Source organism: Nocardia miyunensis NBRC 108239, assembly GCF_001613065.1.
In the GTDB taxonomy this organism is placed as follows: domain Bacteria; phylum Actinomycetota; class Actinomycetes; order Mycobacteriales; family Mycobacteriaceae; genus Nocardia; species Nocardia miyunensis.
Genome location: NZ_BDBQ01000037.1, coordinates 57,672 through 115,342 on the forward strand (window position 1 = coordinate 57,672; position 57,671 = coordinate 115,342).

The 57,671-nt window shown below is 67.2% G+C and carries 42 protein-coding genes (2 of these 42 cut by a window edge); 23 read left to right on the plus strand and 19 right to left on the minus strand.

The annotated features are described in order from the left end of the window. The 7 genes from NM2_RS15680 to NM2_RS15710 form a co-directional block, all read left to right on the plus strand. Positions 1-8,283 carry the 3' portion of a WXG100-like domain-containing protein gene (locus NM2_RS15680; protein WP_067669179.1) on the plus strand. Its footprint begins 3,738 nt before the window's first position, so the window shows 8,283 of its 12,021 coding nt (coding positions 3,739-12,021); the start codon falls outside the window, past its left edge; it ends in the stop codon at positions 8,281-8,283. A 359-nt stretch (positions 8,284-8,642) separates the two neighbouring features. Continuing rightward, a complete protein-coding gene (locus NM2_RS15685) occupies positions 8,643-9,578 on the plus strand; it encodes an ABC transporter ATP-binding protein (protein WP_067669181.1) in 936 nt (311 codons plus the stop codon). Then, positions 9,575-10,420 carry an ABC-2 transporter permease family protein gene (locus tag NM2_RS15690; protein WP_067669182.1) on the plus strand — a complete coding sequence of 282 codons (846 nt, stop codon included), beginning with the start codon at positions 9,575-9,577 and terminating at the stop codon, positions 10,418-10,420. Before NM2_RS15685 ends, NM2_RS15690 begins: the two co-directional genes overlap by 4 nt. Positions 10,421-10,502: 82 nt before the next feature. Beyond that, complete coding sequence (locus NM2_RS15695; RefSeq protein WP_067669364.1) at positions 10,503-11,831, plus strand: sensor histidine kinase; 1,329 nt, start codon at positions 10,503-10,505, stop codon at positions 11,829-11,831. Further along, a complete protein-coding gene (locus NM2_RS15700) occupies positions 11,828-12,505 on the plus strand; it encodes a response regulator (protein WP_067669183.1) in 678 nt (225 codons plus the stop codon). The genes NM2_RS15695 and NM2_RS15700 overlap by 4 nt, the downstream gene beginning before the upstream one ends. A 333-nt stretch (positions 12,506-12,838) precedes the next feature. Continuing rightward, positions 12,839-14,554 carry a hypothetical protein gene (locus NM2_RS15705; protein ID WP_245718048.1) on the plus strand — a complete coding sequence of 572 codons (1,716 nt, stop codon included), beginning with the start codon at positions 12,839-12,841 and terminating at the stop codon, positions 14,552-14,554. Positions 14,555-14,773: 219 nt separating this feature from the next. Further along, positions 14,774-15,430: a PaaI family thioesterase gene (locus NM2_RS15710; protein ID WP_067669186.1), complete on the plus strand. Its 657-nt coding sequence runs from the start codon at positions 14,774-14,776 to the stop codon at positions 15,428-15,430. Positions 15,431-15,643: 213 nt separating this feature from the next. Here NM2_RS15710 and NM2_RS15715 read toward each other — a convergent pair whose 3' ends face one another. Beyond that, complete coding sequence (locus tag NM2_RS15715) at positions 15,644-17,092, minus strand: aldehyde dehydrogenase family protein (protein WP_067669188.1); 1,449 nt, start codon at positions 17,090-17,092, stop codon at positions 15,644-15,646. Positions 17,093-17,372: 280 nt separating this feature from the next. On the opposite strand from NM2_RS15715, the gene NM2_RS15720 reads away from it, so the two are divergent. Then, entirely contained in the window at positions 17,373-18,413 is a 1,041-nt protein-coding gene (locus NM2_RS15720) for a (4Fe-4S)-binding protein (protein WP_245718049.1), read from the plus strand. Positions 18,414-18,483: 70 nt separating this feature from the next. Here the strand turns inward: NM2_RS15720 and dhaL are convergent, their stop codons facing one another. The 5 genes from dhaL to NM2_RS15740 all read right to left on the minus strand — a co-directional run bounded on the left by dhaL (position 18,484) and on the right by NM2_RS15740 (position 23,348). Further along, on the minus strand, positions 18,484-19,095 hold the full coding sequence (dhaL, locus tag NM2_RS51615; RefSeq protein WP_067669191.1) for a dihydroxyacetone kinase subunit DhaL: 612 nt from the start codon (positions 19,093-19,095) through the stop codon (positions 18,484-18,486). Then, on the minus strand, positions 19,092-20,114 hold the full coding sequence (locus tag NM2_RS51620; RefSeq protein WP_067669193.1) for a dihydroxyacetone kinase subunit DhaK: 1,023 nt from the start codon (positions 20,112-20,114) through the stop codon (positions 19,092-19,094). Before NM2_RS51620 ends, dhaL begins: the two co-directional genes overlap by 4 nt. A gap of 40 nt (positions 20,115-20,154) precedes the next feature. Beyond that, positions 20,155-20,949 (minus strand): MMPL family transporter, encoded by a 795-nt coding sequence (locus tag NM2_RS51625; protein ID WP_245718050.1) that lies wholly within the window; start codon positions 20,947-20,949, stop codon positions 20,155-20,157. Next, complete coding sequence (locus tag NM2_RS15735) at positions 20,904-22,364, minus strand: MMPL family transporter (protein WP_245718051.1); 1,461 nt, start codon at positions 22,362-22,364, stop codon at positions 20,904-20,906. The genes NM2_RS51625 and NM2_RS15735 overlap by 46 nt, the downstream gene beginning before the upstream one ends. A 327-nt stretch (positions 22,365-22,691) precedes the next feature. Continuing rightward, positions 22,692-23,348 carry a TetR/AcrR family transcriptional regulator gene (locus NM2_RS15740; protein ID WP_067669195.1) on the minus strand — a complete coding sequence of 219 codons (657 nt, stop codon included), beginning with the start codon at positions 23,346-23,348 and terminating at the stop codon, positions 22,692-22,694. Between the two features lie 222 nt (positions 23,349-23,570). Between NM2_RS15740 and NM2_RS15745 the strand changes: the two genes are divergently transcribed. The 4 genes from NM2_RS15745 (at position 23,571) to NM2_RS15760 (ending at position 27,707) form a co-directional block, all read left to right on the plus strand. Next, positions 23,571-24,374 (plus strand): SDR family NAD(P)-dependent oxidoreductase, encoded by an 804-nt coding sequence (locus NM2_RS15745; RefSeq protein ID WP_067669197.1) that lies wholly within the window; start codon positions 23,571-23,573, stop codon positions 24,372-24,374. A 62-nt stretch (positions 24,375-24,436) separates the two neighbouring features. Further along, a complete protein-coding gene (locus NM2_RS15750) occupies positions 24,437-25,564 on the plus strand; it encodes a DUF5938 domain-containing protein (RefSeq protein WP_067669199.1) in 1,128 nt (375 codons plus the stop codon). A gap of 8 nt (positions 25,565-25,572) precedes the next feature. After that, positions 25,573-27,117 carry an acyl-CoA synthetase gene (locus NM2_RS15755; protein ID WP_067669201.1) on the plus strand — a complete coding sequence of 515 codons (1,545 nt, stop codon included), beginning with the start codon at positions 25,573-25,575 and terminating at the stop codon, positions 27,115-27,117. Between the two features lie 236 nt (positions 27,118-27,353). Beyond that, positions 27,354-27,707 (plus strand): hypothetical protein, encoded by a 354-nt coding sequence (locus tag NM2_RS15760; RefSeq protein WP_157121115.1) that lies wholly within the window; start codon positions 27,354-27,356, stop codon positions 27,705-27,707. A 155-nt stretch (positions 27,708-27,862) separates the two neighbouring features. Here the strand turns inward: NM2_RS15760 and NM2_RS15765 are convergent, their stop codons facing one another. After that, positions 27,863-28,507: a TetR/AcrR family transcriptional regulator gene (locus NM2_RS15765; protein ID WP_174575639.1), complete on the minus strand. Its 645-nt coding sequence runs from the start codon at positions 28,505-28,507 to the stop codon at positions 27,863-27,865. An 83-nt stretch (positions 28,508-28,590) separates the two neighbouring features. Here NM2_RS15765 and NM2_RS15770 point away from each other — a divergent pair, with 83 nt between their 5' ends. Together NM2_RS15770 and NM2_RS15775 are read left to right on the plus strand one after the other, a co-directional pair. Then, positions 28,591-29,559 (plus strand): zinc-dependent alcohol dehydrogenase family protein, encoded by a 969-nt coding sequence (locus tag NM2_RS15770; protein ID WP_067669208.1) that lies wholly within the window; start codon positions 28,591-28,593, stop codon positions 29,557-29,559. Between the two features lie 170 nt (positions 29,560-29,729). Then, positions 29,730-30,647, plus strand: coding sequence for a universal stress protein (locus NM2_RS15775; protein ID WP_067669210.1), 918 nt, complete (start codon positions 29,730-29,732; stop codon positions 30,645-30,647). 38 nt (positions 30,648-30,685) lie between these two features. On the opposite strand, the gene NM2_RS15780 is transcribed toward NM2_RS15775, so the two are convergent. Continuing rightward, positions 30,686-31,921: an acyl-CoA dehydrogenase family protein gene (locus NM2_RS15780; RefSeq protein WP_067669212.1), complete on the minus strand. Its 1,236-nt coding sequence runs from the start codon at positions 31,919-31,921 to the stop codon at positions 30,686-30,688. Positions 31,922-32,090: 169 nt separating this feature from the next. Here NM2_RS15780 and fadD5 point away from each other — a divergent pair, with 169 nt between their 5' ends. The 3 genes from fadD5 to NM2_RS51635 all read left to right on the plus strand — a co-directional run bounded on the left by fadD5 (position 32,091) and on the right by NM2_RS51635 (position 35,528). Then, on the plus strand, positions 32,091-33,698 hold the full coding sequence (gene fadD5, locus NM2_RS15785) for a fatty-acid--CoA ligase FadD5 (RefSeq protein WP_067669214.1): 1,608 nt from the start codon (positions 32,091-32,093) through the stop codon (positions 33,696-33,698). 229 nt (positions 33,699-33,927) lie between these two features. Next, positions 33,928-34,866 (plus strand): rhodanese-like domain-containing protein, encoded by a 939-nt coding sequence (locus tag NM2_RS51630; RefSeq protein WP_245718053.1) that lies wholly within the window; start codon positions 33,928-33,930, stop codon positions 34,864-34,866. Beyond that, positions 34,836-35,528 carry a rhodanese-like domain-containing protein gene (locus NM2_RS51635; RefSeq protein ID WP_245718054.1) on the plus strand — a complete coding sequence of 231 codons (693 nt, stop codon included), beginning with the start codon at positions 34,836-34,838 and terminating at the stop codon, positions 35,526-35,528. Before NM2_RS51630 ends, NM2_RS51635 begins: the two co-directional genes overlap by 31 nt. 187 nt (positions 35,529-35,715) lie before the next feature. On the opposite strand, the gene NM2_RS15795 is transcribed toward NM2_RS51635, so the two are convergent. Continuing rightward, positions 35,716-36,819, minus strand: a complete 1,104-nt coding sequence (locus NM2_RS15795; RefSeq protein ID WP_169816177.1) for an acyltransferase family protein — start codon at positions 36,817-36,819, stop codon at positions 35,716-35,718. Between the two features lie 300 nt (positions 36,820-37,119). Beyond that, a complete protein-coding gene (locus tag NM2_RS15800) occupies positions 37,120-38,031 on the minus strand; it encodes a cutinase family protein (RefSeq protein WP_067669218.1) in 912 nt (303 codons plus the stop codon). Positions 38,032-38,213: 182 nt separating this feature from the next. On the opposite strand from NM2_RS15800, the gene NM2_RS51640 reads away from it, so the two are divergent. Beyond that, complete coding sequence (locus NM2_RS51640) at positions 38,214-39,164, plus strand: endonuclease/exonuclease/phosphatase family protein (RefSeq protein ID WP_245718055.1); 951 nt, start codon at positions 38,214-38,216, stop codon at positions 39,162-39,164. 385 nt (positions 39,165-39,549) lie between these two features. Here the strand turns inward: NM2_RS51640 and NM2_RS15815 are convergent, their stop codons facing one another. After that, positions 39,550-39,855 carry a putative quinol monooxygenase gene (locus tag NM2_RS15815; RefSeq protein ID WP_067669224.1) on the minus strand — a complete coding sequence of 102 codons (306 nt, stop codon included), beginning with the start codon at positions 39,853-39,855 and terminating at the stop codon, positions 39,550-39,552. A gap of 74 nt (positions 39,856-39,929) precedes the next feature. Next, a complete protein-coding gene (locus NM2_RS15820; RefSeq protein WP_067669225.1) occupies positions 39,930-40,178 on the minus strand; it encodes a hypothetical protein in 249 nt (82 codons plus the stop codon). Positions 40,179-40,813: 635 nt separating this feature from the next. Here NM2_RS15820 and NM2_RS15825 point away from each other — a divergent pair. After that, positions 40,814-44,776, plus strand: coding sequence for a midas domain-containing protein (locus tag NM2_RS15825; protein ID WP_157121116.1), 3,963 nt, complete (start codon positions 40,814-40,816; stop codon positions 44,774-44,776). A gap of 44 nt (positions 44,777-44,820) precedes the next feature. Here the strand turns inward: NM2_RS15825 and NM2_RS15830 are convergent, their stop codons facing one another. From NM2_RS15830 to NM2_RS15845, 4 genes are all read right to left on the minus strand, one after another. Further along, positions 44,821-46,422 (minus strand): MDR family MFS transporter, encoded by a 1,602-nt coding sequence (locus tag NM2_RS15830; protein ID WP_067669229.1) that lies wholly within the window; start codon positions 46,420-46,422, stop codon positions 44,821-44,823. Continuing rightward, entirely contained in the window at positions 46,419-47,075 is a 657-nt protein-coding gene (locus NM2_RS15835) for a TetR/AcrR family transcriptional regulator (protein ID WP_067669232.1), read from the minus strand. The genes NM2_RS15830 and NM2_RS15835 overlap by 4 nt, the downstream gene beginning before the upstream one ends. Before the next feature lie 166 nt (positions 47,076-47,241). Continuing rightward, positions 47,242-49,299: an MDR family MFS transporter gene (locus tag NM2_RS15840; protein ID WP_084531044.1), complete on the minus strand. Its 2,058-nt coding sequence runs from the start codon at positions 49,297-49,299 to the stop codon at positions 47,242-47,244. A 764-nt stretch (positions 49,300-50,063) separates the two neighbouring features. Continuing rightward, the gene (locus NM2_RS15845) at positions 50,064-50,651 is read right to left on the minus strand and encodes a TetR/AcrR family transcriptional regulator (protein ID WP_067669371.1); all 588 of its coding nucleotides are present in this window, start codon (positions 50,649-50,651) and stop codon (positions 50,064-50,066) included. A gap of 39 nt (positions 50,652-50,690) precedes the next feature. Between NM2_RS15845 and NM2_RS15850 the strand changes: the two genes are divergently transcribed. The 3 genes from NM2_RS15850 to NM2_RS15860 all read left to right on the plus strand — a co-directional run bounded on the left by NM2_RS15850 (position 50,691) and on the right by NM2_RS15860 (position 53,224). Beyond that, complete coding sequence (locus tag NM2_RS15850; protein WP_067669234.1) at positions 50,691-51,935, plus strand: KasA/KasB family beta-ketoacyl-ACP synthase; 1,245 nt, start codon at positions 50,691-50,693, stop codon at positions 51,933-51,935. A 61-nt stretch (positions 51,936-51,996) separates the two neighbouring features. Continuing rightward, complete coding sequence (locus NM2_RS15855; protein WP_067669236.1) at positions 51,997-52,437, plus strand: SRPBCC domain-containing protein; 441 nt, start codon at positions 51,997-51,999, stop codon at positions 52,435-52,437. Between the two features lie 220 nt (positions 52,438-52,657). After that, a complete protein-coding gene (locus NM2_RS15860; protein ID WP_067669238.1) occupies positions 52,658-53,224 on the plus strand; it encodes an LppP/LprE family lipoprotein in 567 nt (188 codons plus the stop codon). Here NM2_RS15860 and NM2_RS15865 read toward each other — a convergent pair. The 3 genes from NM2_RS15865 to NM2_RS15875 form a co-directional block, all read right to left on the minus strand. Next, positions 53,199-53,666 (minus strand): DoxX family protein, encoded by a 468-nt coding sequence (locus NM2_RS15865; RefSeq protein WP_067669373.1) that lies wholly within the window; start codon positions 53,664-53,666, stop codon positions 53,199-53,201. The genes NM2_RS15860 and NM2_RS15865 overlap by 26 nt on opposite strands. A gap of 244 nt (positions 53,667-53,910) precedes the next feature. Further along, positions 53,911-55,032 (minus strand): NAD(P)H-dependent flavin oxidoreductase, encoded by a 1,122-nt coding sequence (locus NM2_RS15870; RefSeq protein WP_067669240.1) that lies wholly within the window; start codon positions 55,030-55,032, stop codon positions 53,911-53,913. A 243-nt stretch (positions 55,033-55,275) separates the two neighbouring features. Further along, complete coding sequence (locus NM2_RS15875; RefSeq protein WP_067669375.1) at positions 55,276-55,695, minus strand: NUDIX hydrolase; 420 nt, start codon at positions 55,693-55,695, stop codon at positions 55,276-55,278. A 546-nt stretch (positions 55,696-56,241) separates the two neighbouring features. Here NM2_RS15875 and mtnA point away from each other — a divergent pair. Next, positions 56,242-57,671, plus strand: partial view of an S-methyl-5-thioribose-1-phosphate isomerase gene (gene mtnA, locus NM2_RS47495; protein ID WP_084531046.1) — the 5' portion only. Its footprint extends 481 nt past the window's final position; only the first 1,430 of its 1,911 coding nucleotides appear in the window; the start codon lies at positions 56,242-56,244; its stop codon lies off the right edge, out of view.

Below are 57,671 nucleotides of genomic sequence, written 5' to 3' on the forward strand. Positions count from 1 at the left end.
GGTGGGGAATTGGACCTCGTCAACAATCAGGTGTCCACGTCCATGACCGTGACCTCGACCGTGCAGCCGATGGTCATCATTCGGAGCAAGGGGCGTTCCTGGCCGTTCGATTTCGCGATGACCTGGGAGTTGAGTCACGGCGACAGCCTGGGCGATGCGATATCGCCGACTCCGTCGGACCGAGTGTGGTATCCCACGGTGAGCGATCCGGCGAAGGGACTGGCCGCCGATCCGCCCAGCAATATGCTGGTCTGGTTCCCGAATTACCTGAAGGTCGGCGCGATTCCGGCCATCAACCACAAGATCCCCAGCACCGTTCCCGCGCCGATGAGCCGTGCCGTGGGGGAGTTCCACCTCTACGGTCCGGTCACCATTCCGAACCACGCTCAGATCATGGCCGATGTCATGTCGTCGTTCCGTGCGGATTTGAGCAATATGTCGGACAACTCCATGGCGCAATTCCGAGAGTTCTTCGGCGAGGGAAATTTTCGGAGCCTGATCACGGCCGCCGCACGCACGCCCGATGATCTGCCGTCGGCCGACGACGCGGAGACGACGGGCGAGGAAGTGGGGCGGACGGGCGACGAGAAGGAGAAAGACGAGAGCACTGTTATTTCGCCGACCTTCTACACGTCCTCGGGCAAGACGATCGGCGCGCTACAGGTCAGCGTCGTATTGCACGGTGGGGAAGAAATAACCGGACCGACCACGGAGAAATCCGTGCTCGAATCCTTCGTGCTGCGATCGCTGGGCGTGCAGGGCAGTTCCGTAACCGCCAACTCGCTCGGTTTCAATCCGTCGCTCGGATTCGGTTTCGGCGGTAAAGAAACGGATCCCGACACCGGAATTCAGTCGCTCGGTGGGCAGATCACCATCAAGGGCGGCGCATCTCAGAAGTTCAGCCATACGCTCAACTACGGCGGCAGTGCGCGTATCGCGCATTCGCTGCGCACGGGCGAGCCGCTCCTGCACGTCACGCCCCGGATGACCGTGCACGTCACGCTGATTCGTCCCAACAGTCACGCCGTGGATCCGGCTCCGGGCACACCGCTGGCAGGCGGGCACGACTATCCGGTGAACATCCTGGTGCCCTCGCTGGAGACGCTCGGGCACGCGCCCACCGTGCAGCTGTACCTACCGTCCGAGATCCTCCACCTGCGCCAGCTCGGTGTGTCCACGACCCCGCTGGCCGTCCACGGGACCAAACCCCTGTTCGCGGAGGTCAAGAAATGGATGTCCGGCCTCGGCTTCTTTCCGCCCGATCGCGACGCACCGAGCTGGCGGCAGGACACCCTGGGCTGGCTGTCGGAGAAGACCACGCTGGAATCCACGCATACCGAACGCCTGAACAACGTTCGTAAATTCGAGGAGATGAGCAATCAGCTCGGGCTGCGCGGCGGGCTGGACCAGGCGATCGAGGGCGACGAACGGATCGGCAAGGACGGCGAGCCCACCTGGGAGGGTGGCGCGCCCACCTGGTTCGAACTGCCCACCTCGACCGGCACCAGGCGAGTGTCGGTCTTCCTGATCACCGAACGGCGTTATCTCTCGGACGACCCCCATGACGGTGTGACACACGAATGGACGCTTCCCAAGGTCCAGACATTGAATTACAGCGGTTCCACGATTCCCGGGGACGAGCAGTTCTCCAAGACGCCGGTCGCGTGGAATATCGGCGGCAACGCCTCGATCACCAGTCCCTTCGACGAAAAGTCCAGACTGTGGTTCCAGGGTTTCACGCCCGATTACACTTTTTCGGGCGGGAAATCCGAGATCCGGGATTCGAATTCCGGAACAGGTCACGAGTACTACACGCTCAGCCCCACCGAGAACGGCACCCAGATCTTCGGCGTACCGGTCCGGCACCGGATCGTGATGACCTACAGCCACGGTTCAGCACCGGACGACCTCAGCGGTGACGGCGGTGTTCGCCTGGCCGTCCCCACGTATCGCACGCACGCCGACAAATTCGACGACGGCCCTGCCACCCCCACCTTCCGTGACCTCGATGACGACGATGCCCGGCGGCTCGCGCTGCCGTCCGCGGGACGCAGCCTCGAGGACAACGTTTTTCGCCCCCCGGACACCACTATTTTCGATCGGGTGGGCGGCAGCAGGGAAGTCCGCAGGGCCGCATTCGATCTCATCGATGACATCGCATTGGAAGTCGCCGAGGAAGACGCCTCCCACGAGCACAGAGAACTCTCCGTGGAGACGTCTCCAGAGCCGGAATCGGAGACGTCTCCGGTGCATCGATCGTTCGAGGATACTGATACCGCTCCGCGGATCATCGGTGCCTTTCCCGAAGAGATCGAACTGCCGACCTGGAACACGACCGCGCGGAACGCCTTCACTGCATACGATTTCGAGGACGACGCCCATGTGCCGCCTCCGGGCCTCGACGGGAGCTTCGTCGGTTCTCGTGAGGTTCCGCGGATCGTCGTCACCCCACCCGAGTCGAGGGACGGACACGACTCGCCGCAAGAGCATCCGTACGACGACTCGCGGGAACAGGAGACCGTCGAAACCGATTCCCGCCGAGACGATCTGGACGACCTGCCGATTCCCGGCGGCTTCCCGCGTGCGGACAACACGGCGAACGAGGCATCGGAACCGACGCTCACCTGGCCTCAGGTGCGCGATTTCCTGCAGAATTCGACCCACTGGGCGGTGGGGCAGGCAGGCGATATGGGATACCGGGTGGGGCGGTGGCTCTGGCGCAACGCGGTCGGTGAACCCGCCACGAACCCGGCGTCGATGGCTCACGAAGCCATCCACACGAGTCTGTCGCCGTATCACATGACTGCCGACGCGCCGCGGATCTTTCGTGACTCCTACGTCGCCGTCGAGGGCGCCTCGACGCCCGGCACGCTGGCCGGCACCGATATCACCGTGAAGACCACCGGTTACCTGACCAACGTCAGGGTGCGGCCCCGACCGCCGAAGATGGATGCCGAGCGTTGGTTGCAGTCCGTCAACGGCGCCGGGCACACCGACAGTGACCAGCGCGGTCACCAGTGGGGCGCGTCTGTGACCGAATCGGTCGGCAAGGTCGATCAGAACATCATTCCCGGTGCCGCCTACCACTACAGCACCAGCAACTCGCACAGCGACACCGTCAACGACAACTCCGCCGTGTTCCGTGTCACCACCGAGGACACCACCCCGGTCCACTGGTTCATCGCGGACGCGCACTACCTCGTCAATGTCCGTGTCGGTGTTCGCAACCTCGCCCGCGGGCTCATCGCGGGCGGGCCCCGGATAGATCGCACCCGCGTGGTGGATCTGCCCGACGCGGTGGAGTTCCTGCTCGTCGACAATGATCTGCAGAACAATCCCGACCTGCTCGCCCTGGTCGACGACGCCAACCTCGAAGCCGGGTTCGGGCAGGAGTACGGAGATATCGCCGAGGCGAATCCACCCGATCGCGGACTTCCGATCGCGTATGTGAAGGGAAAGCGGATCGGGTACGGGGCCGTGACGAATGTCGAGGTCGAAGGCGGCCGCGAGGCATACCAGAACCTCGCGCTCGAGCTCGTGGAGAAGTACGCGCCGGGGATAACCCAGCCCGGCTCGGCCAACTACCTGGCCGGTGTCGAGACCCGAATCAACGAGCACACCACCACATTGGCGCTACGCACGCTGCCCAACGCCGGGCCCGACGGAATCACCGCCTTCCATCTGATCGACCGCACTCGACCGTTCGATCCGCACCTGGTGGAGGTGACGTTCTCGGCTCGTCCCGACCCGTCCGTGGATCTGACCACCATTCGCGGCAAACGGGTCACCAGCACGTCCGGCGTGGACAATATCTTCGGCCACTCCAATGGTGACGGCGCCGCCCTCGAGGTCCCGGGCGCCACCCGCATGTCGGACTCCCGCAAGCGCGGGCACCAGATCGACTTCACCCTCAGCGGCCAGCACGGCGGCCACCGGCCCAAACTCGATCTCGGCATTCAACGCCAGAGCAATGTGACCGAAATCCAGACCTCCGCTCGCGAGCGGCGCGCGTGGCAACGCAGTTTCGGCAACACCAGTGAATTCCCTGTTCCCCACGAGTACGTGGTGGAGGTCCGCAAGCGTCCCTTGGACGAGGCGCGATTGGCATTGCTGGTGCGGCGCGGCATCAGCGGTTTCGCCATGGCGGGAGGTGGCATCGGACTTCTTCCGCCACTGCGACTTTCGGACCTGGCCAGGCTCGCCGCGCCGACGACGGAATCCCGGAACAGCGTCAAAGCGGGCACCCTCATCCGCTTCAACACCTCCGAGACGCCGGATGCCGACACCCCCGCCGAACTTCCAGAACCCGGTATCTACCGATCCGATCCTTCGGTACGTCCCCCGGCCCCGGCCGAGGGTGACGCCGTGATCGAGATGGAGGTGTCACCCGCCGTGCAGCGACTGCTGAACGGGCCGACCTGGGTGCCCACGCGGGGCATCGAGATCTACGAATTCGAGGGTGTGCCGGAGCTGGCACAGGCTTTGCGCCAGGTCGATCCCTCGCTCGACATCGAGGACCGGATGCTCTCGAACCGTTCCTCGGAGGGCATGTTCATCCGCTTGACCACTCTGGTCGAGAGCAACCGCGTGACTCTGCTCGGCCCCGCCGCCACCGCGCCCTTCCTCAACACCCGGTCGCTGCGGGAACCGCTCGTGTCCGGCCCACCCGCACGGGACGACGATCACGTCGGCCCCACCTCCGTCAAGATCACGCTCTACTCGCCCCAGATCGAGAAGACCGGCAAGGACATCGCGATCGATGACATCTGGTGGTCGGGCGACGGGTTCGAGACCGAGGCGGACAACTCCATCAACACCACCGCCAACTTCGGCCTCAGCAGTCCTTACACCGGGGAGGCCAACGACCGCGGCGCGTTCACGATTCCGCTCACCGGTGAGCACGCCGGTGCCGGGCAGTTCAGCGTCGTCACGTCGAACCGCCGCGAACTCCTGCGTTTCGGCACTCCCATGGAGGGGCCCGCTCCCGAGGGAGGCGGCGAAACCGTCGGTACGGTCGGCCATCGCCTGCGCGCCCTGGCCAAGATCGAGGTGCGAGGACCCGAGGGCACCCTCTGGGTCTCCGGTGACGCTCTGATCCGCACCACCGAAACACCTCCGGGGCTGGAGGTTCCGCGCTCGGCGGCGCTCGTGGAAGACCGGCCGACCGAAGAGGGCGTGCAGACCCACGAGGTGCAGCAGAGGACCGATACAACTCTCAGCGGAGTGCGGCGTCCAGGTCTGCGGTCGGGCACGGTGGGCAGGATCCCCGCGCCGGCGGGACATGTGTGGGAGTCGATGCCGCCGGATGGCGATTGCTTCTTCTATGCCCTCGAACGCGTTGTCCACCACGACGACCCGCCCGCGTCGGCGGCCGAACTCGACCGGCGGATCCGAGGCCTGCGCGCGGAAGTCGCCCATGAACTGCGCGCCGATCCCGATACCTACTTCAGGGCCTTCCACACCATCCTGTCCGCCGCGGAGGTACCCGGCGCCAGGGATCTCGAACGCCCCGAACTTCGGGATCTGCTCCGGGCCAGGAACACGGTCCGGCTCCGGGATCGCTTCTACGAGCAGATTCAGGCGATAACGAATCGGAGGGTGTGGCGCAATGCGGTGAGTCACCTCGTCCCGCAGGCGGCCACGGCTGTGCTGGCGCGCCGCGGGCTGACTCTGCGAGTGCAGAACGAGGAACTGCGGGCGGTGGGCGGATGGACCCTCGGCGAGGACACGACCGCCGCACCGGACGCGACGACCCTGGTGCACGGCAGCCATTACTACCTCGCAGTGCCCACCGCAGATTATGTTCCCGGCTCCGCTCCGCGCGAATCAGGAGCTACCCGGCAACCAACAGCCAGGAACTGGGACGAACTCACCGATCTGCTCGGCCCTGCCGTACAGCGGCACACGCCGCACTCCTACCTCGAGTCCGCGCCGCACACCCCTGGGATCGTGGTCCTGGGTGACGAGTCCGGCGCACGCTACATCTGGCTGCCGCCCACCGATGCGTGGCCCGGCGAGATGCACGATGCCGCGGACCAACCGGTATCGGTCACGCTGGAACAGGCCCTCGCCGATCCCAGTGTCACTGTCGTCCGCAACTCCGGCCCGACCGGGGACACATCGATAACCCACGATCCGGGCCTACCGCAGCCCGGCCACACATCGGCTACCGACAGCGGTGAGTCGCACTCCTCGCCGGCTGTGCCGGAAGGTAAGCCGTTCGGGGACAAGGCGTCTCGTGGCATCCTGCCGCCTCCCTCGCCCACGGGGACCGTTGTGTTCGCACCTGTCACGAAGGATGCTTCCCCTTCCGACGACGGGTCCGTGTACAGCACCGAGGATCGGCACGCGCAGCTGTCCGCGCCGGGCGGCCCGCAGCATTCGACGGAGTCGGGAGTCGGTATCGAACGGCTCGGCGGGGACGACCACGATTTCGACATACCGTTCCGGCTCGGGGGCGGGCCGCGCAGCACACCGGAGCAGCCGGCCATTGTCAGCGAACCTCCGCTGCATCTGCAGCGCGACGACGAAACCCGAACCGGCATCACCCATTTCGGCACGCGGCAGGAGCGGCCCGACTCCGAGGTCGCGCCGGAGGTGCAGGAGGAGTTGGCCCCCGAGGTAGAGCCGGAGGTGCGGGACCGGTTCGATTCCGAGGCCAGGCTGGTGCGGCAGGAAGGGGTGGCCTCTGAGGTCGAGCCGGTGCGGCAGGAGTCGTCCGACTCCGACGTCGAGCCGGAGGTGCTGGAGCGGTTGGCTTCCGAGGTGAAGTCGGTGCGGCAGGAGCAGTTCGACTCCCGGGTCGAGCTGAAGCAGCTGGGCGACGACGCATCGCAGGTGACCGATGTCGTGGATCGGCCCTTCTCGCTGGGACGCAGCGAAGCCGACGAGCCGGACGTCAGCGAGTCCGCTGCGCTGTCCGGCACGGAATCGCCGGTATCCGCCCAACCGCTGAGTCTGGCCGCCATTCGATCCGCGCTTCGCTCCGACAGTGACGACGAGGGATCGATTCGCATGACCGACTCCGAGGCACTGTCCCAGCGGCTTATCTCCCCACACCCGCCGATCGAGCCGATCACGGCCACCGATTCGCAGATGCCCCCGTTGCCCGGTGACCGAGACGGCAGCCAGGATCGGCGGGAGTCGCCTGGGAAGTCCTCGCCGATATCCGACGGGCGACTCATCCACCGGGCACCGCCGCTGCGGCGTCGCCGGGCTGCGCGAGGATGGAATGAGTTGTCCCCGGGCATGATCGGGCGACAGCGCTCGTTCCCGCTACTTCCCGCCGAGACATCCGCGAGCCCGGACCCGCGGTTATCGCACTTGCCCGATGTCACCGTGGTGCCGGAACCAGAAAGCCGAAGCGCCGCAGGTCTGACGATCTCCGCATCCGAGACGATCCCCGTGTCCGTTGGAGGCGCCGAAGTCCGCACAGATGACACACCACCCATCAGAGACCAACCGCGCCGCGCCGACGGCAAACCGCCGCGCGGCGATGGCAGACCCCTGCGCACCGGTGGCTCACCCGAGCCCGCCTCGGCTCCGCGCACACCACTGCAACGCCTGCGTCGCCTCGTCTCCCGGCTGCATGGACGCGACACATCCGGCAATACGACCGCCGAGGTGGAGCCTCGCTCGGTCGACCGCGCACGACACCGCCACTTGCGGGACATTTTCCGCCGTCCGCTGAACCGGTTCCACAGCCGCACAACGACTTCCATCACCGGAACCACTCACCGCGACGGTACGACCGCGCACACGGCGATAACGAACTCCGTGCAGCCGACCACCCGGCACCCCCGGACGCCCTCGGACAGTGTCGCCGACGCGCTCACCGGTATTCAGCGCGACACCGGAAGCACCGCGATCCGCCCACCCGGTCATTCCTCGCCGCTGCCGGGCCGTTCGAGACGGGACCTCGAGCGAGCCGCGGGCGGCAGACTCCGCGGATACCCCGACGACCACCGAATCTCCCGCCAACTCCAGCTTCTGGGGCCCGGAGCCCAGGCTCTCGTCGTCGCCGTGCACCCCACCGCCGATTCCAACGGTGTCGGCGCGTACGCATACCGCATGTTCGACGACAACGGCACGATCTTCGTCCACGACACCACGGACCGCACCCATACGCTTCCCGGCCAGCGCACTCCCGCCAGCGTCCATGCAATCCTCTACACATCCGAGGGCGTAATCAGAAGCCCCCTGCGTCTGCGCGACGAAACCATCCCCGAATTCCCGAGAAACGCCCGCATCGGCGTACGACTCGACACCGGTAGTCACGACTGACCGCGTTCCTGACGGCTGGCCGATCCAGGTCGTGCCGCACGGCTCAACAGCCGGCCAGCGGGGCTGTCATCGCGGTAACCGGCCGCGCGCGGGATCGAGTCTCCGCCGCAGTATGCGCAACGCGCCGATCCGGAATGTGGCTGTCGCTCAACCGATTCTGTTGTCGCGGCGTGCCGGTACCGCCGTGCCCCGCCACCGGCGATTTCGCTCTCGCCCTCCGATATGACGTGTCGTACCGCGGTACCATGCCCCGCCCGAAGTTCCTGCCGCGGTACCACCGATCGCGGCCGCGGCGCTTCTAACTTCGAGGTATGGAGGCGAGCCGGACCGGCCGGACCGCGTGAACACAGGGGCGAGTGATGATCGAGGCGCAGCGACTCACCAAGAGGTACGGCGAGAAGACGGCGGTGGACGGTTTGGACTTCACCGTCCGGCCCGGGGTGGTGACCGGATTCCTGGGGCCGAACGGCGCTGGGAAATCCACTACCATGCGGATGATCGTCGGACTCGACGCGCCGAGTGAGGGGACGGTCACGGTGAACGGCCGCCGCTACGCGGAACATCCCGCGCCACTGCAGGAGGTCGGCGCGCTCCTGGAGGCCCGGTCCATACATCCGGGCCGGTCGGCGTTCAATCATCTACTGGCACAGGCGCAGACGCACGGCATACCCCGTCGGCGCGTGGCCGAGGTGATCCAGCTGACCGGGCTGGATGCGGTCGCCGGGAAACGCGCGGGCGGCTTCTCGCTCGGGATGGGGCAGCGCCTGGGCATCGCCGCGGCGCTGCTGGGCGATCCGGAGACCGTCATGCTCGACGAGCCGGTCAACGGCCTGGATCCCGAGGGCGTGCTGTGGATCCGCAACCTGCTCACCACACTCGCCGGCGAGGGCCGCACGGTGTTCGTCTCCTCGCATCTGATGAGCGAAATGGCCTTGGTCGCAGAGCATCTCATCATCGTCGGCCGCGGCAGGCTGCTCGCCGACACCACCGTGGCCGATCTGGTCCGCGAAGCCGGTGGCGACACGGTCACCGTCGCGAGTTCGGATCCGGTGCGGCTGCGAGAGGTGCTGGCCGGGCCTCGGGTGCAGATCACCGGACGAACCGGCTCGGAGACCTTGCAGGTGACCGGATTGTCCACGCGCGCAATCGGATCCAAGGCCGCAGAACACGGCATCGCCCTGTACGAACTCACCGCGCGGACCGTCTCGCTGGAGCAGGCGTTCATGGACCTGACCAGAGATTCCGTCGAATACCACGGCAACACCGCTATCGAGACCCTCGGGAGGGCAGCATGACCACGACCGTCGCACAAGCTCCGGTGCCCACGTCGGAACAGTCCGCCCGGCCCGTCTACCGGGTGACCACAGCGCGGGTGATGCGTTCGGAGTGGACGAAACTGTGGTCGCTGCGCTCCACCTGGATCACGCTGGGACTGGCGCTGCTGTTCCTGGTGGGGTTCGGCGTGATCGCCGCGGTTCAGTACAAGTCCAAATTGAACAACGGGCAGATGCTCGACACGCAGTGGGCGGGCTACACCACGCTGAGCCTGTCGCTGTACGGCATCAACTTCGCGGAGCTGGCGCTGGGTGTGCTGGGCGTGCTCGTCGTCGCGGGCGAATATTCGACCGGCATGATCCGCTCCACGCTGACCGCGGTCCCGCGCCGATTGACCGTGCTGTGGTCCAAGGTGGCCGTCTACGGCGTGGTCGCGCTGGTCGTCGGCACGGCCGGGGCCTTCCTCACGTACCTGATCGACCACTACATCCTCGCCGGAACCCCGGCGGCGCAGTCGATCACGGACGCGGGCGTGCTGCGCAGTCTGTTCGGCGCGGGGCTGTATCTGGCCCTCGTCGGCATCATCGGAGCTGCCCTGGGTGTCCTGATGCGGTCGGTGGCGGGGAGTGTCGCGGTGCTGATCGGTGTGCTGCTGCTGATTCCGAGCCTGGTCTCGCTGCTGCCGCACAGCTGGCAGGACCACGTCAGCCCGTACCTGCCCAGCAACGCCGGGCAGGCGATGTTCGCCCTGCACCACGACACGAGCACGTTGTCGCCGACGGCGGGACTGCTGGTCTTCCTCGGCTGGACGGTCCTCGTACTCGCCGCTGCCGCATACCGTCTGGCGCGCAGCGACGCGTGAGGGAATGCCGGCGAATCGCGGCATCGGGCGAGGTCCCGGTGCCGCGTTCGCGGTCGTCGGACACGATGGACGGGTGACAGCGATGCGTACCGACACCACAGCGGGGATCGCGGCCTGGCCGCTCCCGGGATTCGCCGCGCCGATGATCGAGCGGCTCGCGCGATTCCGTCGGCGTCTGCTGCGGGTGGATCGGGCGCATCCGTGGATCCTCGACGCGGTCGTGACGGCACTGGTTTTTCTGGCCTTCGGCGGACCGGATCTGTTGCAGCCCGCGCATTCCGGCGGCCCGCGCGACCCGCAGGTCGTGCTCACCCAACTGCCCGCACCGGTCAGCCTCCTGTTTCAGGCGGGGCTGATACTGCCGCTGCTGTGGCGAAGGCGTGCGCCGACGGTCGCGTTCGGCGTGATCGCCGCGGTATTCGTGGTGCAGTGGCTACTGGGCGCGGGCCTGCGCGCCGACGCCGCGCTGCTGATCGCGCTGTACAGCGTCGCCCTGCGGGGCCGCCCGGACCGGCTGCTGTGGGCGTGTGTGGCCGCCGCCGCGGTCATGGTGCCGGTCGCGTTCCGCGTCGCCGGCGGAGCGTTGCGGTGGGAGGTGTTGTTCTTCCTGCTCTGTGCCGTGACCGCGGCCGTCGCGCTGGGACTGGTGGTGCGTGCGCGCCGGGCCCAGCTCGCCGCCCTGCGCGAGCGCGCCGCCCAATTGGAAATCGAGCGCGACCAGCGCAGCAGACTCGCCGCCGCGACCGAACGCACCCGGGTGGCACGGGAGATGCACGACATCATCGGCCACAACCTGTCGGTGATCATCACCGTGGCCGACGGTGGGGCCTATGCCGCCGAAACGGATCCGGCGCGCGGCAGGGAGGCGTTACTGCTCATCGGCGACGCCGGACGTCAGGCGCTGGGCGAACTGCGGCGCATGCTCGGCGTGCTGCGTGAACGCGGTACCGAACACACCGAGGCCCCCGAACTCGAACCGCAACCGGGCATCGCCGATCTCGAGGCGCTGTTCGACCGGGTACGGGCGGCCGGAACCGAGGTCGTCTATCACAGCGGCGGTGCGTTGGACGGCCTCGATCGCGGTGTGCAGCTGATGGCGTACCGCATCGTGCAGGAGGCGCTGACCAACACGCTCAAGCACGTCGGCCCCGGTAGCCAGGTCGATGTCACGGTCAGCGCGGACGAGGCGCGGCTGCGGATCCGCGTGCGCGACACCGGACGACGCGACGGCACGGTCGGTTCCGGATCTCCCGGCGAGGGGCACGGGCTGGCCGGGATGCGGGAACGCGCCGCGCTGTACGGCGGGACCGTCACCGCGGGCCCCACCTCCGGTGGCGGCTGGCTCGTGGAGGCTATTCTCGACCTCACCGACCACAGCTCGCTCCCGAATTCCGCAGGCGGACAACCGTGACCACCGTCTTGATCGTCGACGACCAGCCGCTACAGCGGTACGGCCTGCGCATGCTGCTGGACGCCGCGCCCGAGACCGAGGTGGTGGGCGAGGCCGCACACGGGGCCGAGGCCGTCCGCTCCGCGGCGGAACTCCGCCCCGACGTGGTGCTCATGGACATCCGGATGCCCGGCATGGACGGCATCGAGGCGACTCGCCGCATCGTGGCCGCCGGAGGACGTTCGCGGATCCTCGTGATGACCACTTTCGACCTCGACGAATACGCCTACGCCGCACTGCGTGCCGGGGCGAGCGGATTCCTGCTCAAAGATGCCCACCCCGAGGAACTCCTGGCCGGAATCCGCGCGGTGGCCGGGGGTGACGCGGTCATCGCCCCCACTCTCACCCGACGTCTCCTGGACACCTACGCCCAGCACCTGCCCGCTGGCCCGGCGGGCCCGCCCGGCGGCAACGACCCCCGCTGGCTGTCCCTGACCGATCGGGAGCGCGAAATCCTCGTCGCCATCGGCCGCGGCTGGACCAACGGCGAAATCGCCGAACGCCTCGTACTCTCCGAATCCACCGTCAAAACCCACGTGGGCCGAGTCCTGTCCAAACTCGGCGCCCGCGACCGGATCCAAGCCGTCATCATCGCCTACGACCTCGGGCTGACCCAGCCCAACTCGCCGCCCTGAACACCCCCGCCGTGTCTTCCGGAAAAGGCTTGGCGCGCTGTGGGAGTCGTCGACGAGCCGCGCGTGCGAGCGGCTGTGGCGACGCCGGGCAGCATTCCCGGGGATTTCCCGATCACTCGGTGCGGGAAGGCATTTCAGGAGAACATCGGTGGTTCTGCAATTCCGTACCGACTGTGGTGGATCACAGTGCCGAGGCGCTCATATCCGGAAACCGGACAGGCCGATTCGGCACCGGCGACACCCTGCCGACCATACGCTACCTGCGGGTAGGGGCGATGCCCTGACAATCTCGATTAGGAGAGTGGTCCGATGCGACGTGGCATCACCGGGCCTGTGTCCAGACTTCTGGTCGTGGCGGGAACCGTGGTCGCGGCCGCGTTGCCGGTTGCTCCCGGTGCGGCGAATCCGGTGGGTTCGGATCGCGTCGAGACGGCGGTGCGTATCGAATCCCCGGTCGCCTCGGTGCACGAATCGGTTGTGCGCGTGCGTATTCCGTTGCCCGAGTCGATCGGCCCGCATCCCGCGGCGTGTGACTGGTTGTCGTATCTGCGATATCGCGATGCGAAGGGGCCGTCCTCGTCCGCCGACGCGGATCGTGTTCTCATCGCCCAGCCCGGAATTCTGGAGGGAGCCGGGGCATTCGACAGCGTCGCCCGCAATACCGTTGCCGTGGCGGCCCGCAGCGGTCGGCACATCGAGTTCTGGGCGTTGGATCGGCGGTCCAACTGTCTCGACGATCACACCGGCGTACGCGCGGGACTGGCCGCGCGCAGTTACGACGTCGCGGTCGACTACTACTATCACCGTCGCCCCGTGGACGGGCACACCTTCGCGGGCTTCCTGGGTAACGACCGGGTGGGGTGGCTGGCGAATGTCGGTATCGCGCAGACGATCACCGACGAGTACGACCTGCTGGTCCACGAACTGCCCGATCCCGCACTGCGCCAGCGAAAAGTGTTGTGTGGCGGCCATTCCCTCGGCGGGGTGGTGACGGCGTTCTTCGCCGACGCGGACTTCGGCGGTAATCCCGGCTACCGGCAGTGCGCGGGTTACTTCGCCCTGGACACCACGATCTCCCCGTCGCTGTCGGCGCTGTCCGGGATGCCGTCGCTGTCGGCGATCCTGCCCAGCGGCGGGCTCGACTACGAGGCGACCCAGGCCGCGCTGCGCTCGGGCGTTGCGCCGCGCACGCTCAACCTGCCGGTGCTCATCGGACCCGAAACCATGACTCTGCTGGGCATCGTCGGCCTGGCCGCCGATGTGGATCCGGGCGGGCTGAGCCATCTGGCCGCGGCACTTCCGCTCACTCCGAATTTGGACACCACGCTGCGATTCCTGTTCTCCCGGGACGCGGCCGCATTCGCCACGGGATCACCCTCGGTCCGGCAGTTCCGGCTCACGAACGCCGCGGTGCTGGGCGCGCTCATGGGCAATGCCTCCCAGCCGCTGGCGTTCCTGCAGACCAGTCCCGGATTCTTCGACGGAGGACCGGTGCGCGACAAGGACTTTCCGCTGCCGCAGGACCTCGCGCACAATCCGGTGCCGGCCCCGCTCACCGGCGCGGCTCTCGGCCCGGACACCCTGGGGATCCCGGATCAACCGGACGGGCCGCTGTACACCTGGCGCAACTATGATCGGATCGGCGCGCCCGGTGCGACGATCTACCGGGATCGAGCCGGAAAGCCTTACGCCACACCGGCAACCGAGGTGACCGATATCGGCGAGCTGGCGCGCAGCCTGGCCGAGCAGCCGTTGCCGTTCACCGAGGACTATTTCCCGACGAAGCTGGCGACCGATCTGTTCCAGGCCGACGACCCGCAGATTTCCCGTCTGCTGGCACACCCCGACGGAATCACGGCGCATCCGACGATCAACCTCCTCGGCGGATCGGGTCTGGTGGTCCCCAACGGCGTGCCACGTTGGGGCCGGGTGGTCATCGCGCCGGGCTATCACCATCTGGATGTTCTCACCGCCGCCGCCGATCAGAACAACCACCAGCCCGAACCCATCTCCACCGCCCTCGCCGACTTCGCCACCGAGTTGCGGTAGGGCCGGCGGTCCGAGCCTGCCGAGCGGGAGGGCTTGCGGTGCACGGATATCCGTCGACCGGTGTTCCGTGCGCCCCATGCTCGACCCGGCCGGTTATGCCGACGGCCGCTGGGCGCAAGCGCGACGCCCGCTGGGTGGGACTCCGGGACGCCCGCGACCGGTATGCACCGCTACTCTCCAGATCACGTCGCGACAGCCGGGAACGGCGCAGGAGATTCGATGACCCACGATCCGAAAGTCCGTCCCATGGTGTCCGATTCGCCGGACGGCACCGTACTGACCTCGATGCCCGGGCACACGCCGGTCGACCGCGCGACCGCGGCGGCGCGGCGGGTGGTCGACGCACTACTGCGCACCGACCGCGCGAACGCGAATCTCGATCGGGTCGCGGAGGAGCTCGACAACATCGCGGACCATCTCGAACAGCACGCCCCGGCGGTTGCCGAACGCCTGGTCGACATGTGGCACGGCGAGGGCGTCACGCGTCACGACCCCGTCACCGGTCCGGAGAACGCCCTGGCCCCACCGCTCGTTCTCTCCGGACGCGCGGACGGATCGGTCGAAGGCGTTGTCTCCCTGACGATCCCGTATCAGGGACCGCCCGGCCACGTGCACGGGGGAGTGTCCGCTCAGTTGCTCGATCACACGCTCGGCGTCGCCAACGCGTGGTCCGGACGCACGGGCGCGACAGCGCAGCTGAATGTCCGATATCACCGTCCCACACCGTTGTTCGTGCCGCTCATCGTGAGCGGCCGGATGGTTTCGCAGGACGGCCGCAAGGTCTGCTCCGCCGGTGAAATCCGCACGGCCGAGGGCGACCTGTGCGTGTCCGTAGATGCGTTGTTCATCGATAAGCCAGCCCTGAGACGGCGCTGAAGTCGCGGGGCGGCAGGCAATTTCGAGATCGAACACGAAGGTCGTTCGATAGCCGGGCCGGACGGCCGCACGGCAATCGTCCCCGGACCGGGATCGGATGCGAAATCAGGTGTGCGGCATCGGCGCGATCCTGCTGCGGCGCAACGGGGTCGGTGACTGAGGGCCGGTGAATCCGGTGCGGACATCTCCACCGGATTCACCCTCGATACGCGATCAGTGCCCGATGTAGACGGACTTGAGGTTGAAATAGGCCTCGATGCCCTTGCGGCCGCGCTCGCCGCCCCAGCCCGACTGCTTGTGCCCGGAGATCGGCATCGACGGGTCGGAGGCGAGGGCGGAGTTCACCCAGATCTGGCCTGCGCGAAGCTCGTTCACCACGCGGTGGGCGCGGCCGAGGTTCTCGGTCCAGATGGATCCCGCCAGCCCGTAGTGCGTATCGTTGGCGGCGGCGATCACCTCGTCCTCGTCGTCGAAGGGGATGACCGAACCGACCGGCCCGAAGATCTCCTCCTGAATCAGGCGCATATCGGGCGTGGTGCCGGTGATGATCGTCGCCTCGTAGAAGTAGCCGCGGCGATCCAGCACCTTGCCGCCGGTGACCACCTCCGCGCCTCCCGCGACTCCGTCGCTCACGATGCCGGACACGCGTTGGCGCTGCTTCTCGCTGATCAGCGGTCCCAGAACGGAATTGGGGTCGTCGCTGCCGCCCATCGGCAGCATCTTGGCGAACGCGGCCAAACCCTCCACGACCCGGTCGTAGATGCCGCGCTGGACGTAGATGCGCGAGGTGCACGAGCAGTTCTGCCCCGAACCGGCCAGCAGGCCCATGCCCGCACCCATGATCGCCTTGTCCAGATTGGCGTCGTCGAACATGATCAGCGGTGACTTGCCGCCGAGTTCGAGCGTGAGGCGCTTGAGGTTTCCGGCGGCCGCGTGCACGATCAGCCGCCCGACCTCGGTCGATCCGGTGAACGAGATCTTGTCGACGTCCGGATGCGCGGTGAGCGCCGCACCCGTGGTCTCCCCGTAGCCGGTCACGACGTTCAGCACCCCGTCGGGCAGACCCGCCTCGCGGAAGATCTCCTCCAGTTTCAGCGCGGTCAGCGGCGTCTCCTCGGCGGGCTTGAGGACGGCGCTGCATCCGGCCGCGAGGGCGGGGGCGACCTTGAGCATCGCGACGAAGAACGGCCCGTTCCAGGGGATGATGAGGCCGACGACGCCGACCGGCTCGTACTGGGTGAAGGTGTGGTAGGTCTCGTATTCGCCGAGCAGACCGTCGGACACGAGATTGGCCGACTCGCCGTGGATCTTGCCGACCCACCCGGCGTAGTACACCAGCATCTCGAGCGACACCTTGATGATGTGGCTCGCGGCCGTGGCGTTCATGCCGTTGTCGCGGGCCTCGAGCGCGGCGAGTTCGTCGATGCGGTCCCGGATGATGTTCGCCGCGCGGAACAGCACGTTCGCGCGGTGCGCGGCGGGCAGTTTGCGCCACACGCCCGATTCGAACGTCTCGCGTGCCCGAGCCACCGCCTCATCGACGGCCTTCTGGTCGGAATCGGGGACCTCCGCGATCAACTCCTCGGTGGACGGGTCGTAGACCGGAATGATTCCCGAGCTCGGGCTTTCGACCGCAGGTTCGACATCGATGGCGTTACTCACTGTCCCTTGTCCTTTCGCCGAGCCGCTCCGACATGTGCAAGCGCCTCTCCGTGTATGCGAATGCGACGAGAATATCACTCTCGTCAACGGATAATCACAATTACGTCAGGCAAGAGCGATGATCTACCCCGGCTTGGGGCGATGAGTTTTCCCGCGCTGCGGTGTCTACCTCCTCGAGGCCGTGACGGTCTCGAGGAGACAGGCGAGGAGAGCCCCGATGGTGATGGATTCCGAACCCACGAGACCGCGGCGATTGGCAGAGCATCCGACCGTCAGGCGGATGGCAGAACGGGACAGAACGAGGCCCGATCCCGTGCTGGCCGCCTCGCGGCTGCGCGAGATCTGCCTCGAGGCGGGCGCGGACGATGTGGGCTTCGTCCCGGTGGACGATCCGCGAGTGGCCGCCGAATTGCCGCATGCGCGCGGAATTCTTCCCGCTGCAAGGACTTTCGTCTCGTTCTGCGTGCGGATGAACCGTGACAATCTGCGCAGTCCGATGCGCAGCCTGGCCAACACCGAGTTCAATCACGCCGACGACGAGACCAACGAGGTGTCCCGCCGGATCACCCGGGCGCTACAGGATGCCGGGTACCGCGCAGTGTATCCCGCGCCGGGGTACCCGATGGAGGTCGATCAGTTCCCGGGACGCATCTGGGTCATCGCGCACAAGGTGGTGGCCGAGGCCGCCGGGCTGGGCGTCATGGGTATACACCGCAACGTGATTCACCCGAGGTTCGGCAACTTCATCCTGCTCGGCACCGTGGTCACCGATGCGGTGGTCGACGAGCGGAGCGCCGCGCTGGAATTCAATCCCTGCCTCGAGTGCAAGCTGTGCGTGTCCGCGTGTCCGGTCGGCGCGATCGCCGAGGACGGCGGCTTCGATTTCCAGGCGTGCTACACCCATAATTATCGCGAGTTCATGGGCGGCTTCACCGATTGGGCGGAGACCATCGCGGACAGTGCGGACCGCGAGGAGTACCGCGAGCGGGTGGCCACGGGCGAATCGTTCTCGATGTGGCAGAGCCTGTCGTTCAAACCCAATTACAAGGCCGGTTACTGCATGGCGGTGTGCCCCGCGGGAGAGGACGTCATCGGAGCCTTCCTGGAAAATCGGCGAGAACATCTCGACGAGGTCGTGCGCCCGTTGCAGAACAAGGCCGAACCGGTCTACGTGCTGTCCGGGTCGGCCGCCGAAGAGCATGTCACGCGCCGGTTTCCGCACAAGGTCGCGAAGCCGGTCACCAACGGCTTCCCGGACGAGGTCAACGTCCTGCTCGATCAGATCGGCCCCCGTCCGCGCCCGCGCGACCCGTCGGCGTGATCGCTCCGCATCAGCGGGCGCATCGAGTCCCGCGCCACCACAGCCGAACTGGCGCGGGAGCGCGGCGAGCTCAGTCCAGCTCGGATGCGCCGAAGAGCAGTCCGATGGTGACCGCGCCCGGGTCCGGGACGCCGATCGCGTGGTCGCCGACATAGCTGGCCCGGCCTCGGCGGGCGCGGATGTCCCTGGTGCCGCGGGCACCGTCGACGGCGGCGGTCGCGGCGGCCTGGAATGCCTCGTCCACTCCGGTGTCGGAGGGGAGAGATCGGAGTGCGTCGACGGCGGGGGAGAGGGCATCGACAAGGGTCTTGTCGCCGACCTGGGCCTCGCCGACCCGCTGGATGGCGGCCAGACCTTCGGCCGCGCCCTCGGCCAGGGCGGCGGGGGTCAGAGTGTCGCCCACGGCCCTGCTCAGAGCCTGGAACAGCAGGCCGAACAGCGGGCCGCTGGTACCACCCACCCGGTCAAGGAATACGGTCGCGGTCGTGGCCAGAACCTCACTCGCGGAGGCGGTTTCGGGCAGGACGGCGAGTTCGGTGCGGACCAGCGCGACCGCGCCGGCGATGTTGTCGCCGAAATCGCCGTCGCCCGCGGCCCGGTCGTAGGCGGTCAGCTGGGGTTCGGCGGCGGTGACCCGGTCGGCGAAGCCGAGGATCCAGTGGCGGGCGGTGGTTTCGGTCATCGTGCGTCCTCGCCGGTTCGGTCGGTGGCGGTCCAGGCGGCGGTGTGGGCCGGTGCGTCCCACAGCCGGGTCAGTTCGTCGTCGGTGCGGGTCAGCGACAAGGAGAAGCCGCGCATATCCAGTGCGGTCACCAGGGAACCGATCAGCTGACGCTCCAGCACGATGCCGTGTTGGTCGAGAATCGTTGCGAGACGGGCGAATACGCCGTACAGCTCCAGTGAGGTCGTCGCGCCGAGGCCGTTCACCAGTGCGATGACGCGAGAGCCCGAGGCCAGTCCCAGCGCCGAGACCACCGCGTCGGCCATATCGGTGACCAGTTCGTCGATCTCGGCGTCCGTGCGCACCCGTCCGGAACGTTCGCCGTGAATGCCGACGCCGTATTCGACTGCGTCGCTGGGCAGTTCGAATGCCGCACGGCCGGTGCCGGGCACGGTCTGCGCGGCGGAAGCCACCGCGATGCTGCGACTCGCGTCGACGACCCGCTTGCCCAGCCCGGCCAGATCGCTCAGGGAGCGCCCCTCGTCGGCGGCAGCGCCGAGCAGCTTCTCCACGATCACCGTCGCGCCGGTGCCGCGACGGCCCACGGCGATTTCCTCCGAGTCGGTCGCCACGTCATCGTCCACGAGGACGCGTTCGCAGGCGATGCCGTCGTGCTGGAGGCGCTCGGCGGCGATGCCGAAGTTGATCCGGTCCCCGGTGTAGTTCTTCACGATGTGCAGCACGCCATCGGATTTCGCGACCGCGCGCGATGCCTCGTAGACCTGCCGATTGTGCGGTGAGGCGAAAATCCTTCCGGGACAGGCGGCATCGAGCATGCCTCGGCCGACGAACCCGGCGTGCATCGGCTCGTGTCCCGATCCGCCGCCGGAGACCAGCCCGACCACGCGGCCGGGCGCGGGGTCCACGGCGCTCAGATAGCCCGGATCCGCGGTGTACGAGACCGATCCGGCGTGCGCGCGGGCGAACCCGGCGAGCGCACGGTCGACCAGATCGTCTGGAGAATGGGCGAAGTAGCTCATCGAGCGGCTCCTGCGGGAGGGGAAGGGTTCATCGACGAGGCTACGGTGCGACCGTGTCCGGTTCCTCGGAGCGTTCGGCCGCCGCGGCCAGCCGTTGCTCGAGGCGCTCGCCCTCGATATCCGGGTTCGGGACGTACTTGGCGAACCACTGTGGGTGATACCAGAATTGGCGGTGCGCGATGGCCATGACCGCGGGGACGAGCGTCAGCCGCACGACGAAGGCGTCCAGCAGCACACCCACCGCGAAACCGAATCCGATCGCCTTGATCGTCGGATCCTTGTTGATCATGAAGGCGACGAAGATCGAGAACATGATCAGCGCGGCGGCGGTCACCACGCGCGCGGAGTAGCCCGTGCCACGCTCGACGGCAAGGCGCGCGTCGCCGTTCTTGGTGAAGTCCTCCTTGATCCGGGAGACGACGAAAACCTCGTAGTCACTGGACAATCCGAAGATGATGCCGAGCATGATGATCGGCAGGAAGCTGACGATCTCGCTCGGCGCGATACCGAAAATGTGCTGCCCCCAACCCCATTGGAACAGCGCCACCTCCGCGCCGAACGCCGCGCCCACCGAGAGCAGGAAGCCGATGATCGACTTGATCGGCACCCAGATGGTGCGGAAGGCGAAGGTCAGCAGGATGAATGCCAGGCCGACCACCACGGCCAGGAAGACCGGCAGTGCCGCGGACAATTTCGCCGAGACGTCGATATTGGACGCGGTCGTCCCGCCCACCAGAATCCGGGTGCCGGTGGAACCCTCGATCGTGCTGCGCTGGTCGCGAATCGAGTTCACCAGATCGGCCGTCTTCGGATCGTTCGGGCCGGATTTCGGCACGACCTGGATCGTGTCCAGAGCGCCGTTACTGGCTGCGGGAATGACGGTCTCGACATCGGCAGCTTGCTCAGGGCCTGCATGATCGGTGTGACCTGGGCGGGATCGGTGACGTTGTCGACGACGACCAGCAGCGGCCCGTTGTACCCGGGCCCGAAATTCTCGGCGACGATGTCGTAGGCCCGCCGCTGGGTGTCCGAGGTCGGTTTGGACGAGCCACTGGGCAGGCCGAGATTCATCTGCGTCGCCGGTGCCGCGATCAGCGCGAGCAGGGCGATGCCGAGAATGAGAACCGGAATCCGCCACCGCACGACGAATCGCGCCCAGACCGCGCCCGCGGTGCGCTCGGGCCGCTCGACGGCCTGCCGGGCGATCGCCTCGGGACGTCCCGGACGCAGCGGGGATTGCAGGAATTTCGCCACCGTCCATCCCGCGAAACCCAGCAGCGCGGGCAGCAGCGTGAGCGAGACGAGCAGGGCGACCAGAACCGCGGCCGCCGCCGCCAGACCCATCACCGTGAGGAACGGAATGCCCGCGACGGCCAGCCCGCACAGCGCGACGATGACCGTGATCCCGGCGAACACCACCGAGCTGCCCGCGGTGCCGACCGCCAGCGGCACCGAATCCTCGACGCTCATATCCGTCATGAGGTTGTTGCGGTGGCGGGACAGGATGAACAGCGCGTAGTCGATGCCGCACGACAGGCCGAGCATGATGGCCACGGTGGTCGACGCCGAGGCGATGGTGACCACCGAGGCCAGCGCGGTGACTCCCATCAGCGTGACCACGATCCCGACGATCGCGTTGAGGATCGGCAGGCCCGCGGCCACGAAGGCGCCGAAGGTGACCAGCAGGATCACGAACGCGATGATCATGCCGACGATCTCGGGCACTTCGGACACCGAGATGAGCCATCCGGGGTAGGCGCTGCCGGAATACTCCACCTGCACACCGGAGTTCTGTGCCGGTTCGACCGCGCTGCGCACCGCGTCGAAGGTCGAGTCAGGCACGTCCGCCGGGGCCTGCGAGTACTGCACGGTCGCGATGGCCGCCTGCCCGCTCGGCGAGATCGTCTTGGTCTGGAAGGGGTCACCGACCGCGACGACGCCCGGAATCGCCCGCAGTTTCGTGATCATCTCACCGATCGAGGCCATGTTCCCGGCGTCGGTGATCTTCGCGTTGCCGTGCGTGGCCAGCACGATCTGTGTCTGCCCACCGGCGGCCGCGGGCATCTGCCGGGTCAGCAGCGTTGCCACATCATCGGATTCGGTGCCCGGAATGGTGAAGTTGTCGTTGGTCTTCCCGCCGCTCATCGTGCCGAGCACGATCATGGCCACCGCGAGCAGCAACCATAGGGCAAGCACCAGCCTGCGGTGGCTGAGGGACCATTTCGCCAAGCGATACAAATAGGTGGACATCCAGCGGCCTTTCCCGTGGCAACGATCAGTCGAACCGGTGGCCTACTTCGCTCTTGCGTGGGTGCCGCGCCGGAATCGCTCGCCGTGCCAGCACAGCCCGCAATCTCGCAGCATACCGGCGGATGACGTCACTTCGGTGCACCTGCGGCGACGTTGCCTGGTCGCGAAATCGGGTGCATCCGCGGTCAGGTGCTTCCTGGCGGCGGATTCGATCGTCGCGGCGGCCTTCGTGCTGATCCGGATGTCGGGCTCGCGAGCGGGCGCCGGATCCCGGGTGTGCGAAGGGGTTACCGCCCGCCGCGGCGAGTTGCCTTCGGCGGCAACCGATCAGGAAATGGCTCGGGGCGAAGCGTCGACCGAGGCGGTCAGCAGGGCGAACACCGCGTCGAGTTGATCGCGTGCCTGGTCGATCTCGGCCGCCCGGCCCGCGATGTGGTGCAGCAGGGCGCGCTGGAAGATTCCGTCGATGGCGACATAGACGGTGCCGGACGCCAGGGGTGATTCGGTGCCGGAGAGTTCGCAGTAGCGCGAGACCACCCGCCAGATCATCTCCTCGCGGCGGGCTTCGATATCGAGGACGTCGTCGCGGAAGGAGTCGTCGAACAGGCTCTGGTTGCGCAGGTCGTACCACAGCCGATGGACCGCGGCGTCGGCCGCCAGCGTGCCGAAGAAGGTCGCGGCGAACTCGGTGCGCAGGCCCTGGGCGGTCTCGGCCGAGGCGACGACCTCGTCGTATCGGGTGACGCAGACCGCCTCGTACTGGCGTACGGCGTGCGCGATCAGGTCGAGCTTGTCGGTGAAGTAGTAGTGCAGCACGCCGTGTGAGTACTCGGAGTTCTGCGCGATCTCGCGCAGGCTGGTTCGCGCGTAGCCGAGTTCGGCCAGCGTGTGCAGGGTCGCCCTGGCCAGTTCGGTACGCCGCGCCTGGAACTTGTCGCGGGCGCGTTCTGCCACACGGGCTTTGGGGTCGGCGACCTGCGTCACGTCGAGTCCTGTCGGGTTCACGTCATGTCTGTGCTCCGAGTGTAGCGGTACGGGCAGGGCTGGCCTTTGACGAGCGTCCAAAGAACTCTTGACGAGTGTCAAAGAAAGTCTTGACGATTGTCAAGATTTCCACCTACTGTGGCCTGCGACACACCACGGCTGTGTCTCACATCGCACTCGCAAGTTCTCCACGCTTGCGAATCTCAACGAAGAGGTATCGATATGACGAGCTACAACCTGGCCGGACGTTGCGCACTGGTGACCGGCGGGGCGCAGGGCCTGGGCGCGGGGATGGCGCAGGCGCTGGCGGCGGCGGGCGCCTCGGTGGCGATCGGCGATGTCAACGTCGAGGGCGGTCAGCAGGCCGTCGAGGAACTGCGCGAGACCGGCGCGAAGGCCGAATTCGTGGGTTTCGATGTCACCGACGACGCCGGATGGGAGTCGGCGGTCACCACGACGGTGCAGGCCCTGGGCGGACTGGACATCGTCGTCAACAACGCGGGGATCGAGGTCACGAATCTGCTGGTCGATCTCGACCCCGTCGCGACGTCGAAGATGCTGCAGGTCAATCTGCTCGGTACAGCCCTGGGTATCAAGCACGCCTTCCGTGCCATGCGTCCCGGCGGCGCGGCCGGGAGCGGCGGAGCCGTGGTCAACATCGCATCGGTCGCCGCGACGATCGCGTTCCCGGGCATCGGCATGTACTCGGCGACCAAGTCCGGCATCGACCGCCTGACCAGGGTTGCCGCGGCCGAATCCGGCAAACTCGGGTACGGGGTGCGGGTCAACTGCATCTATCCGGCGCTGACCCCGACCGCCATGGGCAACAAGCTCGCCGTCGACTGCGCCGAACTCGGTCTGTTCCCCTCCCCGGAGGCCGCGGCGCTGGCGGTCGCCGAGCTGACCCCGCTCGGCCGCCTCGGCCAGATCGACGACATGGCCGACGCCGTGGTCTTCCTCGCCTCGGACGCGGCGAAATTCATCACCGGCGCGGGCCTGCCCGTCGACGGCGGCATGGGCATGTAGCCCGGTAATTCCCTTTCATCGCAACAACTTTCACCGACAGCCGATTTTCGAGGAGTTCAGCCATGCCCACCGACAAGCGCGTCGTCGTCTACGGAGCCTCCGGCTACACCGGTCGTCTCATCTGTGAGTACCTGCGCGAGTACAACATTCCGTTCCTGGCCGCCGGGCGCGACCACGGGCGCGTCAAGGCCGCGGTCGACGCCGTGCCCGGTATCGACACCGTCGAGCACGAGATCGTCGAGGTCGAGCACACCACCGCGGCGCTGACCGAGGCGTTCCGGGGTGCGGGCGTCGTGCTCAACACCGTCGGGCCCTTCGCCCGCTACGGTCACGAGGTCGTGCAGGCCTGCCTGGAGATCGGGGCCCACTACACCGACACCAACGGCGAGCAGAACTGGATGATCGACGTCGAGGCCCGGTACGGCGCCGACTTCGCTTCGCGCGGACTGCTTCTCACGCCCGGCCTGGCGCAGATGTACTCGATCGGCGAGATCGCCGCGAACATCTGCCTGGAGAACCCGGGCCTGGACACCCTCGACATCCAGGTGTTCTGGAAGGGTCATCCCACCGTCGCCTCGACCAACACCATCCTCACCAACGCGGCCTTCGCCAAGGCGTACTACCTCGAGCAGAACGAGTACGTCGAATGGCCGCCCGAGGAGGGGCTCTACACGGTCAGCGTGCCCGGACAGCACGAACTCGGCCTGGCGCTGCCCTGGGGCGGCACCTCGCATCCGGTGTGGTTCAAGAACGATCCGCGCGTCGCCAACGCCCGCGCGCTGGGCGGGGTGTTCAATCGTCCACTGATGCAGGGTGTTCCGGTGCTGGTGGCCGCGGCGTTGCAGCAGATGGAAGGCAAGTCCGAAGAGGAGAAGTACCGCATCATCGACGAGCAGTCGGCCGCGATCCGCAGCGAGATGCCCCCGCGGGAGAACCCCCGGATCAACACCTCACTGGACTCGGTGTACGCCTCGGGTCCACTCGGGCGCGCGCACTGCGTGATTCACGGCAACTGCAACTACAAGCAGACCGCTTTGCTCAACGCGCACGCCGCGGCCGCACTGGTGCAGGGCCCGCCGCGTCGCGTCGGATTCGCTTCCAGCTGCCAGGCTTTCGGGCACCGCGAACTGCTCGGCACGCTGCGCGCGTTCGGCCTCGTGCTGGATCCCATTGTCACCGTTCACCATTGAGGTCGACGATGCGTCTCGCGGATTATCTCGACAAAGGCGCGTCGCTCGGTCGCGAGGCGCCCTGCCTCACGACCGGCGGCGTGAGCGCCACCTACGGCGAGGTCCAGGATCGATCCGCTCGCATCGCCGGTGCGCTCCAGCGCACCGGCATCGCGGCGGGCGATCGGGTGGCGGTGCTGGCGGCCAACGACCCCCTCGCACTCACCTGCGTATTCGGCATATCGCGGGCGGGTGCGGTGTGGTGCCCGGTCAATCCTCGCAACGAGGCCGAGGAGAACCGGCAGTTGTTCGACCTGTTCGGGTGTCGGCTGCTGTTCTTCCAGGAGAAGTTCGCCGGGCTCGTCGACCGGATCCGCGGTGATCTGCCACGCCTGGAATGGCTCGTCTGCCTCGACGGTGACGTCGAGTGGGCGACGCCCTTCGAGGACTGGCTGGCCGAGCATCCCGGAGAGCCGGACGAGTCGCGCCGCCCCGAGGGCGGCCTGTGCATGCTGGCCGGCACCGGCGGCACCACCGGGCGGCCGAAGGGCGTGCGGCTCACCGAGATCAACATGATGACCTCGACCGCGCTCGCGCTGATGAGCTATCCGTTCGGCGATCGGCCCAGGTATCTCGCGCTCGCGCCGCTGACCCATTCGGCGGGCGTGCTGAGCTTCCCGATCCTGAGCCTCGGCGGTGAGGTGGTGATCATGCCCGCGCCCGACATCGGGGAATTCCTGGCGTTGGTCGAGCGGCATCGCATCACGCACGCCTTCCTGCCGCCGACGGTCATCTACGGCGTGCTGGACCATCCGGATCTCGACCACCGCGACCTGAGTTCGCTGCGATGTCTCTGGTACGGGGCGGCACCGATGTCGCCGACCCGATTGCGGGAGGCGCTACAGCGGATCGGACCCGTCCTGGGCCAGCTGTTCGGACAGACCGAGGCGCCGAATATGATCGCCACGCTGGCGCCGGCCGATCACTTCCGCCCGGACGGGTCTGTGGCGGTCGAGCGGCTCGGCTCGGCCGGTCGGCCGACGCCGCTGACCACGGTCGCCATCATGGACCAGCGGGGCGCACTGCTCGCCCGGGGTGAGCGCGGCGAGATCGTCGTGCGCGGACCGCTGGTGATGGACGGCTATCACGAAAATCCTGATGCGACAGCCGAAGTCAGCGCCTTCGGGTGGCATCACACGGGTGATATCGGCTATCTGGACGAGGAGGGTCTGCTGTTCGTCGTCGATCGTGCCAAGGACATGATCATCACCGGCGGGTTCAATGTCTACTCCGCGGAGGTGGAACAAGCCCTGCTCGCGCATCCCGCGGTGAAGGATTCGGCGGTCGTCGGGCTCCCCGATCCCAAGTGGGGTGAGCGGGTCACCGCAGCGGTCGAACTGCGGGTCGGCCAGCAGGTCGAGAGTGCGGAGATCATCGCGTTCGTCAAGGAACGAATCGGAAGTGTGAAGGCGCCCAAGGATATCGAGATCTGGACCGAGCTGCCCCGCAGCAAGGTCGGCAAGATTCTCAAGGGTGAGGTCCGGGCGACGATGCGGGACAAGTACGCGATCTGAGCCCGCCCCAGGTCGGAGTCCATCGATTACGGTGCGGGCAAGATTACGCTGCCCGCACCGTAATCGCTTCTACGCCAACATGTTATGTCGAGATGGACTGTGATCCGTTGTGCCGCCGTATCGTTTGAGATGCGCCTCGCCGGCGGCGCGAATCCTGGTACATCTCGGCCACCGTGGGTGCGGCCGTACCGTTTGCCGTGCCCCGCGTTGCGCCGATGGGTGGAAAGGCGGGGAAGATGCTCCGAAACACCCTGTTCACAGTGCGGCGTGCGGTGGCTGTCGTCGCCCTCCCGGTGGCCGCGACCGCCGTGTTCGCCGGGATCGCCTCGGCCGACACCGGGCCGGTGGCCGCGCCGGTCGCGGGTATTCCGCTCCAGAGCGAGGACACCGCGACGAATCCGAATGCCGCGATCCCCGACCCGGTCCTGAACGGCGCGTCCCTGGGCGGCTCGGTCGGTTCCGCGATCGGGTCGGCCGTCGGCCTGGCGACGGGCTCGGTGACCGGCTCGGCCGGATCCGCCCTGGGCACCGTGATCGGCGCTCTGGTCGGCGCGACGAACCCGGGGATAGTTCCGCAGGTCCTGCCTTGAGGTAGTTGCTGGTGGCAGCCGAAAACCGTTGATCAATACAGTGTTTCGCCGACATGCTCGCGTCGAGGGTGATGCTGGAGCCGGTGCCGGTGTCAGCGGCCCGGCGCCGTGATCGGCGATCCACGCGGTCCGAAACTGTTGTCCATCAGTGCATTTCACTGGTGTGCGGGGCCGCGCAGCGCCACCGCAGGCACCAATCGGGGTACCGGTGGCAGCGGTGCGGATTCGGCGGACGCGCGGAACGCCTCGATCATGTGGGCGGCGAAACGGCGGGAGGCCGCGAGGCGCGCGGCGGGCGTAGTCGCGTGAATTCCGTTGTTGGCCATGATCATCAGGATCAGGTCGTCCAGCACGACGTCGGGCCGCAGTCGGCCGCTGTCCCTGGCGCGGCCGAGCAACTCGGCCGCGCCGGTCAGCGAGGCCGTGCGGATGGCGGCGAAGTCCATCGCATGCGGAAATGTGGACATGAAGGCCGCGGTGAAGCCGTGATCGCGGGCCTGTAGTTCGCAGAGTTTCTCGATCGCGCCGCACAAGCCGAGCCATGGATCGGGGTCGGCGAGTCCTTCGTCGACGATGGACCGGCAGGCGAGCATCTGATCGGTGAACGCCTCGGCGATCAGCATCTCCTTGGTCGGGAAATGGCGGTAGACCGTGGCGGGGCCGACGTCGGCGCGGCGGGCGATCTCCCGGATCGGCACGTCCAGGCCGTCGGTGACGAATATCGAGCGGGCCGCGTCGAGGATGCGTTCGCGGTTGTCCCGGGCGTCCGATCGCAGGTTGTGAGGCAAATGGGCGGTCACCGCTCTCACTTTAGCTAAACGGACGGGGGCGTCCGTTACGGTCCCACTGGTCGGTTCCGGTCGAGGAGAATACGGAGAAATCAGTGCTCGCTGTGGTGGTCGAAGAGTTCGGAAGTCCCGATGGTCTGGCGGTGGTCGACCTGCCCGACCCGAGTCCGGGCGGCGGGCAGGTGTCGATCGCGACCGAGGCGATCGGTGTCGGCGGTGTCGACGCGCTGATCCGCAGCGGTGCGTTGGGCGACTACGGATTCGCCTCCGGTCACATCCTCGGCAGCGAGGTCGCGGGTACCGTGACCGCCGTCGGCGAGGGCGTCGACACCGCCTGGGTGGGGCGGCGGGTGTGGGCGTTCACCGGCACGGGCGGCGGGTACGCCGAACAAGCCCTCAGCTCTGCCGCGACCCTCATCCCGCTGCCGGACGCCTTGTCGGCCGCCGACGCGGTGACGCTCGGCACTTCGGGAATTGTGGCCCATTTCGCTTTGCGCCATGCGCATTTCGCGCGCGGCGAGTCGGTATTGGTGCGCGGTGCGGCCGGAGGTATCGGCGTCATGGCGGTCCAGTTCGCGGCCCGGGCCGGTGCGCGTGCGGTGGCGGTCACGACCTCCTCGGCCGAGCGCGGCGATCGTCTGCGCGCACTCGGCGCGACGCATGTGCTGGACCGAAGCGGCCGGGGCCCGGCCGACGCTCCGGCGGGATACGACGTCATCATCGACATCGTCGCCGGACCCGATCTGCCCGCGTTCTTCAGCAGACTCGAGCCGAACGGCCGCATGGTCGCCGTCGGCGCGATGGGCGGCTGGCCACCGGCGGACTTCGGCAAGGAGATGGTCGCGGCCTTCCAGAAGTCGATGTCCTTCGCCACCTTCAGCGCCGACACCGTCCCCATGCCCGAGCGGCAGGCCGTCACCGCCGAGATCTTCGCCGACGCCGCTCGGGGAGAGTTGAAATCGATTGTGCACGAGATACTTTCGCTCGACCAGGCGGCACAGGCCCATCAGCGGATGGACGACGGAGAGGTCTTCGGCCGGATAGTGCTCACCCCGACGCGGTGAGGGGCGATCCACCCGGGCGCGCGGCCGCGCGGGATGTGGCGTTACCGTGAGACACGACGCTCGTTTCCACCAGTGTGCGGTGTGGCGTCCGAGGCCGGAGGGGGCCCGGACACCGGACGTGGTTCTTGCAGCCTGGACATCAGCCGATCGGGTGAAAAGGGGAGCAGCTCATGACCGAGGAAGTCCGCGGAGCCGAGATCGGTGCTCCGATCGTCACGGCCGCCGATGGGTCCGTCGTGTCGTACGAGGCGGTGGCGTGGGCGGCCGCCGACGCGGCGCTGCACGGATGCCCGCTGGATGTGCTGACCTCGGTGGGATTCGAGGTGGCGTACGGGCCCGGGGCATTCGTGACCGCGGAGGTGGTCGAGCAGATGCGCGGCGGCGGTGAGCAGATCGTGGCCGAGGCGGCGCGGATCGCGGCGGAGGTGACCGCCGCGAACCCCGTCGAAATCCACCGGGAGGTGACGTTCGATCCCATCATCGCCGTTCTGATCGCACGATCGCGAGGCGCGCGCGCCGTGGTGGTCGGCAGCCGGGGCCGGGGCGCGATCCAGCGCGCACTGCTCGGTTCGGTGAGCTGGGCCATGATTCACCACGCGCACTGCCCGGTCGTGGTGGTGAGCGGGACCGCGGGCAGCGACGCGGTCTCCGCGCACAAGCCGGTTCTCGTCGGTGTCGACGGGAGTGAGCAGAATGTGGCCGCCGTCGCGATCGCGTTCGAGGAGGCGGCGCGACGGCGCGTGGAACTCACCGCACTGCGGTGCTGGAGTGATTCGAGTGGCGGCGAATTTCCCCTCGGCGCATGGGATGACGTGCGGGACAAGGAGTTCGCTCGGCTGAGCGAAGATCTCGCCGTGCACCGCGAGCGTCATCCCGACGTTCCGGTGCGCAGTATCGTCCTGCGCGATCAGCCCGCGCGCGCCCTGCTGGCCGAATCCGATAACGCGCAGTTGGTGGTGGTCGGCAGCCGCGGCCGAGGCGGATTCACCGGGATGCTGCTCGGATCGACCAGCCGGGCGCTGGTGCAGTCGGTCGAATGCCCGATCATGGTCGCCCGCGAGCCCGGTGTCGCGAGCCCGGCCGAGTAGGTGTCGTGCTCCCCCGGGCTTCACCCGGTCGGCCGAGGTCATCTTCCCCGGGGAACCTGGTTGAACGGGATGTCGCGGTCGGCGGTGTGTTCGCGGGGCATGCCCAGGACGCGTTCGCTGATCAGGTTGCGGGCCATCTCGGTGCTGCCGCCGCCGAGGCTGCCCGCGTTGCGGAACAGGTAGTCGATGCCGACCTGTCCGGTGCCGGGGCCATCCGCCGCGCCGGTCGCCGCCGCGGTGCCCGCGATGCGCAGTGCGGAATCCGTTTGCAGCCAGGTGGTTTCCGCGCCGAGCAGGCGGACGAGTGAACCCGCGGCCGGGGGCATGTCGCCGATGGCGATCGCACCGGAGACGTGGGCGATCAACTGGTCGCGCACGATGCGCATCGTGCGCGCCGCGCCGATGTCCTCCCGCACGCTGGGATCGTCCAGGCATCCGGTGGTGCGGGCCAGATCGATGAGGGTGTCGGCCTCGCCGCCGAGATTCGGCTGGTCGCCGCTGATATAGGGCGAGCTGCCGCCCACCGCGGCGCGTTCGTGGTGCAGCAGCGTGCTCGCGGCCGCCCAGCCGCCGCCCACCTCGCCCACCACCGAGCCGGCGGGAAGCCGGACGTCGTCGAAGAACTCTTCGCAGAATTCGACCGATCCGGTGACCTGTTTGATCCGGCGGATGGTCAGGCCCGGGGCCTTGGTGGGTACGAGGAAGAGCGTGAGCCCCTGATGTTTGGGCACATTCCAATCGGTGCGAGCCAGGCAGAGCCCGTAGTCGGCGGCGTACGCGCCCGAGCTCCAGATCTTGGTTCCGTTGAGTACCCATTCCTCGCCGTCGGGTTCCGCGCGGGTGATCAGACCGGCGAGGTCGGACCCGCCCCGCGGCTCGGACAGGAATTGCACCATGAGCTCCTCGCCCCGCAGGACCGCGGGGAGCCGGGCGCGTTTCTGCTGCTCGGTCCCCAGATCAAGCAGTGTCGCCGCACAGATGGCCAAGGTCGGCACATTGAGCGCCAACGGCATCTCGTAGCCGAGCGACTCGGCGCTGAACGCCCGCTGATGAGCGGGTGTAAGTCCTTGTCCGCCATACTCTTTCGGGAAGCAGATCCCGGCGAACCCGCCGTCGAACAGGGTCCGCTGCAGTTCGCGATGGCGGGTCCAGACGGCGTCCTCGAAGGCGCCGACGTAGTACTCGGTCGTGCGCGGCAGGTTCTCCCGGAGCCAGCGGCGAGCCCGGTCGCGAAAACTGTCGACGGGTTCGATTGTCGTGTGGCGTTCGGTCATGGCGGAACTCTCTGAGAATATGACTTGTCGATCTTGAGAGTAATGTTCTCACAAGTTCTGTCGAGCGGTCATCTCGGAGCGGAGAGAACGTCGTCTCGCTTACCCTGTGACCCAGGGCACATAACCCGCAGCAGTTCAGGTCCATCGGGCCGCGGTGACAGGAGTGAGCATGACCGCCACCACGCAGTCGACGAACGAATCGATCACCGAACCGTTGCGCTCGCGACGTAACCACTGGAACAACCAGGTACATCGCCATTCGCTGATGACGCCGGACCGCACGGCGATCAGGTACCTCGACTCCTCGACCACGTGGCGCGCGCTCGACGAACGGTCCCGCGCGTTCGCCGCCGCCCTGTACCGCCGCGGCGTGCGGTTCGGCGACCGCGTGCTCATGGCACTGCTGAATCGTACCGAGTACATCGAAGCGGTGTTGGGAGCCAACCTGATCGGCGCGATCCCGGTTCCGGTCAACATCCGCATGAGCCCGGCGGAGGTCTCGTACCTCGCCACCGACAGCGGCGCGAAGGTCATCGTCACCGAGAAACCGCTTGTGCCGCTGCTGGATGCGGTGAGCGCGGCCACGGATGCGATCGAGACGATGATCGTGGTCGACAGCGACGCGGATCCGGCGCATCTCGACTACGAGGCGCTGCTGACCGAGGATCCCTCCGATCTGCCCGGGATCGACGTCCCCGAGGACACCGTCGCGCTCATCATGTACACCTCGGGCACCACGGGAAAACCCAAGGGCGCCATGCTCACTCACACCAACCTGCAGGCGCAGGCGGTGACCACGATCAACGCGGCCGCCGGCGGTACGGACGAGGACGTCGCGTCGATCGTCCCGCCCATCTTCCATATCGCCGGAATCGCGGGGTTCGCGCCGGTCTTCTACCGGGGAATCCGGGCGGTGATTCATCCGCTGGGTGCGTTCGACGCCGACGCCATGCTCGACACCCTGGAACGCGAGGGTACGACCTCGGTGTTCATGGTGCCCGCCCAATGGCAGGCCGTCTGCGCGGCACAGCGGGCCAGGCCGCGCGAACTCGCGCTGCGGACCATCAGCTGGGGCGCCGCCCCGGCTTCGGATTCGGTGCTCACGGCGATGAACGAGACCTTCCCGCAGGCGCTGAACACGACCGCGTTCGGGCAGACCGAGATGTCCCCGGTCACGTGCGTCCTCGACGGCAAGGACGCGCTGCGCAAGATCGGTTCGATCGGCAAGGTGGTGCCCGCGGTCACCGCGCGCATTGTCGATCCCATGATGAACGACGTGCGGCCCGGCGAGGTCGGCGAGATCGTCTACCGCGGCCCGAATCTGATGAAGGGCTACTGGCAGAACCCGCAGGGGACCGCGGAGGCGTTCCGCGGCGGGTGGTTCCATTCCGGCGACCTGGTTCGCCAGGACGAGGAGGGATTCCTCTACGTCGTCGACCGCGCCAAGGACATGATCATCTCCGGCGGTGAGAACATCTACTGCGCCGAGGTCGAGAACGTGTTGTACGGGCATCCGAAGATCTCCGAGGCCGCGGTGATCGGTCGCGCACACCAGAAGTGGGGCGAGGTGCCGGTGGCCGTGGTCGTGCTCGCCGACGGCGCCGGTGAGCTGCCCCTCGCCGAACTCGAGCCGTATCTCGACGAGAATCTCGCTCGCTTCAAACATCCGAAGGATCTGGTGATCCTGGGCGAGCTGCCGCGCAACGCGAGCGGAAAGGTCGTCAAGCCCGAACTCCGCAAGGCTTACGGGAGCAAGGACGCCGGTTTGGCCGACTGAGCGGACGCTCACGCGCGTTCAGTTCAGCGCGAGTCCAATACTTCCGGCGAGAACGTTTGCTTTGCAAAATAGCTCCCATGACCCGGGCCCGTGCAGCTGTGCGCGTGCCGCGGGCAGTCGGTGTGATGTCGTCGCGCCGCTGGAACCCTGTGTCGCAGAGCGGCTTTCGGGGTATTTGCTCGCGCGCTGCGCCCAGCGGCCGTACGTTCGTGAGACGAGGAAGTGTTCGATGACCGTGACGATCAGCGGCGATGAGCTGCGCGCGCTACTCGACGACCGGGACCGTGAGGTGGCGCTCCTGGACGTTCGCGCACCCGCTGCTCGCGCCGCCGGGCACATCGCCGTGAGCAGCGGGTTGCCGCTGCACGACCTGGAACACCGTATCCGACAGGCGGTTCCGCGGAGTGCGACGACAATCGTGCTGGCCTCCGAACCCGAACTCGACGACCGTGCCGCGCACATTCTGGCCAGCCTCGGGTACACCGATGTCGCAGTCGTGCGGGACGGCCTGACGGGATGGACCGCGGCCGGCGGCCGCCTGTACACCGGAACGAACGTGCGGAGCAAGACGCTCGGCGAGTGGATCGAAAAGCATTTCGGCACAGAAACTGTCGATGCGGACACGGTCGCGCGGTGGCGTGCCGAGGGCGCGGATGTGGTCATCCTGGACAGCCGCCCGCACGCCGAGTACATCCACCACCACATTCCCGGCGGACTCGACACCGGCGGCGGTTCGGAACTGGCCTACCGTGGGCTGCAACAGATCACAGGTCCGGAGACCACGATCGTGGTGAACTGCGCGGGCCGCACGCGCGGCATCGTCGGAGCGCAATCGCTGATCAATACCGGCGTTCCCAATCGCGTCTATTCCCTGCGCAACGGCACACCGGCATGGGGGTGGGCCGGGGAGCGGATCGAGACCGGTGCCGGTACCGCGCTCGGCGTACCGTCGGATGTTCCGTCGAACCTGCGCGATTGGGCGGCAACGACTCTCGCGCGGCTCGGCGTGCGGGTGGTTGATGCACCGGCATCGGCCGGGGACGATGTGCGCACCACCTACCTGATCGACATCCGCACCCCGGGGGAATTCGCCGCCGGAACGATCGGAGGTGCGCGCACATTCAGGGCGGGCAACTGGTGCAGACGACCGACGAGCATCTGGCTGTGATCGATGCCCGCGTCGTACTCGTCGACACCCCCGACCTGGTCCGCGCCGCCAGCACCGTGCAGTGGTTGCACTACCTGCATCGAGGGCCGATCGAGGTGGCTGTGGTGCGCCCGGAGGTGGCGTCGCCGCCGCAGCCGTATTCGCCCGCGCTGCCCGAGGCACCGGAGATCTCCGGGGCGGACCTTGCGCGTGAGCTCGAATCCGCTTCTCCACCAAACGTATTCGATCTGCGTTCCTCGCGAGAATACGAAGCCGGGCACCTGCCGGGCTCGATCCACGCGCGCCGTGAACACCTGCGTTCGGCAGCCCGTGGGAGTGGCCGTATCGTCCTGGTCGGTGACGACCTGACCGAAAGCGCCGCCGACGTCGGCACCGATCTGCAGGCCGGTGCCGGTGTGACCTATCGCCCCCATTTCGCCGCCCGAGACTTGCTCGATGCCGGTCATGATGTGCGTGTGGTCACCGGTGGACCGAGCAGCGTGCCCGTCGCCTCGACCGCCGCGGACCCGCGCTATGCCGCGGATGTCGCCGATCGCGTCGGCCCCCCGCCCTTCGGCCCCGAACGCGACGCCTGGTATCGCGACTACTTCGAATGGGAGTACGCCCTGCTGGGGAATTCCGAGGGTGATCCCGACTTCGACTTCGAGGGGAAAACGTCGTGAACGTCGAAGCGCCGCTCGACCTTCCCACAGTCCGAAGCCGAACCCATTCGTGAGCACCGGCACAACCTTCGCGAAGCAACCTCGGACTCGACCACATCCATCCTGAGTGGCACGGGTGCCGCCGCGACCAACAAGAGCACGGGATCACTGTGCCCCGGGGCGTGTCGGTGGAACTGGTGCCGCGGAGCTATGCGGGGAACGGGTTTTCGCGTCGGATGAGGCGCAGGAGGGCGTTGTACGCGGGCCGCTCGACCCAGGCGGTGACACCCCAGCCCAGCAGGACAGCGGCCAGGATCGCGCCGCTGAGCCACACCCAGGACGGGCAGCCGAGCCGGGCGAGGCGGTCCTCGAGGAGGTAACCGACGCTCTGGTGCATCAGGTAGATGCCGTAGGACCGGGCCGCGATCCAGCGCACCGGCTTCACCAGCACGGCCGGGAGAGGCCAGTCGGGACCGCGCGCGGCCAGGCACATGAGCGCCAGGCCGACGCCGACCAGCACGACGGAGGTCAGCGGCGGATGCACCTTCTCGGCGACCAGTACCGCGCCGAGCAGCAGCGCCAGATGCACGGTGCCGATGCGGCGGATCGCCCATCGCTGGACGGCCACGCCCGCCACGAGCAGATGAGCCAGGCACAGGCCGCTGCCCTCGAGCGCGATCACCATCCACTCGGCGGGATGGTCGCCCATCCATATCTCGCGGATCACCACGGGGATCAGCACCACGGCCCACAGGATCGGCATCACCGCGCGGCCGCGCACCCGCCCGCGGACCAGCAGCGCCATGGCCGTGAACCCGGCGACCTGCACGGGCAGGGTCCACCAGGACAGATCGATGAACGCCACGTTCGGCAGCAACTGCTGCAGCAGCAACAGGTTTCCGACCAGATCGGCCCACCGCAACTCGTGCAGGCTGAACTCGGCTGAGCTGAACAGCTTGACGAGCGCGTACACCACGACCACGGCGACGAGATAGGCGGGCAGCAGCCGCGCGAACCGCCGAGCCAGCCAGCGCCCGGGCGGGTTGCGTCCGAGCGTCACGGCGGCGAAGTACCCGGACACCATGATCAGGATCGACGCGCCGCAGGTGTGGGTCCACGGATGGGACAGTTCCGGGATTCCGGGTTCCTTCGTGGGGCCCAGATATGTGTCGTGGAAGGTCACGATCTCGATCAGCGCCAGCACCCGGATCACGTCCCAGCTGACCCGTCGTCCGGAGGAGACGCGAGCGGGGGAGATGGCGGCGGGCACGGGAGGCGTGCCGTCCTGCGTGGCCGATGCCGTGTCGGTCACCGGCCGCCATCCCATCCGTCTCTCACCTCATCGAATCGTCGTCATCGACCGCACCCGGCCCTGGCGTCGATACGTTACGCTGCCCGATCCGATACCTATTCGGCAACACGGACGTTGGCGGGCACACTGCCAGCCCGATCCCGTGGTTCCGCGGCCGCCACACCTTCGCACTCGCCGAAGGATGTTCGAGTGACGTTCGATCGACAGCGATGCGGCACGCTCTGCCGATGGACCGCGTGGTGCTGCTGTCCCGCTGAATCCGGGTGTACCGGACCGAGATCGGCCCGGTACACCGCGACCTCAGCTGTGGGCGGCGTCGACCAGTCGCTGATGCAGCCAGGTCAGGGCGGTGGCGCCGGTGGGGTCGACCGTGTATCTGGGGTAGCTCTGATGGATCCCGGACTTCAGGAAGTCATCGATCTGCTTCTTGCGCTGGTTGTATTCGGTGGTGGTGATCTGGTTGTTCAGCAGGCCGACTCCGCCCGCGGCGAGCGCGTCGTTGACGAGGGTGGACACCTCCTGCTGATAGTTCCCGATCTTGCCCGGGTCCGGATTCGAGAGCTGGACGAGCAATCCGCCGATGCGACCGGCGAAGTCGCCGTTGGGCATCGAGCAGTACAGATCGCCCACGGCGCAGAAGGTGTAGGTCTTGGGGGTGAGCCAGCCGAAACCGCCGACCCGCGGACCGCTCGCGCCCGCGCCCCCGACGGGCGGACCGATCAGCTGGTCGGTCGGGGACCGGCGCGGATCCGCGATCAGTCCGACCAGTGCCACGCGATTCGCGGGTACGACACCCAGGCCGGTGCCGATCGAGGCCGCCACGTCACCGGCGGCGTCCGCGCCCTGGCTGTACCCGAGCAGCGCGAACCGTGTCGCGCCACAGCGTTTCGCCATCGCGCCGATCATGCCGCGGGTGCGGTCGACGGCTTCCTGCTTGGAGCGACCGTAGATGTCCCCTTCCCACGGGAACGCGGTGGCCGCGTACGTGACATAGTCGGTCCGGACATTGCCCGGCAGGTTGTAGGTGACCCCGGTGAGCATCCCCTTGCCAGGATCCTTGTCGGAGGTCTCCCAGGTTCCGGGGACCGCGACGACATACAGACTGGGGCAATTGGGCGGGGCAGCCTTCGCGGTGGATCCCACGCCCATGGGGAGAGCGGCGGTTACCAAGGCCGCCGCGCTCGCGACGGTCGATTTCCAACGAGAGTGCATCGGATACTCCGGGGGGTCACGGCCGCGATTGTGTCCGGCCGGTGTGCAGATACTGTGCGAGTGTAGAAGTCCCACGCGGACAACGCAGTATTAACCCCGCAGCTCGCACGGCGTGGCGATCGTCGGCCGGTTCGCAGCCGCGGCTCAGCTGGGACACATAATTCGCCGGAACGATCGGTGGTGTGCTGATTTCGGTTTCGATACTCCTGCTCGTTGTGGCGCTCGGCGGGCTCGTCGCGCGCTCGGTGAACTCGCGTCGGCAGCCGGTGATCGTCGCTGCCGCACTCGCGCCCTGGCTGATGGCCGCGGCGTTACCCGCCGCGGTACTCGCGGCCGTGGCGGGAGCGTGGATTCCGTGCACGGCCGCCGTTGTCGTGCTCGGCGCCGCCGTTGCCACGCAATGGCCGTTGTACCGGGCACGGTGGCGTCGTCGGCCGCCCGCGACCGGGCCCGGGTTGCGTGTGATGCAGGCCAATATCCTTGTCGGCGGGGCAGATCCGGAGGCGCTCGCGGCGTCGGTCGACCGGCTGGGAATCGAGATTCTCACGGTCTGCGAGGTGACGCCCGAAGGGCTGGAACGGATCATGGCCTCCCGCCTGCCGCAGCTGCTGCCGTATCACTACTGCAGCACCGGTGAGGTCGGTGACGGCACCGGGATCTGGAGTCGCTACCCGCTGTCGGACACCCGCCGGCACGACGGCTTCGTGACCGAACTGCTCTCTGCCTCGGTCGATCTGCCGGACGGCGGATCCGTCCTGGTGTACGCCGTGCACCCGGTGCCGCCCTGGCCGCGCGATCCCGCCGACTGGCTGCGGGAGATGGAACTGTTGCGCCAGATGCTGGCCAAGGTTCCGGCCGACGCCGGACCGGTGGTCGTCGCCGGAGACTTCAACGCCACCGCCGATCACCGCCCCTACCGGGCCCTGCTCGAGGCGGACTACCGCGACGTCGCGATATCGACCGGATCGGGCATCCTGCCCACCTACGCCGCGGACCGCTGGTATCCGCCGGTCATCGCGATCGACCACATCCTGCTGCGCGATGCCGATCCGCACGAGGTCCACACCGTCTCCCTTCCCGGCTCCGATCACCGGGGCATCTGGGCGGCGATCACCCTCCGCGAGAAGAGCTGAGCACAACTCGCCGCAGCCCTCGCCCGTGGCGAACTGGTCCAGGAACAGCTTCAGCACACCGGAATACGTGGCCTTGAACGTCGGGCTCGCCACGACGACCAGATCGGCTGTCGCGACCGCCTCCACCGCGGCGGCGACCGCCGGATCTCCCAGCCGAGGAGTCCCTCACTCAGCGAGATCACGTCGATGACGATTTCCGGGCCCGCGCCGGTCCGCGCCTCGACGACCGATCCGCATGCAGTGTGCGCGAATTCGGTTTCGGATCGAATTCCGTACTCGATGGGGCCCATCGACGAGACGAGACGACCACGGTACAACACGCGATCGTCTCGTTGCGGATGAGAAATCTTGGTTGCGACGGCGGCGACCGTCGCGGGGGTGGAGGCTAGACGCCGCCCTTTGCCGGGTCGCCCGCGGGCACGGCTTCGAGGACCTGGACGTCCAGGCCGCCCGCTACCAGATCTTTGAGGCCTTCGTTCAGCGCTTTGATGCTCGGCGCGCTGCTGTGGGCGCCCAGCGCTGCCATATCCCGCCACTTCTCGACGAAGACGAAGCGGTCCTTGCCCTTGTGCAGGGCGTACAGCTCACACCCGTCCTCTTCGTGGACTTGCGGGATGAGGCGCGTGAGGACTTCCTCGACCTCATCGAACTTGTCGGGCTTCGGGGTGATGGTGGCAACGATCACAGGCACGAGTCGAGGCTACCAGTCGGTCCTGCCCGAGCGGCCGGGTCCCGAGCCGGACTGGGTCCGGCCCCGCACCGCGGTTACGGAGTGGTGCCGTTCATCCCGGGGACGACGCAGTGTCCCTGGTGGTCCACCCTTCCGATGACCATCATGTCGTAACCGGTACACGACGAGTTGAACGCCCGGCACGTGTGGTTGTCGGTCACCACCATGTTCGGTCCGCACGCGCTGCCGGGCGGTCCGAGCGGGTCGGCCTGGGCGACCGAGGCGGCGAGGCCGACTCCGAGTGCGGCCCCGGCAACGATGCGAGCAGCGAACAAGAACGACATCGAGAAGCCTCCTTTGCCCCCGTGGACGCCGATTTTACTACGTATCCATCGCATAATCGCAGGTCGATGCCCATGGATCAGGTGTGGCGGCGGGTGTGCGGTGCGGGGGTGTTGTGGGGGTCTCCGGTCAACCCGGGGCTCGTGCGATCGTCGGTGTGGGCACGGCTCGTACCTCATCGGCCGTCTTGGTAGGGCGCTGTGCGAGGTGATCGCGGGTGTGCGCCGAGGAGCCGCGGATTCGGTTCCGCGCGGTGGTTGCGGGCGAGTTGCTCGAGTTTGTGGGACAGCAACTTCGCGATTGTGTCGGCCACCTGAGGGCATGGCTGGGCGAACCGGCGCGGCTTCCCGAACAAGGGTGCGGGTACGAGCGTTTCGCAATGGCTGGTCATCTGGTCGAGGATCTTACTGCTCGGGATTCGGATCGCAACCCGGATGCGTCACACCGACGCTTCGCATCGAATTGATAACGCCTGCAGGGCATTACAGCTCAATGCCCGGAAGGTACCGCACTGCGCCCGGTGTGGGATCTCGGGCAGGTCACAGCTGGCTGAAACCTTGGCGGTTCGGCTCGCCGACTTCGCGCACTACCTATACGGTACCTACGTTCGGGGCTGGTTGGAGATCTGGGATGTGGTGTGGCAGAGAAAATTTCGTCGGAGAAACGCGTGCTCAGCGGTCGGTTCGGACTGTGGGGTCTAACCAGCTGGGCCGCACGGCGTCTTGGTGTGGCGCCGCGACCGGGTGGAGCCGCTCGAGACGAGCCGACGGTTGACGATCAGGGCGGCGAGGTATCGACGGATGCCCACGTGCCTGCGCTGAATGACATGCCAGCGCAACAGGATTCGAACAGCAGCAACGTCGACGACGTACAAGAGCGCAACCCCGGCGACATCGAGCCGGGGAGCGATCCCATTTCTTCGAAAGGTCAGGCAAATATGACAACTCCCGACGACCGGGCGACGATCACCGATGACGCGACCGCCGCCGAGGAGACCACGACTACCGCCGTAGCGACGGCCGTAGCCGAGCCGGAGTCGCCCACCGCGACCGAGGTCGAAGCGTCTGTCGCAGCGGGTGACGAGGGGGAGACCGAGAGCGAACCGGCGGCCGAGGAAGCCGGCTCGGACGCCGAAAGTGTAGTGGCGGAATCGGTTTCGGCAGAAGCGCCCGAGGGTGAGGGCGTGGCCGAAGTTGCGGAAGAACCGGCAGACGCAGCACCCGAGGCAACTGAATCCTCGGTTTCCGACAACGAAGCCGAAGCGGAAGCGGACACCCAGGAGCAGGAGGCGGCATCGGCTGACGCCGAGCCCGCGTCCGAAAGTGAAGTGCCGCAACCCGAGTCGACCGCCGTCGAGCCTGAAGCCGAGACTGCGGCCGCACCCGAGGAATCGGAGACGGTAGCTGCCGAGGACGAGACCGAGGTTGCCACAAAGGACGCAGGCGATGGCACTGCCGACGATGTGGGAGCGGAAACTGCGGCCGAGGGTGAAGTGCCGGAGGCCGAGTCGGCTGCCGAGACCGAAGAGGCTGCCGAGGATTCAGCGGTAGTGGCTGGTGAGGGTGAGACCGAGGCTACTGCTGAGGATTCCGCCGCCGATGCTCAGCCTGCCACTGAAGATGAAGCGTCGCAACCCGAGCCGGCCGCTGCCGAGGCGGGGACTGAGGTAGAGCCTGCCGAGGACGAGACTGCTGCTGAGACCGAAATTGCTGCTGAGGATTCCGCCGCCGATGCGGAGACCGTGGCCGAGGATGAGTCGCAGGAGGCCGAGGCAGCTGCCGAGGTCGAAGAGGGTGCCGGGGAATCAGCGGTGGCGGCCGCCGACGAGGCAGACGATGATGCCTCGGTCGACGCTGAAGCGTCGGCCGAAGGCGATGTGCCCGAAGCCGAGTCGGCTGCCGATCTCGAGGAGAGTGCTGAAGACCGCGAGGTAGTTGCTGCCGAAGGCGAGGCTGCTCCTGAGGTTGAGGGTGTTGCTGACACGGAGACGTCCACCGAAGGCGAAGCGTCGGAAGCCGAGTCGGCCGCCGAGGCTGAAGAGGATCCCGAGGACACCGAGGTCTCGGCTGCCGAGGGTGAGGCTGCCGAGACCGAGGTTGTTGCGCAGAACGCAGAAGCTGATGTTGCCGACGATGCGGCCGAGGGCGATGTGCCGGAAGCTGAGGTCGACGAAGGTGCCGAGGTAGAGGTCGCTGAGGCCGAGGTTGTCGCAGAGGATGCTGCCGTCGACGGTGACGCCGAAGTGGTGGCCGAAGGCGATGTGTCGCAGGCCGAGTCATCTGTCGAGGACGAACAGGATTCCGAGGTAGCAGCCACCGAGGGTGACATTGCTGCTGAGACTGAAGTTCTTGCGCAGGATGCCGATGATGACGTCGCCAAGGATGAAGCAGCGGCCGACGGCGATGTCCCGGAAGCCGAGTCGGCTGCTGAGGCTGAAGACGGTGTCGACGACATCGAGGTAGCGGCTGCCGACGATGAGGCTGCTGAGACCGAGGTTGTTGCGCAGGACGCAGAAGCTGATGTCGACGCCGAAGCAGAAGTGGTGGCCGAAGGCGAGGTGTCCCAGGCTGAGTCGGCTGTCGAGGACGAACAGGGTGCCGAGGTAGCAGCCGCTGAGGGTGAGGCTGTTGTCGAGACTGAGGTTGTTGCTCAGGATGCGAATGATGATGCTTCAGTCGATGCGGAAGAGTCAGCCGAAGGTGATGTGCCGGAGGCTGAGTCGGCTGCCGAGGTCGAAGAGAGCCTCGCAGACAGCGAGGTAGTGGCTGCCGAAGACGAGGTTGCCATCGAGGTTGAGGCTGTTGCGGAAGACGAGGCTGAGGCGGAGACGTCCGCCGAAGGCGAAGCGCCGGAGGCCGAGTCAGCTACTCAGGTCGACGAGGGTGCCGAAGACACCGAGGTAGCGGGCGCCGAGGACGAGGCTGCTGCTGAGGGTGAGGTCGATGCGGAGGACGTTGCTGTCGACACTGAGGCGGAAACGGCGGCCGAGGGCGATGAGTCCGAGGCTGAGTCCGCTGTCGAGGTTGACGGGGAGACTGCGGCCGAAGGTGAAGCAGTAGAGGCTGAGTCGGCTGTCGAGGCAGCTGAGATAGTGGCTGCCGAAGGCGAGGTTGCTGCTGAGGGTGAAGGTGATGTCGAGGCCGCCGTGGAGATCACGGAAGCGGGCGACAGCAGCGAGAACGAGTCCGGAGTGGCGGATGAGGAGCGGGTCATCGACGGTGCCTCGGATGCGGATGCGGATGCGGATGCGGATGCGGATGCGGATGCGGATGCGGTAGCTGAGGACGGTTCGGACGTGGAGTCCGATCCTACGGCCGAGGCGGATGACGTTGCGCAGCAGGCGGATGCGGTTGTGGCCGAAGCAACCGAGATCGCGGCTGCTGCTGCGGAGTCGCAGATTGTGGAGACAGCTGTTGACAGCGAGGCTAACGTCGCGGACGGGGCCGAGTCGGGCGCGGTTGAGGTGGCTGAAGAGCAGGGGCAGGCCGAGTCTTCCGAGCCGGAAGCATCCGACGCCGAGGCCGACACCGTGGAAGCCGCTGCGGTCGAAGAGGTTTCGGAGCCGGATGAGGTGCCGGTGGCAGAGACCGGGCTGACCGAGCCGACCGCCGCCGAGGTCGAAGAGGCCGAGTCGGTGGTTGACGAGGCTCAGGTCGAGACCGAAGGCGAACCGGCTGAGACCAGTGCCGTCGCTACCGAATCCATCGTGAATGCGGAGGCTGCCACCGACGAAGAATCAGCAGTGCCCGCGGAGGCTGCCGAGGAAGTAGCCGTGCAGGCTGCCGAGGAAGAAGTCGCGGATGCTGCTGAGGAAGTAGCCGCGGAGGATTCCGAGGAAGAAGTCGCTTTTGACGCCGGGGAGGACGCCGCGAGCGAAGCGGTCTCCGAGGTTGAAGAGGCTGCCGACAGCGAGGAATCCGCAGCCGGTGCGGAGGTGGCCGAGGCCGTAGCCGCTGAGGCAGCCGAGTCACCTGTTTCTGAGGTCGGGGAGGTTGTCGAAGCCGAATCGGTGTCCGACGATGAGCAGGCCACAGCTGAAGACGAACCGGTCGAGTCGGAACCAGCGGCGGTTGCCGACGGCGAGGAAGAATCGGCCGACGCCGAGGAGTCTGCCGAGGCCGAAGCGGAAGCCGAGGTGGCGGCTGCGGAAGGCGACGCGTCCGCCGCGGACGAGACCGTCGCCGAGGCGGGCGTGGTCGCACCGGTTCGTGCAGTGAGCGAGCCCGCGGCTGAAGCGGTCGAGGTGTCGGCGGCAGCCGAGGAAGTTCCTGCGGTCGATGCTGCGGAGCCGCAGGCAAATCCGGCGGCCGCGATAGCCCTGGTCGAGCGTGAGAACGTGGTCGAGGGTGAAGCGGTCGATGATGTCGAGCATGTGATCGATGGCAGCGTGCCCGCCGGTGACAGTGCGGCGGCGATCATCCACGACCAAGCGGCCACGATCGATGATCAGGCGCGGATCATCGCGAAACTTCGGCGCAAGGTGATGGTCCTGGAGACCATCATCCAGACCCAGGAATCCCAATCCGAATCGCTGGTCGACATCATCTCGACGTACAAGAAGGAATTGACCAGTCTCGCAACGGATCTCATGGAGTTCTGACGCGTCAGGGGTGGCGCCGCGACGGTGCCACCCCTGCTCTGCGGTCAGTGTTCGGTGACGAGCTCCGGATCCTGTCGCGGATCCTGCGCCTCCAGAATCGCTTCACCGCGCGCGATCATTCCGGCTTCGTCGGACAGTTCCATGTGCGGGATGAACAGTGCCAGTACGAAGGCCAGCACCGCGCCCGGGATGATGTACCAGAATCCCGGGACCAGCGCGTGCACGTACGCTCCGACGATCGCGTCGTGCAGGTCGGCGGGCAGATGCTTGACCATCGACGGGACCAGGTTGCCCGGATTCAGGTGCGCACCGGCCACTTCCCGCATGTGCGAGGTGAACGCGTCGGTCAGGCCCGAGGTCAGCCGGTTGGTGAAGATTGAGCCGAAGACCGCGACGCCGATCGCGCCGCCCATTTCCCGGAAGTAGTTGTTGGCGCTGGTCGCGGTGCCGATCTGGCCGGGCTCCACGGCGTTCTGCACCACCAGCACGATGATCTGCATGATCAGGCCCAGGCCCGCGCCGATGACGAACAGCTGCGCACCCACCACCCACATCGAGGTCTGCGCGGTGAGCTGGGTCAGCCAGAGCATGCCCGCGATCATCAGCAGCGCGCCGATCGGCGGAAAGACCCGGTAGCGGCCGGTTTTGGTGATCACGCCCATCGAGGAGATCAGCGTGAGCATCATGCCGACCATCATCGGGATCAGCAGCAGCCCGGAGACCGAGGCCGAAACGCCGGTCGCCATCTGCAGATACGTCGGGAGGAACGCCAGCGCCGCGAACATCGTCAGGCCGACGATCAGACCGATCGCCGAGGTCAGCACGAAGGTCCGGTTGCGGAACAGCCACAGCGGCAGCATCGGCTCCTGGGCCCGCGCTTCCACGGCCACGAACACGCCGATCACGACCACCAGCGCCGCGATCATCGCCAGGATCGTCGCCGAGCCCCACGCGTATTGCTTACCGCCCCAATCGGTGATCAGGATCAGCAGCGCGGTGGCGGACGACATCAGCACGGCCCCGAGGTAGTCCGGCCGGGTCTTGGGCCGGTGACTCGGAATCGTCAGGTACCGCGCGGCGATCACCAGCGCCGCCAGTCCGATCGGCACATTCAGCCAGAAGCACCACTGCCAGCCCAGATGGTCGGCGAACAGGCCGCCCAGCAGCGGTCCGGCCACCGAGGTGATGCCGAAGATCGCGCCCATCGGGGCCATGTACTTACCGCGATCCTTCGCGGGCACCACATCGGCGATGATGGCCTGTGCCAGGATCATCAGACCGCCGCCGCCCACGCCCTGCAGCCCGCGGAAGACGACGAATTCCCAGAAACCCGTGGACATCGCCGCGCCGATCGAGGCCGCGGTGAAGACGGCGATCGCGAACAGGAACAGCCAACGCCGCCCGAACATGTCACCGAACTTGCCGTATATCGGCATCACGATGGTGGTGGCGAGCAGGTACGACGTGGCGGTCCAGGCCATATATTTCACGCCGCCGAGGTGCCCGACGATGGTGGGCATGGCCGTGCCCACGATCGTCTGGTCCAGTCCGGCCAGGAACATGCCCGCGATCAACGCGGAGAAGATCAGCCAGATTCTCTTCTGCGTCAAGACGATCGGTGGTGGCGCTGCGGCCGTGGTGGTCATCCCCGTCTCCTGTTGTCGGTGGTTTCGCCGGTGCCGGCGGTGGTGGGCGCGAACAGCCGGGTGGCCATGGCGCAGTAGTCGTGCAGGGTCTCGGCCAGCGGCCGGTCCGGGTGCTGACCGACGGCCATCGCTGCGCGCATGGTCAACGTGGACATCAATGCCGTTGTGAGCGAGGCGAATTCGGGCGAGAAATCATCGCCGACCCGCGCGGACAGCAGTTCCGCCGCGGCGCTCTCGTGCTTCGCGCCCGAGGCCACCAGACCCGCGAGCACGCGCGGTTCGGTTCGGACGATCTCGCTCACCTGTGAAATGTCCTCGAGCACTTCGTCATCGGCGTCGAATCCGGCGGCGAAGAGGCGGGTCAGATCCTCGATCAGCACCCCGGTCGGTCCACCGGCGACGAATTGCGCACGCGCCTGCGGAGTTCCGATCTCTCCGACCGGCCCGACCACCGCGTCCAGCTTGGTCTCGTAGTAGTTGAAGAACGTGCGCGGCGACACCCCGACCGCCTTGGCGACATCCTCGACCGTCGTCGCGTCCAACCCCCGCTCGAGCACCAGCCGCCGGGCGGCCCGGCACAGATCGAGCCGGGTCTGATACTTCTTCTGCTCCCGCAGACCGACCACCGGCGCATCGTGCTCGAACAGGGACATATCCGAAAACTAGCACAAACTGCAATTTTTCAGAAAGTGCAATTTCTGTGAGGCGGATTACAGCTCCGGGTGCCTCGGACGGTGAAAACGACTGCGGTGGCTGTGCCCTTCATGTCGGAAGGGGCACAGCCACCGCAGAGGTTCTCGATGCCGTCGAGGCGGGAGGTCACACGGCGGGTACCGGCGGCCTGTCCTGCTGGTCGAGGAGTTTGGCGGCGATGTTGTCGAGCGCCTGGTCAAGGACGCTGCGGCCACCGGAATCGGTGAACGTCCAGTCCTCGAGTTGTTCATCGAGCCATTGCCGCCAGACCTGCTGGAAGCGGATCACTTCGGTGTTGCCGAGCTCGGTCAGCTGCAGCCGATCGTCCACGGCGACAACGTATCCGTCATCGATGGCTCGGCGGTAGAGCGGTTCGAGCACCTGCGGCGGCATCCAGTGCGCGTGGGCGATGTCGGTGACTGTCGCCGAACCGCGGATCCGGGTGCGCAGATGCACCTCGCCGAGCGCCCATGCCAGTTCCACCGGCAACTCGCTGGTGGTCAGCAGTCCGGGTCCGGGCGGGCCGCCGCGTTCGCGCTGCTTGCGCATCACACCGGCGATGGCGCGTTCGAGCTGGGCGACGTTGTCGGCCGAATCCGGAACCGAGAATCCCTCGCCCAGATCGGCGGCGCCGGCCCGGGAGGAGTCACGCAGGGGGACCTGTTTGAGCAACCAGGCGACCACGAATCCGGCCAGCGCCACCGGGACGACCCAGCGGAACACGAAGTCGATCGCCGAGGAGTAGGCGTCGATGATCGGAATCTGTTGTGCCTCGGGGAGTTTGTGCAAGGCCGTCGTGCTCTTCGCGGACTCCGCCGAAACTCCCGGCAGCCGAGACAGTGCGTCGGTCAGCGCCGGGGTGAGCTTGTTGCTGTACAGGGTGCCGAAGATCGCGGTGCCGAACGTGCTGCCGATCGTGCGGAAGAACGTCACCCCGGAGGTCGCGGTGCCCAGTTGCGCATACGGCACGGTGTTCTGCACGACGATGGTCAGCACCTGCATCGCCAGTCCCAGTCCGGCGCCGAGGATCAGCATGTAGAGCGATTCCAGCCAGATGCCGGTGGAGCGGTCCATCGTCGACATCGCGGCCAGCCCGATCGCCATGACGGCGGTGCCCGCGATCGGGAAGTACTTGTATTTTCCGGTGCGCGACACCACGTTTCCGGAGATCACCGACATGACCAGCAGTCCGAGCACCATCGGTAGCGTGCGCAGACCGGACACGGTGGCCGAGACCCCGTCCACGTACTGCAGATAGGTCGGCAGGTAGGTCATCGCGCCGAGCATGGCGAAACCGACTATGAAACTCAGGACCGAGCACACCGTGAACACCGAGTTGCGGAACAGGAACATCGGTAGCATCGGTTGGGCCGCGCGGAGTTCGGCCACCACGAATCCGATCAGCAGCAGCACCGCGGCGACGAACAATCCGATGATGACCGGAGATGTCCAGGCATATTCCGATCCACCCCATTCCAGCGCCAGGACCAGTGCGCAGACGCCGAGCGCGACCAATGCGATGCCGAGGTAGTCGATGACCGGTTTGATCGCGGCCCGCACGGCCGGAATGGTCCTGGCGGCCATCACCACCATGATGATCGCGATCGGGATGTTGACGTAGAAGCACCAGCGCCAGCTCGCGTGGTCGGTGAACAGCCCGCCCAGCGTCGGCCCGAGCACCGTGGTCACACCGAACACCGCGCCCATCGCGCCCTGATACTTCCCGCGCTGTTTCAGCGGGATCACGTCGGCGATCAGGGCCATCGCCGTGACCATCAGCGCGCCTCCGCCGATACCCTGCACGGCGCGGGCGGCGATCAGCATGGTCATGTTCTGCGCCACCCCGGCCACCGCGGATGCGGCGACGAAGACGATCGCGCCGGTCTGGAATACGACCTTGCGGCCGAAGAGATCACCGAACTTCCCGGCCAGGACCGTGGCGACGGCCTCGGTGAGCATGTAGGCCGTGACGACCCACGACATGTGCCCGGAGCCGCCCAGATCCGTCACGATGGTGGGCAGTGCGGTGGAGACGATCGTCTGGTCCAGGGCGGCCAGCAGCATGCCGAGCATGATCGTCACGAACACCACGTTCATGCGCGCCGGGCTCAGGGTCGGCGACACCGCACTGGATTCGGGAACCTCCGTGATCGGGCGACCATCTGTCTCGCTGATTCGAGTCATGTTGTGGGAACTCCGAGTTCGGCCGGGCCGGATACGGACATCGCATCGCGGCCGGGTGGGTTCGATAGACGGATTCGAGCGCCGCGAGCAGTGCGGATCGCCGTCACCATTGGCTCGGCGGCGAAATTACCACAGACGACGCAACCCGGTCGGGCTGATGCTCGACCGGGTTGTGCAGCGGGAATCGTTCAGCGTGGTGGCAGCGGCGCCGGCGCCGGACCTGGTGCCGGGCAGCCGGGCTGTCCGGGAGCGCACGGCCCCGGCCGCGGCGGCGGCGGAGCCGGCTGTGCGGACGCCGTTGCCGCGAGGGTGAGTGGAGCGGCGGACACCGCGCCGGCGAGGAGGATCGCGGCCAGTGTTCGACGGCCGGTGTTCGCCGATGTCGACTTCGGCATATCGGTCACCTTTCTCTCGTGTTGACGTGGTCGAGGCTGCCGCCTCGGCATGCTTCACACAAGTGGTCGCACCGCCATTTTCAAGGAACTCTAAGATTGGATATACATACAGTACGAGGCACAGTAGTCCATTCGGGAATGGCCGTATTCACCATTGCCGTCCCGGTCGATGCACGATTGGCAATTCGAATTCGGGAGCGCGGGCCACAAGAAGTACGACGTGCGGCCGCTCAGCGAGCGAGGCCGTCACTCCCAGCTTCCGTTGAAAATCCGTGGTTACTCTGACTGCCTGTGATGACCGGCGGACGAGCAGGGCTGCGGCGGTCCGGTATCCGGCCGGACCGTGGGCGGTCGCGGCCAGGTGCGTGGTCACGGGTTGGGGGTGCGGGCGCTGGCCGGAGGGAGACACTGGTTGATCAGGAGGCGGACCGCCTTGGACACGCGGGTGGCGTCGCCGGTGACCAGGCGATCCTGCAGCAGGCCGCGGATGCCCGAAATCAGCAGGGTGGCGGTGGATTCCGGGTCGGGCAGGCGCGGGTCCAGGTCGTGCAGGACCTCGGTGAGGGCGTCGACCAGGACGTGGACCGCGTCGTTGGCGTAGTCGCCGAACGGGCTGGCCGGTACCGCGGACACCCCCAGCACCTGCATCAGCACCCCGGTGCTGGTGACCCAGTCGCTCGTGGTGTTCACACAGAACGATTCGATCAATCGACGCCGCAGCATATCGATGTCGGTGACATCGGCGAACAAGCCCGCGATATCGGGCCGCTGGGTCTCGAGCGCGGCGACCAGCATCTGTTCCTTGCTGCCGAAGTAGTGGATCAACATGCGCGAGCTGGTGCCCAGGTAGTCCGCCAGGGGGCGCAGGGACAGTTCGATGAGCCCGTGCTCGGCTATGTAGTCGATGACTCCGGCGAGCAGGGCGGCCCGGCGGGCCTGATCCAGAGGGCGTGGCACCGGTTGACTGTAGCGTTTGGTACAGGTATTCATAAAGCCATGGGTGTAACAACTGCTACAGTTTCGCGACGCGATGTAGTCGTCACCGGCATGACCACCACGACCAGCCTGGCTCCCGATCTGGCGGGCACGTGGTCGGCCCTGTTGGCCGGTGAGAGCGGAATCGGCCCGCTCACAGACGATTTCGTCACCAAGTACGATCTACCGGTCCGCATCGGCGGCAAGCTGAAGCAGGGACCGGGTGAGCATCTGACCCGCATCGAGCTGCGCCGCCACTCCTATGTGCAGCAGCTCGCGCTCGTGCTGGGTCGCCAGGTGTGGGAAGAGGCCGGTAAGCCCGATGTGGACGGTGAGCGGCTCGCGGTCGCGATCGGTACGGGCCTGGGCGGCGGCGACACCATTCACACCGCCATCCATCAGATGGAGGCCGGTGGTTACCGCAAGATCCATCCGCTGACCGTGCCGATGGTGATGCCCAACGGTTCCGCGGCACGCGTGGGACTGGAATTCGGCGCCAAGGCGGGCGTGTACGCGCCGACCTCGGCGTGCTCGTCGGGGGCGGAGGCGATCGCGCACGCGTGGCGGCTGATCGCCACCGGCGAGGCCGATGTGGCGATCGCGGGCGGCGTCGAGGGTTACATCGAGGCGATCCCGATCGCCAGCTTCGCCATGATGCGCGCGATGAGCACCCGCAACGACGAACCCACCCGCGCCTCGCGCCCGTTCGACCGCGACCGCGACGGTTTCGTCTTCGGTGAGGCCGGCGCGCTGGTGATCCTGGAATCGGAGGAGTTCGCCCGCGCGCGCGGCGCGCGGATCCACGGGCGGGTGATGGGCGCGGGGATCACCTCCGACGGCTATCACCTCACCGGTACCCAGCCCGAGGGCGAAGGCTCGGCCCGCGCGATGCGCAAGGCGATCGAGTTCGCCGGGCTGACCCCGGCCGATATCGAGCACATCAACGCGCACGCCACCTCCACCCCGGTCGGGGACGCCTCGGAGGCCAATGCGATCACCGCGGTCTCGCCCGGGGCGAGCGTCTACGCGCCCAAGGGTGCGCTGGGGCATTCGATCGGTGCGGTCGGCGCGCTCGAGGCGATCCTCACGGTGTGCAGTGTGCGTGACGGAATCGTCCCGCCCACACTGAATTTCGAGAATCCCGACGAGGGTGTGGAGCTGGACGTCGTGCACGGCAACGCCCGCGAGCAGAGCATCTCCTATGCGCTGAGCAACTCGTTCGGCTTCGGCGGCCACAACGTGACGCTGGCGGTCGGGCGCGCGTGAGTGGGTGCGGGTGCGCGCACCCGCAGCCACTGTCTAGAACTTGTTTCAGTATTGTTCCGGCATGGCCTTCGTGATCGATGACACCGTGGAGATCGACGCTCCCGCAGAGGCGGTGTGGCAGGTACTCACCGACCTGCCGCGCTACCGGGAGTGGAATCCGTTCTGCGTATCCGCCGAATCGACGCTCGAGCCCGGCACGCCGATCACCATGCGGGTGCGGCTGCTGGGCCCGGGGGAGATGACACAGCGCGAACGGATCCGCTCGGTGACCCCGGGCACCGAATTCTCCTATTCGATGAAACCCATACCCCTGGGTGCGCTGCACAGCCTGCGCTCGCACACGCTGACGGCGCTGGATGCGAACCGCTGCCGCTACGACTCGCATTTCGAACTCGGCGGGTGGCTGGTTCCGGTGGTCGCCGGGCTGATGGGCGGCGCGCTGCGCCGCGGATTCGGCGGTATGACCGCCGCGGTCGCCGAACGCGCTGCCCGCCCCGCCTGAGCCGAATGCCCGTTACCTGCAACGGGTTTCGCATCGGCTCGAACCTGCGCCACCCGATACCGGGGCCGGTGCGAGCGGACAGCAGCCGATGCACCGAATCGCGTCGATCGTGCGGGCCCGGGGAATTCGGGTCTGTACGGTCCGCGCGGCGGTGCGGAATACTCTGCGCTGCTTCGGGTAATGACATCGTGCACGCAGAACCGACGGAAGGTCACCAGTAGTGTTCCGATCCACCGGCGTCGCCGTCCTCGTCAGCGTCGTCGCCGCGGGCCTGCTGTCCGGCTGCGGGAACACGCACGCCGATCACGCGGCCGCCTCGTCCACTCCGGCTGTGGCGCAAGTGAATTCATCGGTCCAGGTCGCGACCGCGGGCGCCCCGCTGATCAGATGCGGGGTGGATCTGTCCTCGCCCACCATCGGTGACGCCATCGCGAAACTTCCCGTCGAACCGGTCACCCATGCGCCGTGGGATACGAATCCGGCCTCGTTCGAAGGCAATTTCAATCCCTGCGCCACGTTGTCCACCGCGATCGTCACCATCCAGGGCGCGACGGGCAGTTCGCCGAATCAGGCGCTGATGTTCCATTCGGGGCGTTATCTGGGCACCGCGACGTCCAAGGCGTACGGGTTCACCTCCCTGGCCGCGGCGGCGACCACCGACGATACGGTGGCGTTGAACTACAAGACTTCCGGCAGCTGCAACGCGTGCTCCGACGGCACCCTCACGCAGGTGAAGTTCCATTGGGACGGAACGCATGTCGTCATGATCGGCCGTCCGCCGCACTGATCCGCTCGCTGGCACGCTGGACGAGCATCGAGTCCAGTGACCAGTGGCCAGGCCCGACCCACAGCAGGAAGATCAGCCCGAGCATCATCGCGAAATCGGTGCGCGCGTCGTGGGCCATGCCCCAGAAGCCTTGTATGCCACCGAATCCGCCCGGGCGCAGCTCACGCAGTTTGGTCAGCACGATCGCCAGGCTTATGTCGATCAGCAGCGGCACCGCCGCCAGCCGGGTCAGCAGCCCGAGGACGATCAAGGTGCCGCAAACGATTTCGACGACACCGTCGAGGTTGGCGAAGAATGTCGCTGCCGGTATCCCGATCCTGTCGAAGCGGCCTGGTCCCAGCGTGTGCGGGTAGAGGAACTTCTGGATTCCCTCGCTCAGGAACACCAGCCCCACCGCTACCCGGATACAGATCACCGCCGCCGGGCCGTCCGCGCCGAGCATCCGCGACCACCGTCGCATTCCTGCCATCGGCCCTCGCCTCCCGCTATCGTCACCCGATACGGCGGTGTCGAGTCTATCGGCGAGCGCGCCGGCACGGGCGGCTGCTCGGCCCCGACCACACCCGCTGACAACAGCCTCGCCAGCTGCTACGCCATATCCATTGGCTTTTGTACGGTTCCTATACGACGATTGCGCCGTCCCCGGATACTGGAGACGGCGCAATCACGGTGCGAGACAGCGAAACTCAGCCGTTGTTGAGTTTGTTGAGGCGCTCGCAGGATTCGAGGTACTCCTCGATCAGGCGCTGCATGAGGTCCGCGGTGCGCTCGACCTTGTTCATCAGTCCCACGACCTGCCCGACCGGGTTGAAGTTGACGTCCTTGGCGGCCTCGGGGTAGCGGTGCCCGCGCTTGACGCCGTCCAGGGCGACCATCATCTGCAGCGGCATGGGCAGCGGGTCGGGGTTCTCCGGCTTCTCCCACGCCTCGGTCCAGTCGTTGCGCAGCATCCGGGCGGGCTTACCGGTCCACGACCGCGAGCGCACGGTGTCGTGGCTGGTGGCCTCGATGTAGGACTGCATCTGCGCGGGCGGCACATTGGCCTCCTCGACCGTGAGCCACAGCGAGCCGGTCCACGCGCCGGCCGCACCCATGGCCATCGCGGCGGCGATCTGGCGGCCGTTGCCGATACCACCGGCCGCGAGGGCGGGCAGGTCGCCGATCGCGTCGATGACCTGCGGCCACAGCACGAGCGAGGAGATCTCACCGCAGTGGCCGCCGCCCTCGGTGCCCTGCATCACCACGAAGTCCAGGCCCGCGCGCTTGTGGTTGAGCGCGTGCTTGACCGAGCCGCACAGCGCGCCGATCAGTCGGCCCGAGTCCTGGACCTGCTTGATGATGTCGTCGGGCGGGGTGCCCAGCGCGTTGGCCACCAGCTTTGCCTTGGGGTGGCGCAGGATGACCTCGACCTGCGGCGCGGCGGTGGTGGCGGTCCAGCCCAGCAGCTGGTGGTGGTGTTCGCCCTCGGGCAGGTGCGGGACGTTGTGGTCGGCGAGGATCTTCTCCGCGAAGTCGCGGTGGCCCTGCGGAACCATCTCCGCGAGTTTGGCTTCCAACTCGTCGGGGCTCAGGCCGTCCGCGCCCTTGCCCTCGTACTTGGACGGGATGACCAGGTCCACGCCGTAGACGCCCTGCACGTGCTCGTCGAGCCAGGCGAGTTCGACCTCGAGTTCCTCGGCGGTGAATCCGACCGCGCCCAGCACCCCGATCCCGCCGGAGTTGCTCACGGCGGCGGCGACGTCGCGGCAGTGGGTGAAGGCGAAGATGGGGACGTCGATGCCCAGTCGTTCGCAGATCTCGGTACGCATGGCGTGAAGCACTCCTCTGGTTTTCCGGCGCTGGAAAGTCTCGCCGCATAACACTAGAACACGTTTCATATTCAGGCTAGCGACTCGGCGCACACTTTTCGAGAGGGGGGATGATGTTATAAGTGGTCAAATGCCTCGATAGACTATTGATCCACGGATTTCAGGAAACAACCGTGCACTGAAATCTGTCCGTAACTCGTTCTAGTTTCGGCGGCGGCGTGCCCGGAATGTTCGGACGCGGGGTCAGCGCGCGGGCAGTAGGCCCCGGGCCACCAGATCGTCGAACAGCAACTGGTCGACCGGGGGGACGCGGTCGCGGTCGGCGTAGGTGAACCAGGCGATCTCGGCGATCTCGCTGCTGGGTTCGACGGTGCCGGTGTAGTCGGCGGTGTAGCAGGCCATGCGCACCGAACCCGGTGTGGGACCGTGCAATTCGGCCTCATAGGTGCCCACGTGGGTGACCGTCTCCGGCAGCAGTGCGACGGTGAGTTCCTCGTCGATCTCGCGCAGCAGGGTCTGCGGATCGGTCTCCGTGCCTTCACGTTTGCCGCCGGGGATGTAGAACACGTCCTTGCCGCGCGGGCGGGCGCACAGGATGCGGCCCTCGTCGATCAGCACCCAGGCGACCGTGTCGATGAGCAGCTCGGTCGGCTCGGTCCGCATGCCGAGCACACTACCGGTCGTGTCGCTGTGCCAGCCGGGCCTGGTGCGCCCAGCGTGTGGCAGGCATCAGCTGAGCCCGTTGAGGTCCGGGGAACACCGGCTTGTGCGGAGTCGGCAGACGATCCGGTCGTACTGGTTCGGTCGGGACAGCTTGCTCAACGCATGGCTGGCTGCTGCTGGCGGTCGGTCCGTTCGGCAGGTGCCGGTATGCAGGGGCAGCGGGTGGATCGCTGACCGAGGAGGAGCCGGGCCGGATCATGCACGAGATCCGCCGTGATCCCGTCGGCGGCAGGTGATCGGTGGCGAGGGGTATTTCGGAACCATTTACACCATAATGCTTTTCGTCATGCTGCTGGCGCGTCGTAGTAGCGGCGCCGGCGCAGTCTCACGGCAGCGTCGACTGGGGTTCGAGGTCGCGGCCCCGGCGGTGCGGCCCGGTGGGCGGTAGCGATCGGGGCGAGCGCAAACCTGGCGGTGCTGCGCGAATGCGGGTTCGATACGGTTTCATCGAGGTTGTCGGGTCCAGGTCTGAGGGTGTTTGCGCGGATGGGTGATAGTTCGATCTCGTGGGATGGGGACGCTCTGGTCCTCACCGATCAGCGGGCGCTGCCCGGGGAACTGAAGCTGCTGCGACTCACCACGGTCGATCAGGTCATCGACGCGATCGCCACGCTGGCGGTGCGGGGAGCTCCGGCGATCGGGGTGGCGGGCGCGTTCGGTGTGGCGATTGCCGCCTTCGCGCATCCCGGAGACGAGGCCGCGGTGGCCGCCGAGGCGGAACGGATCGCCGCGGCCCGTCCGACGGCGGTGAATCTCGCCTGGGCGGTGCGGCGGGCGCTGGCGCAGCTGCCGCACGGCGCGCAGGCGGTGCTGGCCGAGGCGCGGGCGTTGCTCGAACAGGACGGGCGGGTCAATCGTGCCGCGTCCGAGCATGCGGCGGATCTGGTGCAGCGGTTGTGCCCGGATCGGCCGCTGCGGGTGCTCACGCATTGCAACACCGGCCGGTTGGCCACGACCGCGTTCGGCACCGCCGTTGGCGCGATCCGGGTGCTGGCCGCTCGGGACGCGATCGAATCGGTGCTGGTGGACGAGACGCGCCCGCTGCTACAGGGTGCGCGGCTGACCGCGTGGGAGCTGGCCGAGGCCGGTATCGCGCATCGGCTGACGATCGATTCCGCGGCGGCATGGGCGATGGCGACCGGGCAGGTGGACTGCGTGCTGGTGGGTGCGGATCGCATCACCGCCGACGGTGCGGTGGCGAACAAGATCGGCACCTACGCTCTGGCCTTGGCGGCGCGGCGGCACGGGATCCCGTTCGTGGTGGTCGCCCCGGAATCGACGCGCGATCCGGACACCGCGACCGGCGCGCAGATCGTCGTGGAGGAACGCGCGGCTTCGGAGGTCACCGAAATCGCCGGTGTCCCAACGGCTCCGGCGCAGACTGCGGTGTTCAACCCAGCGTTCGATGTGACGCCGCCGGACCTGGTGACCGCCGTGGTCACCGAGAACGGCGTGATCGACACCGGCAAACCCGACACTGCCTCGGCCGCCGAGAACGGTTCGCTGCACACCGCCGAATCGGACACTGCCGCAACCGCGGGAAACGCTCCCGCACGTAGCACTCCCGCGGCTGCCGTGGTCACCGAGAACGATGTACCGCTCACCGGTGAGCCGGACAGCGCCGCGGTCGCCGGGGGCAGCGTCTTGCCGGTCTGCGAGCCGGATACGCAAATTGTTGCTGGACAACAGACCGCATCTGTTGTCCAGCGCCGGGTATCGGGCGCAGCGGGCGGTATCGCGGTGCGCGTCGATGATGCGGATGCGGATGCGGTTGCGGGAGAACAGATCGCTGCGATAGCGCGCGGCCTGTACGCGCGGGGTTGGATGCCGGGCACGGCGGGTAACATCTCGGTGCGCCTCGGCGAGTCCGCGCTGATCACCGGGAGTGGCCTGTCCAAGGGGGAGTTGAGCGCGGC

What these genes read in the sequence shown, in the direction of transcription:
- NM2_RS15875 (WP_067669375.1), bottom strand. Translation starts at nt 55,695, where the DNA reads ATGCGGACCGAGCCGACCGAGCTGCTCATCGACACGGTCGCCTGGGTG.
- NM2_RS15735 (WP_245718051.1), bottom strand. Translation starts at nt 22,364, where the DNA reads ATGTCCACCTATTTGTATCGCTTGGCGAAATGGTCCCTCAGCCACCGC.
- NM2_RS51630 (WP_245718053.1), top strand. Translation starts at nt 33,928, where the DNA reads ATGACCGTGACGATCAGCGGCGATGAGCTGCGCGCGCTACTCGACGAC.
- NM2_RS15780 (WP_067669212.1), bottom strand. Translation starts at nt 31,921, where the DNA reads ATGACCGAACGCCACACGACAATCGAACCCGTCGACAGTTTTCGCGAC.
- NM2_RS15850 (WP_067669234.1), top strand. Translation starts at nt 50,691, where the DNA reads ATGGGTGTAACAACTGCTACAGTTTCGCGACGCGATGTAGTCGTCACC.
- NM2_RS51620 (WP_067669193.1), bottom strand. Translation starts at nt 20,114, where the DNA reads ATGAGCTACTTCGCCCATTCTCCAGACGATCTGGTCGACCGTGCGCTC.
- NM2_RS15865 (WP_067669373.1), bottom strand. Translation starts at nt 53,666, where the DNA reads ATGCTCGGCGCGGACGGCCCGGCGGCGGTGATCTGTATCCGGGTAGCG.
- NM2_RS15800 (WP_067669218.1), bottom strand. Translation starts at nt 38,031, where the DNA reads ATGCACTCTCGTTGGAAATCGACCGTCGCGAGCGCGGCGGCCTTGGTA.
- NM2_RS15695 (WP_067669364.1), top strand. Translation starts at nt 10,503, where the DNA reads ATGCGTACCGACACCACAGCGGGGATCGCGGCCTGGCCGCTCCCGGGA.
- NM2_RS15745 (WP_067669197.1), top strand. Translation starts at nt 23,571, where the DNA reads ATGACGAGCTACAACCTGGCCGGACGTTGCGCACTGGTGACCGGCGGG.
- NM2_RS15690 (WP_067669182.1), top strand. Translation starts at nt 9,575, where the DNA reads ATGACCACGACCGTCGCACAAGCTCCGGTGCCCACGTCGGAACAGTCC.
- NM2_RS15820 (WP_067669225.1), bottom strand. Translation starts at nt 40,178, where the DNA reads ATGTCGTTCTTGTTCGCTGCTCGCATCGTTGCCGGGGCCGCACTCGGA.
- NM2_RS15755 (WP_067669201.1), top strand. Translation starts at nt 25,573, where the DNA reads ATGCGTCTCGCGGATTATCTCGACAAAGGCGCGTCGCTCGGTCGCGAG.
- NM2_RS15720 (WP_245718049.1), top strand. Translation starts at nt 17,373, where the DNA reads ATGGCAGAACGGGACAGAACGAGGCCCGATCCCGTGCTGGCCGCCTCG.
- NM2_RS15855 (WP_067669236.1), top strand. Translation starts at nt 51,997, where the DNA reads ATGGCCTTCGTGATCGATGACACCGTGGAGATCGACGCTCCCGCAGAG.
- fadD5 (WP_067669214.1), top strand. Translation starts at nt 32,091, where the DNA reads ATGACCGCCACCACGCAGTCGACGAACGAATCGATCACCGAACCGTTG.
- NM2_RS15870 (WP_067669240.1), bottom strand. Translation starts at nt 55,032, where the DNA reads ATGCGTACCGAGATCTGCGAACGACTGGGCATCGACGTCCCCATCTTC.
- NM2_RS15840 (WP_084531044.1), bottom strand. Translation starts at nt 49,299, where the DNA reads ATGACTCGAATCAGCGAGACAGATGGTCGCCCGATCACGGAGGTTCCC.
- dhaL (WP_067669191.1), bottom strand. Translation starts at nt 19,095, where the DNA reads ATGACCGAAACCACCGCCCGCCACTGGATCCTCGGCTTCGCCGACCGG.
- NM2_RS15685 (WP_067669181.1), top strand. Translation starts at nt 8,643, where the DNA reads ATGATCGAGGCGCAGCGACTCACCAAGAGGTACGGCGAGAAGACGGCG.
- NM2_RS15760 (WP_157121115.1), top strand. Translation starts at nt 27,354, where the DNA reads ATGCTCCGAAACACCCTGTTCACAGTGCGGCGTGCGGTGGCTGTCGTC.
- NM2_RS15750 (WP_067669199.1), top strand. Translation starts at nt 24,437, where the DNA reads ATGCCCACCGACAAGCGCGTCGTCGTCTACGGAGCCTCCGGCTACACC.
- NM2_RS15830 (WP_067669229.1), bottom strand. Translation starts at nt 46,422, where the DNA reads ATGACCACCACGGCCGCAGCGCCACCACCGATCGTCTTGACGCAGAAG.
- NM2_RS15710 (WP_067669186.1), top strand. Translation starts at nt 14,774, where the DNA reads ATGACCCACGATCCGAAAGTCCGTCCCATGGTGTCCGATTCGCCGGAC.
- NM2_RS15835 (WP_067669232.1), bottom strand. Translation starts at nt 47,075, where the DNA reads ATGTCCCTGTTCGAGCACGATGCGCCGGTGGTCGGTCTGCGGGAGCAG.
- NM2_RS15775 (WP_067669210.1), top strand. Translation starts at nt 29,730, where the DNA reads ATGACCGAGGAAGTCCGCGGAGCCGAGATCGGTGCTCCGATCGTCACG.